At 71.4% G+C, this 57,671-nt stretch carries 48 protein-coding genes (2 of these 48 only partly in view); 27 read left to right on the top strand and 21 right to left on the bottom strand.

All coding sequences use genetic code 11. From position 1 onward, the window contains the following. The 3 genes in view from AB0K67_RS15560 to AB0K67_RS15550 are tightly spaced (each overlapping or abutting the next) and all read left to right on the top strand, a layout consistent with a single transcriptional unit that may run on beyond the window. Positions 1–433 carry the 3' portion of a sugar ABC transporter ATP-binding protein gene (locus AB0K67_RS15560; protein WP_364059257.1) on the top strand. The gene continues 1,046 nt to the left of window position 1, outside the view, so only the last 433 of its 1,479 coding nucleotides appear in the window; its start codon lies beyond the left edge, outside the window; the stop codon is at positions 431–433. Beyond that, positions 430–1,419 carry an ABC transporter permease gene (locus tag AB0K67_RS15555; protein ID WP_364059254.1) on the top strand — a complete coding sequence of 330 codons (990 nt, stop codon included), beginning with the start codon at positions 430–432 and terminating at the stop codon, positions 1,417–1,419. The genes AB0K67_RS15560 and AB0K67_RS15555 overlap by 4 nt, the downstream gene beginning before the upstream one ends. Continuing rightward, the gene (locus AB0K67_RS15550) at positions 1,419–2,357 is read left to right on the top strand and encodes an aldo/keto reductase (RefSeq protein ID WP_364059251.1); all 939 of its coding nucleotides are present in this window, start codon (positions 1,419–1,421) and stop codon (positions 2,355–2,357) included. The genes AB0K67_RS15555 and AB0K67_RS15550 overlap by 1 nt, the downstream gene beginning before the upstream one ends. Before the next feature lie 204 nt (positions 2,358–2,561). On the opposite strand, the gene AB0K67_RS15545 is transcribed toward AB0K67_RS15550, so the two are convergent. From AB0K67_RS15545 to AB0K67_RS15520, 6 genes are all read right to left on the bottom strand, one after another. After that, positions 2,562–3,509: a DNA polymerase ligase N-terminal domain-containing protein gene (locus AB0K67_RS15545; protein ID WP_364059248.1), complete on the bottom strand. Its 948-nt coding sequence runs from the start codon at positions 3,507–3,509 to the stop codon at positions 2,562–2,564. 217 nt (positions 3,510–3,726) lie between these two features. Further along, entirely contained in the window at positions 3,727–4,407 is a 681-nt protein-coding gene (locus tag AB0K67_RS15540; RefSeq protein ID WP_364059245.1) for a FadR/GntR family transcriptional regulator, read from the bottom strand. 25 nt (positions 4,408–4,432) lie between these two features. After that, positions 4,433–5,467: an MBL fold metallo-hydrolase gene (locus AB0K67_RS15535; protein ID WP_364059242.1), complete on the bottom strand. Its 1,035-nt coding sequence runs from the start codon at positions 5,465–5,467 to the stop codon at positions 4,433–4,435. Positions 5,468–5,511: 44 nt separating this feature from the next. Continuing rightward, positions 5,512–6,627 carry a steroid 3-ketoacyl-CoA thiolase gene (locus AB0K67_RS15530; protein ID WP_364059239.1) on the bottom strand — a complete coding sequence of 372 codons (1,116 nt, stop codon included), beginning with the start codon at positions 6,625–6,627 and terminating at the stop codon, positions 5,512–5,514. A 42-nt stretch (positions 6,628–6,669) separates the two neighbouring features. Then, positions 6,670–7,659: a sigma-70 family RNA polymerase sigma factor gene (locus AB0K67_RS15525; protein WP_364059236.1), complete on the bottom strand. Its 990-nt coding sequence runs from the start codon at positions 7,657–7,659 to the stop codon at positions 6,670–6,672. A gap of 361 nt (positions 7,660–8,020) precedes the next feature. Next, the gene (locus AB0K67_RS15520; protein WP_364059584.1) at positions 8,021–8,617 is read right to left on the bottom strand and encodes a TetR family transcriptional regulator; all 597 of its coding nucleotides are present in this window, start codon (positions 8,615–8,617) and stop codon (positions 8,021–8,023) included. 241 nt (positions 8,618–8,858) lie between these two features. Here AB0K67_RS15520 and AB0K67_RS15515 point away from each other — a divergent pair, with 241 nt between their 5' ends. The 6 genes from AB0K67_RS15515 to AB0K67_RS15490 are packed head-to-tail and all read left to right on the top strand — an operon-like array spanning position 8,859 to position 15,222. Continuing rightward, positions 8,859–10,547, top strand: a complete 1,689-nt coding sequence (locus AB0K67_RS15515) for an AMP-binding protein (RefSeq protein WP_364059234.1) — start codon at positions 8,859–8,861, stop codon at positions 10,545–10,547. A 2-nt stretch (positions 10,548–10,549) separates the two neighbouring features. Beyond that, positions 10,550–11,527: an acyl-CoA dehydrogenase family protein gene (locus tag AB0K67_RS15510; protein WP_364059231.1), complete on the top strand. Its 978-nt coding sequence runs from the start codon at positions 10,550–10,552 to the stop codon at positions 11,525–11,527. Continuing rightward, on the top strand, positions 11,527–12,681 hold the full coding sequence (locus AB0K67_RS15505; protein ID WP_364059228.1) for an acyl-CoA dehydrogenase family protein: 1,155 nt from the start codon (positions 11,527–11,529) through the stop codon (positions 12,679–12,681). The genes AB0K67_RS15510 and AB0K67_RS15505 overlap by 1 nt, the downstream gene beginning before the upstream one ends. Positions 12,682–12,692: 11 nt before the next feature. Then, on the top strand, positions 12,693–13,601 hold the full coding sequence (locus tag AB0K67_RS15500) for a bifunctional MaoC family dehydratase N-terminal/OB-fold nucleic acid binding domain-containing protein (RefSeq protein WP_364059225.1): 909 nt from the start codon (positions 12,693–12,695) through the stop codon (positions 13,599–13,601). Beyond that, on the top strand, positions 13,598–14,068 hold the full coding sequence (locus AB0K67_RS15495) for a MaoC family dehydratase (RefSeq protein WP_364059222.1): 471 nt from the start codon (positions 13,598–13,600) through the stop codon (positions 14,066–14,068). Before AB0K67_RS15500 ends, AB0K67_RS15495 begins: the two co-directional genes overlap by 4 nt. After that, positions 14,065–15,222, top strand: coding sequence for a lipid-transfer protein (locus AB0K67_RS15490; RefSeq protein ID WP_364059219.1), 1,158 nt, complete (start codon positions 14,065–14,067; stop codon positions 15,220–15,222). Before AB0K67_RS15495 ends, AB0K67_RS15490 begins: the two co-directional genes overlap by 4 nt. A 28-nt stretch (positions 15,223–15,250) precedes the next feature. On the opposite strand, the gene AB0K67_RS15485 is transcribed toward AB0K67_RS15490, so the two are convergent. After that, positions 15,251–17,122 (bottom strand): hypothetical protein, encoded by a 1,872-nt coding sequence (locus AB0K67_RS15485; protein WP_364059216.1) that lies wholly within the window; start codon positions 17,120–17,122, stop codon positions 15,251–15,253. A 313-nt stretch (positions 17,123–17,435) separates the two neighbouring features. Here AB0K67_RS15485 and AB0K67_RS15480 point away from each other — a divergent pair, with 313 nt between their 5' ends. From AB0K67_RS15480 to AB0K67_RS15460, 5 genes are all read left to right on the top strand, one after another. Next, complete coding sequence (locus AB0K67_RS15480) at positions 17,436–18,494, top strand: ATP-binding cassette domain-containing protein (RefSeq protein ID WP_364059213.1); 1,059 nt, start codon at positions 17,436–17,438, stop codon at positions 18,492–18,494. Beyond that, complete coding sequence (locus tag AB0K67_RS15475; protein WP_364059210.1) at positions 18,487–19,167, top strand: ABC transporter permease subunit; 681 nt, start codon at positions 18,487–18,489, stop codon at positions 19,165–19,167. Before AB0K67_RS15480 ends, AB0K67_RS15475 begins: the two co-directional genes overlap by 8 nt. After that, entirely contained in the window at positions 19,164–19,856 is a 693-nt protein-coding gene (locus AB0K67_RS15470) for an ABC transporter permease (protein ID WP_364059207.1), read from the top strand. The genes AB0K67_RS15475 and AB0K67_RS15470 overlap by 4 nt, the downstream gene beginning before the upstream one ends. Before the next feature lie 38 nt (positions 19,857–19,894). Then, positions 19,895–20,821 (top strand): ABC transporter substrate-binding protein, encoded by a 927-nt coding sequence (locus tag AB0K67_RS15465; protein ID WP_364059204.1) that lies wholly within the window; start codon positions 19,895–19,897, stop codon positions 20,819–20,821. A gap of 145 nt (positions 20,822–20,966) precedes the next feature. Beyond that, positions 20,967–21,428: a flavin reductase family protein gene (locus AB0K67_RS15460; protein WP_364059581.1), complete on the top strand. Its 462-nt coding sequence runs from the start codon at positions 20,967–20,969 to the stop codon at positions 21,426–21,428. Positions 21,429–21,516: 88 nt separating this feature from the next. Here the strand turns inward: AB0K67_RS15460 and sppA are convergent, their stop codons facing one another. From sppA to AB0K67_RS15425, 7 genes are all read right to left on the bottom strand, one after another. Then, positions 21,517–23,214 (bottom strand): signal peptide peptidase SppA, encoded by a 1,698-nt coding sequence (gene sppA, locus AB0K67_RS15455; protein WP_364059201.1) that lies wholly within the window; start codon positions 23,212–23,214, stop codon positions 21,517–21,519. A gap of 332 nt (positions 23,215–23,546) precedes the next feature. Then, positions 23,547–24,896, bottom strand: coding sequence for a S8 family serine peptidase (locus AB0K67_RS15450; RefSeq protein ID WP_364059198.1), 1,350 nt, complete (start codon positions 24,894–24,896; stop codon positions 23,547–23,549). A gap of 167 nt (positions 24,897–25,063) precedes the next feature. Next, a complete protein-coding gene (locus AB0K67_RS15445; protein WP_364059195.1) occupies positions 25,064–26,455 on the bottom strand; it encodes a S8 family serine peptidase in 1,392 nt (463 codons plus the stop codon). Between the two features lie 193 nt (positions 26,456–26,648). Further along, positions 26,649–28,676 carry a S8 family serine peptidase gene (locus tag AB0K67_RS15440; RefSeq protein ID WP_364059193.1) on the bottom strand — a complete coding sequence of 676 codons (2,028 nt, stop codon included), beginning with the start codon at positions 28,674–28,676 and terminating at the stop codon, positions 26,649–26,651. 99 nt (positions 28,677–28,775) lie between these two features. Then, on the bottom strand, positions 28,776–30,938 hold the full coding sequence (gene glgB, locus AB0K67_RS15435; protein ID WP_364059190.1) for a 1,4-alpha-glucan branching protein GlgB: 2,163 nt from the start codon (positions 30,936–30,938) through the stop codon (positions 28,776–28,778). 105 nt (positions 30,939–31,043) lie between these two features. After that, positions 31,044–31,967, bottom strand: coding sequence for a hypothetical protein (locus AB0K67_RS15430; RefSeq protein ID WP_364059187.1), 924 nt, complete (start codon positions 31,965–31,967; stop codon positions 31,044–31,046). A 360-nt stretch (positions 31,968–32,327) separates the two neighbouring features. Beyond that, the gene (locus tag AB0K67_RS15425; RefSeq protein WP_364059184.1) at positions 32,328–33,236 is read right to left on the bottom strand and encodes an AfsR/SARP family transcriptional regulator; all 909 of its coding nucleotides are present in this window, start codon (positions 33,234–33,236) and stop codon (positions 32,328–32,330) included. 44 nt (positions 33,237–33,280) lie between these two features. Here AB0K67_RS15425 and AB0K67_RS15420 point away from each other — a divergent pair, with 44 nt between their 5' ends. Further along, a complete protein-coding gene (locus AB0K67_RS15420) occupies positions 33,281–33,403 on the top strand; it encodes a hypothetical protein (RefSeq protein ID WP_364059182.1) in 123 nt (40 codons plus the stop codon). Positions 33,404–33,410: 7 nt separating this feature from the next. Here the strand turns inward: AB0K67_RS15420 and AB0K67_RS15415 are convergent, their stop codons facing one another. From AB0K67_RS15415 to AB0K67_RS15405, 3 genes are all read right to left on the bottom strand, one after another. Beyond that, the gene (locus tag AB0K67_RS15415; protein WP_364059179.1) at positions 33,411–34,742 is read right to left on the bottom strand and encodes a phosphotransferase; all 1,332 of its coding nucleotides are present in this window, start codon (positions 34,740–34,742) and stop codon (positions 33,411–33,413) included. Positions 34,743–34,745: 3 nt separating this feature from the next. Next, positions 34,746–36,446, bottom strand: coding sequence for a maltose alpha-D-glucosyltransferase (treS, locus tag AB0K67_RS15410; protein ID WP_364059176.1), 1,701 nt, complete (start codon positions 36,444–36,446; stop codon positions 34,746–34,748). Between the two features lie 72 nt (positions 36,447–36,518). Then, the gene (locus tag AB0K67_RS15405; RefSeq protein ID WP_364059174.1) at positions 36,519–38,591 is read right to left on the bottom strand and encodes an alpha-1,4-glucan--maltose-1-phosphate maltosyltransferase; all 2,073 of its coding nucleotides are present in this window, start codon (positions 38,589–38,591) and stop codon (positions 36,519–36,521) included. A gap of 244 nt (positions 38,592–38,835) precedes the next feature. Between AB0K67_RS15405 and glgP the strand changes: the two genes are divergently transcribed. Continuing rightward, on the top strand, positions 38,836–41,418 hold the full coding sequence (gene glgP / locus AB0K67_RS15400; protein WP_364059172.1) for an alpha-glucan family phosphorylase: 2,583 nt from the start codon (positions 38,836–38,838) through the stop codon (positions 41,416–41,418). A gap of 56 nt (positions 41,419–41,474) precedes the next feature. Next, on the top strand, positions 41,475–42,371 hold the full coding sequence (locus AB0K67_RS15395; RefSeq protein ID WP_364059169.1) for a MurR/RpiR family transcriptional regulator: 897 nt from the start codon (positions 41,475–41,477) through the stop codon (positions 42,369–42,371). On the opposite strand, the gene AB0K67_RS15390 is transcribed toward AB0K67_RS15395, so the two are convergent. Further along, positions 42,334–44,256 (bottom strand): N-acetylmuramoyl-L-alanine amidase, encoded by a 1,923-nt coding sequence (locus AB0K67_RS15390; protein ID WP_364059166.1) that lies wholly within the window; start codon positions 44,254–44,256, stop codon positions 42,334–42,336. The two genes, AB0K67_RS15395 and AB0K67_RS15390, sit on opposite strands and share 38 nt — an antisense overlap. A gap of 458 nt (positions 44,257–44,714) precedes the next feature. After that, a complete protein-coding gene (locus AB0K67_RS15385; RefSeq protein WP_364059163.1) occupies positions 44,715–45,692 on the bottom strand; it encodes a zinc-binding dehydrogenase in 978 nt (325 codons plus the stop codon). A 413-nt stretch (positions 45,693–46,105) separates the two neighbouring features. Here AB0K67_RS15385 and AB0K67_RS15380 point away from each other — a divergent pair, with 413 nt between their 5' ends. Beyond that, positions 46,106–46,978 (top strand): TIM barrel protein, encoded by an 873-nt coding sequence (locus AB0K67_RS15380; RefSeq protein ID WP_364059160.1) that lies wholly within the window; start codon positions 46,106–46,108, stop codon positions 46,976–46,978. Next, positions 46,969–47,853 (top strand): 2-hydroxy-3-oxopropionate reductase, encoded by an 885-nt coding sequence (locus AB0K67_RS15375; protein WP_364059579.1) that lies wholly within the window; start codon positions 46,969–46,971, stop codon positions 47,851–47,853. Before AB0K67_RS15380 ends, AB0K67_RS15375 begins: the two co-directional genes overlap by 10 nt. Positions 47,854–47,900: 47 nt before the next feature. On the opposite strand, the gene AB0K67_RS15370 is transcribed toward AB0K67_RS15375, so the two are convergent. Then, the gene (locus tag AB0K67_RS15370) at positions 47,901–49,916 is read right to left on the bottom strand and encodes a CehA/McbA family metallohydrolase (RefSeq protein WP_364059157.1); all 2,016 of its coding nucleotides are present in this window, start codon (positions 49,914–49,916) and stop codon (positions 47,901–47,903) included. A gap of 123 nt (positions 49,917–50,039) precedes the next feature. Further along, positions 50,040–50,324 (bottom strand): Fe-S cluster assembly protein HesB, encoded by a 285-nt coding sequence (locus tag AB0K67_RS15365; protein ID WP_364059154.1) that lies wholly within the window; start codon positions 50,322–50,324, stop codon positions 50,040–50,042. A gap of 93 nt (positions 50,325–50,417) precedes the next feature. On the opposite strand from AB0K67_RS15365, the gene AB0K67_RS15360 reads away from it, so the two are divergent. The 8 genes from AB0K67_RS15360 to AB0K67_RS15325 form a co-directional block, all read left to right on the top strand. Next, on the top strand, positions 50,418–51,077 hold the full coding sequence (locus AB0K67_RS15360; protein ID WP_364059151.1) for an endonuclease: 660 nt from the start codon (positions 50,418–50,420) through the stop codon (positions 51,075–51,077). Between the two features lie 23 nt (positions 51,078–51,100). Continuing rightward, positions 51,101–51,874, top strand: a complete 774-nt coding sequence (locus AB0K67_RS15355; RefSeq protein ID WP_364059148.1) for an enoyl-CoA hydratase-related protein — start codon at positions 51,101–51,103, stop codon at positions 51,872–51,874. Positions 51,875–51,973: 99 nt separating this feature from the next. Next, positions 51,974–52,372 (top strand): hypothetical protein, encoded by a 399-nt coding sequence (locus tag AB0K67_RS15350; RefSeq protein ID WP_364059145.1) that lies wholly within the window; start codon positions 51,974–51,976, stop codon positions 52,370–52,372. Continuing rightward, the gene (locus AB0K67_RS15345) at positions 52,363–53,583 is read left to right on the top strand and encodes a DUF6395 domain-containing protein (protein ID WP_364059142.1); all 1,221 of its coding nucleotides are present in this window, start codon (positions 52,363–52,365) and stop codon (positions 53,581–53,583) included. The genes AB0K67_RS15350 and AB0K67_RS15345 overlap by 10 nt, the downstream gene beginning before the upstream one ends. After that, on the top strand, positions 53,580–54,422 hold the full coding sequence (locus AB0K67_RS15340) for a M55 family metallopeptidase (protein ID WP_364059138.1): 843 nt from the start codon (positions 53,580–53,582) through the stop codon (positions 54,420–54,422). The genes AB0K67_RS15345 and AB0K67_RS15340 overlap by 4 nt, the downstream gene beginning before the upstream one ends. After that, a complete protein-coding gene (locus tag AB0K67_RS15335) occupies positions 54,415–56,022 on the top strand; it encodes a flavin monoamine oxidase family protein (RefSeq protein ID WP_364059135.1) in 1,608 nt (535 codons plus the stop codon). Before AB0K67_RS15340 ends, AB0K67_RS15335 begins: the two co-directional genes overlap by 8 nt. 64 nt (positions 56,023–56,086) lie before the next feature. Next, positions 56,087–56,599 carry a YbaK/EbsC family protein gene (locus AB0K67_RS15330; RefSeq protein WP_364059132.1) on the top strand — a complete coding sequence of 171 codons (513 nt, stop codon included), beginning with the start codon at positions 56,087–56,089 and terminating at the stop codon, positions 56,597–56,599. Positions 56,600–56,733: 134 nt separating this feature from the next. Further along, positions 56,734–57,671: the start of a protein kinase gene (locus AB0K67_RS15325; RefSeq protein ID WP_364059129.1), read on the top strand. Its footprint extends 1,285 nt past the window's final position; the window shows 938 of its 2,223 coding nt (coding positions 1–938); the start codon lies at positions 56,734–56,736; its stop codon lies beyond the right edge, outside the window.

Here is a 57,671-nt window from a genome sequence, read left to right as displayed (position 1 = left end):
CGCCACGTTCCCGATCGCCCGCAAGCTCGGCCGCTTCGGCGTCGTCTCGCCCGCGCGGCGGCGCGCCACGGCCGAGCGGCTGATCGCCTCCCTGGACATCAAGACGGAAGGCCCCGACCAGCCGGTGGGCGACCTGTCGGGAGGCAACGCGCAGAAGGTGGTGTTCGCGCGGGCGCTGGTGGACGACCCGGCCGTGCTGGTGGTGATCAATCCGACCGCCGGCGTCGACGTCAAGGCCAAGCAGGCCCTGCTCGGCGCCGTCGAGGACGCCGTCGAGCGCGGCGCGGGGGCCGTGGTGGTCTCCGACGAGCTCGACGACCTGCGGATCTGCGACCGGGTGCTGGTGATGTTCCACGGCAGGGTCGTCAAGGAGGTGCCGCGTGGCTGGAGTGACCACGAGCTCGTGGCCGTGATGGAAGGCATAGAAGAGTGACTGCTTTGACGGCTCCGGCCCCTCGGGTGCGGCTGGCCAAGTTCCGCGATCTGACGCTCGTCCCGGTGATCGTGCTCCTGCTGGTCGTCGGCGCGTTCCTCGACCCGACCTTCCTGACGCCGGGCAACCTGACGAACGTGCTCCAGCAGCAGGCCGCGATCTCGCTGCTGGTGCTGGCCGAGGCGATGATCCTGATCGCCGGCAAGTTCGACCTGTCGCTGGAGTCGACGGTCGGCACCGCGCCCGCGATCGCGGTGATGCTGGTCATCCCGGTGTCGGCCGGCGGGTTCGGCATCGGGCTGCCGGGGGCGCTGGCGATCCCGCTGGCGCTGCTCATCGGGGCCGCGATCGGCGCGTTCAACGGTTTCCTGATCATACGGTTCCAGCTCTCGGCGTTCATCGTCACGCTGGCCATGCTGATCATCGTGCACGGGCTGCTCCAGGGACCGACCGAGGGCAAGACGCTGTTCCAGCTCCCCGAGTCGATCCTCTACCTGGGCAGCGCCATGTGGCTGGGGCTGCCGGCCTCGATCTGGATCGCCGGCGTGCTGTTCGCGGCCGGCATCTTCGGCCTCGGCTACCTTCGGCTCGGCCGCGCGCTGTACGCGATCGGCGGCAACCTCGACGCCGCCCGCGCCGCCGGCATCAGGGTGGACCGCGTCCTGTACGGCGTGTTCATCCTGGGCGGCACGCTCGCCGCGCTGGCCGGCGTGCTGGAGACCGGCAGGCTCGGCGCCATCGGCAACAACCAGGGCGTCGGCTGGATCTTCATGGTGTTCGCCGCGGCCGTCATCGGCGGTGTCAGCATGGACGGCGGCAAGGGCACGATCCTTGGCGCGCTCACCGGCGTGCTGGTGATCGGCCTGGTGCAGAACATCCTCACGCTCATCGGCGTCTCGGGCTTCTGGCAGCCGGTCATCTACGGCTCCATCATCCTCGTCGCGCTCATGATCAGCAGAATCGCCGGAGGAAAGGCACAAGATTGATGGACCGGATCGAGCTGCCCCGCGTCGGCTTCGGCGGCGCTCCCATCGGCAACCTCTATGACGCGGTGGCCGAGGAGCAGGCGCGCGCCACCGTCGAGGCCGCCTGGGAGAGCGGCATCCGCCTGTACGACACCGCCCCCCACTACGGCCTCGGCGTGTCGGAGCGGCGGATCGGCGCGGCGCTGGCCGGCCGGTCGGGTTACCTGCTGTCGACGAAGGTCGGCCGGCTGCTGCGGCCGGCCGGCTCGCGTCCTTCGAAGGCCGGCGGGCGCGAGGAGCTGGGCTTCGCCGAGCCCGACGACCTGGAGCGGGTGTGGGACTTCTCCGCGGGCGGCGTACGCACGTCGCTGGCGGAGTCCCTCGACCGCCTCGGCCTGCCCGGCGTGGACATCGCCTTCATCCATGACCCCGACGACCACGCCGACCAGGCGATCAAGGAGGCGTACCCGGCGCTGGCCGAGCTGCGCGCCGAGGGCCGCATCCGCGCGGTCGGCGTCGGCATGAACCAGTGGCAGGTGCCGCTGCGCTTCGTCCGCGAGACCGACATCGACGTGGTCATGCTGGCCGGACGCTACACGCTGCTCGACCAGTCCGGCCTGCCGCTGCTGGAGGAGTGCGCGCGGCGGGGTGTCAAAGTGCTCGCCGCCGGGGTGTTCAACAGCGGGCTGCTGGCCACCCACGAGCCGGGCGGCACCTTCGACTACCTGCCCGCGCCCGAGCACGTGGTGGCCAAGGCCCGGCGGATCGCCGCGGTGTGCGAGCGCCACGGCGTCACGCTGCCGCAGGCGGCGATGGCGTTCCCGCTGCGGCACCCGGCGGTCGCGACGATCGTCGTGGGGGCGCGCAGCCCGCAGGAGGTGCGGGAGAACGCCGCGCTGCGGGCGTGGCCGGTGCCGGACGAGCTGTGGGAGGACCTGGCGTCGGAGGGGCTGCTGTAGTCGGCCGCTGTGGTCGGCCGCTGTTGTCGGATGCTGTAGCCGGATGCTGTGGTCGGCCGCTGTAGTTGGATGCCGTAGTCGGATGCTGTAGTTGGATGCTGTAGCCGGACGTTGCAGTTGGATGCTGTAGTCGGATGCTGGGGGAGGCGGGGGCTCCGGCTTCGTGGTCGCGCGGCTCCGGCGTCTCGGCCTGAAACTCTTCGTTCAGGAGGGGATGAACAGCCAGGATTTCGACGGGCCCGGCTCGTACGGCGAGTCGAGCCGCTTGGCCACCACCCCCGGCAGCCCCTGCTCCTTGGCGGCCTGCCGGACCGGCGCGAACTCCCCTGGCCACGACGGCGCGGTCTGCCAGTGGCCGCCGGCCAGGTCGAGCGCCTCCAGGGCGGCCCGACGCACGCTGTAGGGCTCGCCGGTCAGCGCGTGGCCGTCGTCGTACAGCAGGTCGTAGAAGACGAGCAGCTCCGCGCCGCCGAGCGTGACCAGCTCGCCGTCCAGCACGGCCGTGCGGCTGCCGAACGACTCGGCCAGCTCGCGCAGCCACGGGTGCTCGCGGGCCGCCTCGGTACGCCCGCCGTCGATCGGCACCAGCAGCCGCCGCCCGCCCCAGGCGAACTCGAAGGCGTGGTCCGCGACGTTCCTTGGCGGCCTGGCCCGTTCGGTCGGCTCCATGGGCGCGAGGTCGGGGAACGGATCGCGGACCGCCGCGCCCATCCGGTGGATCATCCAGTTGTCGCCCCTGGTCTTGAACAGCACGAACCGGCCGGAGGCCCGCTCGCCGTTCAGCACGATCTTGACCTCGTCCTCCGACCACTTCTCCGTCTCGTACGTGCCGCTGTCCCAGACGGTCATGGTGCCGCCGCCGTACTCGCCCTGGGGGATCTCGCCCTGGAAGGTGAGGTACTCCATCGGGTGGTCCTCAGTGTGCACGGCGAGGTGGTCGGTGCCGGGGTCGGCGGGCAGGCCCTTGGGCACCGCCCAGGAGACGAGCACGCCGTCGCGTTCGAGCCGCAGGTCCCAGTGCAGGGAGCGGGCATGGTGCTCCTGGATGACGAACGCGTCGCCGCCCGGGGTGGCGGATGGGGTGCCGGGGACGGGCTCAGGCGTGCGGCTGGGGTCGCGTTTGCTCCGATACTTCGTCAGTTTGCCGGGCACAAGACCGGTCCTACCCGCAGCCGAGCCCGCCGATCGTGTCTACCGCGACCTGGAGCCCGACGTGGTGCCGACTCACCCGCTCACCGACCCGTGAAGCGCCGCCTGGGAGCGCCCGGGGGCGGGGTGTCACGGGAGAGCCCGGGGTGGGCGCCGGATGGGCCTTCCCGGGCTGATCCACTGACTGGCGGGGTGATTCCTCCGATGTGTGGTCGTCCGCTCAGTCCATTTCCAGGGCCCGGCGCAGCCACGCCTCGACGCCCGCGATGTGCACGGTCGCCCATGAACGCGCCACGTCGGCCTGGCGGGCGGCGATGGCCTCGTAGATCGCCGTGTGCTGCTCGCGCGTCTTCTCCATCGCCCCCTCCTGGGTGAGCCCGCGCCAGATCCTGGCCCGGGTGGTCGGCCCCGACAGGCTCTCGATGAACGAGCACAGCACGCTGTTGCCCGAGCCCTGCGCGATGCGGTGGTGGAACTCCAGGTCGTTGGCCACCAGCTCCTCGACCGTCGGCTCATCGGGCAGCTTTTCGAGGATCACCCGCAGTTCCTCGATGTCGGCGTCGGTCATCTGCTCGGTGGCCATCGCGGTGGCGGCCGGCTCGAGGATGCGACGTACCTCGAAGAACTGCAGCACGGTGTCGTCGCGGTGCAGGTCGAGCACGAACGACATGGTGTCGAGCAGCAGCCGGGGCTCCAGGCTGGTGACGTACGTGCCGTCACCTTGGCGCACGTCGAGCACGTTGATCAGCGACAGCGCGCGCACGGCCTCGCGCAGCGAGTTGCGCGACAGGCCGAGCCGCTCGGCGAGGTCGGCCTCCTTGGGCAGGCGGTCGCCGGGCGCCAGCTCGCCCGAGACGATCATTTGCTTGATCTTGTCGATGGCCGCGTCGGTGACCGCCACACTCTTCTCCCTAGACATCGGATGTCTAGGAGTTTAGAGCCTGGAAGCGGACCGGATCGACCCCTGCGTGCCGGCGCACCTGGCCGCGCGCCTCCAGCGTACGCAGGTGGGCGGCGGCCTCCCCGGCCGCCATGCCTCGCAAGGCCGGGGGCAGCTCGCCCCACGGCCGGTTCCACGTCATCATCGCGGCGACCTCCCAGATGGTCAGCGGCTGCGCCTGCCGGGCGAGCAGGTCGCGCAGCCGTTCCAGTTTCTCCTCGTGATGGTGGCGGATCTCGGCGGCGCGCGCCGCAACATCCGGAAATATCCACTCATGAGCGGGGAGCGCGTCGAGGGGACCGCACGACGCGGAGAGGTCGGCGACGCGATCGAGCGAGTCCAGGAAGTCGCTCAGGGGATCGACGTCGTCGCGATCGTAGGGGTAGATGCCCACATGCGGGGTGATGTCGGGCAGGACGTGGTCGCCGGTGAACAGCCGGTCCGCGTCCTCCAGATGCAGGCAGATGTGGCCGGGCGTGTGACCCGGCGTGTGCACGGCCCGCAGCTCGCGACCCGGCAGGTCCACCAGGTCGCCGTCGCGCAGCTCGCGGTCGGGCATGGCAGGTGGCACGGGCCTGGTGCCCATGACCTGCCTGGCCTCGCTCGGGTCGGCCCCGGCGCGGCGCAGCATGTCGCTCTGGAAGTCGTCCTGCTCGCTCGCGGCGTACTCGGTCATGAGCCTGACCAGCGCCGCGTCGTCCTCGTGCATGGCGATCCAGCAAGCGGACGCCTCGCGGACCTGCCCGGCGAGGCCGGCGTGGTCGGGATGGAAATGGGTGACGACCACCCCGCTCACCGTCGTGACGTCGAGGCCCAGCACGGCCAGGCCGCCGGAGAGGGCGTCCCAGGCGTCGGGGTGGTTCCACCCGGCGTCGATCAGCAGGGGGCCTCTGGGGGACTCGACGGCGTACACGAGCGTGTAGCCGAGCGGGTTGCCGGGGATCGGCACCGGCACGCTCCACACCCCGCCGCCGAGGTCCTGCGGACGCTGCTCCGCGTACGGTCTGCGCCTGGTCTTCATGTGCCCCCGATTCGTGGTGCTCCGTGGTGCCTTGTGGTGGGCGGTCAGCCGATGCGTTCCAGGATGGTCGCGGTGGCCAGCGCGCCGCCCGCGCACATCGAGACGAGCGCGGTGCCGAGGTCCGCGCGCTCCAGCTCGTGCAGCGCCGTGGTGATCAGGCGGGCGCCGGTCGCGCCCACCGGATGGCCGAGCGCGATCGCGCCGCCGTTGACGTTGACCCGGTCGAAGTCGGGCTCGTGCACGCTCGCCCAGGACAGGACGACCGACGCGAACGCCTCGTTCACCTCGAACCTGTCGATGTCGCCGATCGTCATCCCCGCCGTCGCGAGCGCCTTCGCCGTCGCCGCCACCGGCCCGTCGAGGTGGTAGTACGGCTCCGCGCCGACCAGCGCCTGGGCCAGGATGCGCGCCCGGGGACGCAGGCCGTGCCGCCGCGCCGCCTCCTCGCTCATCACCAGCACGGCCGCCGCGCCGTCGGAGATCTGCGACGAGGTGCCGGCGGTGTGCAGCCCGCCCTCCACCACCGGCTTCAGCCCGGCCAGGCCCTCGACGGTGGTCTCGCGCAGGCCCTGATCCTTGCGTACGTCGCCGACCGGCACGATCTCCCGCTCGAACCGCCCGTCGGCCCACGCCTTGGCGGCGAGCCGCTGCGAGCGGGCCCCGAACCAGTCGAGCCGCTCGCGCGTCAGCCCGCGCCGCCGCGCGATGCGCTCGGCCGCCGTGAACTGGTCGGGCAGGTCGATGCTCCAGTCGTCGGGACGCGGCTCGGCGGGCCGCACGTTGCTGCCCAGCGGCGCCCGGCTCATGACCTCGACGCCGCAGCCCACGCCGGCCTCGATCACGCCCGCCGCGATCAGCGCCGCCGCGAGGTGCACCGCCTGCTGCGACGAGCCGCACTGGGCGTCGACCGTGGTGACGCCGGTCTCGTGGGGCAGGCCGGCGTAGAGCCAGGCGTATCTGCCGACGTGGCCGCCCTGCTCGCCCGCCTGCGTCACGCAGCCGGTGAACACCTGCCCGACGATCGCGGGGTCGATGCCCGCGCGGTCGATCAGCCCGTTCAGCGCCGTGGCCAGAACCTGTTGCGGTTTCAGGTGCGCCAGCCGGCCGGCCCGCTTGCCGATGGGGGTGCGTACGGCCTCGACGATCACGGGTGTGCCCATAGCCGCCTCCAGAAGGATGCTCTGGCGCGACTGTAATCGGTTCTAGTTTGTTTCGGAACCCTCCCATTTCGGCGGGAGGCCGAACGCCTCGAACAGCTTCTCCTCGAAGAACATGCCGACGTGGCTGACGCGGTCGCCCGACAGGGTCAGCACCATGATGGCGAACTGACCGTAGACGCCGTCTTTGCGGAGGTAGACCGCGAAGGCCGGCTGGCCGTTGGCCGCCACCGGCACCAGGCGCAGATCGCCCGCCCGCTCGGCCGGGCACTGCGTCCTGGTGAGCTCGGCGATCGTCTCCGGCCCCTGGTACCAGCCGACGAACGGCGGCATCTCCCAGACAGCGTCCTCGGTGAACAGATGGACCAGGCCGTCGACGTCGTAATTTTCGAACGCGGCGACGTAACGGTCGAGCAGCTCCCGCTGCTCCGGCGTCAGCGGCTCCACCGGGTCGTCGAGGCTCGGCGCCACCTCGTCGAGCTGGGCGCGGGCCCGCTGCAGCAGGCTGTTGACCGCCGCCGTCGAGACCCCCACCGCCTCGGCCACCTCGGCGGCCTTCCACTTGAGCACGTCGCGCAGCACCAGCACCGCGCGCTGGCGGGGCGGCAGGTGCTGCAGCGCGGCGATCAGCGCGAGCCTGATGCTCTCGCGCGAGGTCACGATCGCCGCCGGGTCGTCGGCCCCGGCGCCCAGCAGGTCATCCGGCGCCGGCTCCAGCCACGGCACCTCCTCGTCGCGGACGAGCGGCGCGGTCGCCTCCTGACTGGGAGCGCCGAGCCCGGTCGGCAGCGGGCGCTTGTTACGGCTGTCGAGCGCGGTCAGGCACGTGGTCGTCGCAATGCGGTAGAGCCACGTGCGCAGGGACGAACGCCCCTCGAAGCCCTCGTACGCCTTCCACGCACGCAGGTACGTCTCCTGCACGAGGTCTTCGGCGTCGTGCACCGAGCCCATCATGCGGTAACAGTGCGCGAACAGCTCGCGCCGCATCGGATCAGCCAAGCGAAGGAAGTCCTCGCTCGTCGGCTTGTCGGTCATACCCCCTGTATAGCTCCCGCCACCGACAGAACCGCCCCAGTCCGCTCACCGCCCGGCTGTCCCGGCCCCCGTGCTCGGGGCTGCCGGCTGCTCGGGGTGACCGGCCGCGTGGGGGTGGTGCGTCGCGTGGGGTGACCGGCCGCTCGTGAGCAGCCCCCTGCTGCGGAGCAGCTCACGGTTGCGGAGGCTCACTGCCAGGGGTGGCCCACCGCTTGGAGCGGCGCGCTGCTCGGGGTGGCTGGCCGCTTGGGGTGGCGTGCCGCTCGGGGTGGCGGCCGGGGCAGCGCACGGCGCGGGGCGGTCGGATCGCCGAGGCGCTGTGGTGGCCCGCTGCTCGGGGCGGTGGTGGGACAGGGTGGGGTCAGATGTCGGAGAGGAGGCGGGCGGCGGCGGTTTCGATGCGGCGCTGGATCTGGTCGTACGTGCGCCGCCCCCGCAGCATCTCCAGCAACTCCTGCACCCACACGCTGGCCAGCGACCCCGCGAGGTCGATCTGCTCCTCGCCGGCCTCCTCCAGGGTGAGCCCGTCGGCGGAGACGCGCAGCAGCAGCCCCGTCATGCGGTCGCCGAAGGGGGTCTGCACCTCGGCCATGATCAGCGAGCGGATGAGCGCGTCGGCCAGCTCGGGCTCGCGCATGAGCCCCCTGGTGGCCCGCATGAGCACGTCGACCGCGCGGCTCGCCGGGGTGGCGGCGCTCGGCGGGCGGCGCTCGATGCTGCTCTCCAGCAGGTCGAGCTCCTCGCCGACGACGGCCACGACGAGGTCCATCTTGGAGGGGAAGTAGCGGTAGAGCGTGCCAAGCGCCACGCCCGCGCGTTCGGCCACCGTGCGCATCTGCATGGCCTCGACGCCGCCCCGCGAGGCCAGCGCCGCCGCGGCCTGGACGATGCGCTTGCGGCGTTGGTGCTGGCTGCGCGTGCGTACGCTGTGCCCGCCCGGGGCGGAAGGGTTTTCCATGGTGCCCTCGGAGTCGCTGGGGGGCGCTGCGATGGTGGCCTGCGTAGAACGCATGAGAACACGTTATCTGATTTTGTGACGGCACGGCTTGTTACTCGTGAGTCACAAACCGGCCCTATCGGCCCATGTCTACGGCGTTACACGGACATATCCCGCCATATCTCAGAGGGCCTCCGCTGGACACTCATTAGAATCTGTTCTAGTTTGCGAGTCAGCGAACCTAGCGCTTGCTGGAGGAGCGATGACCGCGGACACGCTCGCCTCCCTGCTGACCGCACGCGCCGGCGACGACCGCCCTGGGCTGGTGTTCGAGGACAGGGTGTGGACGTGGCGCGAACACGTCGCCGCCTGCCGCGCCGCCGCGGCCCGCCTGTCCGCGCACGGCCCGGGCACGCATGTCGGTGTGCTCAGCGAGAACGTTCCCGACCTGGTCTTCCTCATCGGCGGCGCGGCGCTGGCCGGGCATGTGGTGGTCGCGCTCAACCCCACCAGGGCGGCCCCTGAGCTGGTACGTGACGCCCGCGCCACCGACGTGACCCTGCTCTTGGCCGATGCTCCTTTCGGAGCCCTCGCTGACGAGGTCGCGGGTGCGTTGGGGCTGGCGGCCAAGCCTCTCGCCCCTGACACGCCCGCGGTCTCCCCGCCCGCAGACGAAAACCGGGCCGAGCGCGAGAGCCCCAGCCAGGCCGAGCCGCCGGCTCCACGCGCCGGCGCGTCCCTGTCCGCGGCCCACGACCTCGCCGAGCCGGCGGGCGGCGATCTCGTCATGCTGATCTTCACGTCGGGCACCTCGGGACGCCCCCGCGCCATACGCATCACCCAGCGCAAGCTCGCCGTCCCCGGCCTCAGCCTGGCCGCGATGCTCACCGCAGACGACGCCGTCTACTGCGCGATGCCGCTGTTCCACTCGGGTGCGCTCATGGCCGCCTACGCCCCGGCCGTCGCGTCGGGGGCCCGGCTGGTGCTGCGGCGCCGTTTCTCGGCCTCGGGCCTGCTCCCCGACATCAGGCGGTACGGCGTCACGTACCTCCACTACGTCGGCAAGGCCCTGTCGTACGTGCTGGCCACCCCCGAGCGCCCGGACGACGCCGGCAACCCGCTGCGGATCGCCTTCGGCAACGAGGGCAGCGCGGTCGCGACCAGGCGGTTCGGGGAGCGGTTCGGCTGCCGGGTGATCGACGCCTTCGGATCGACGGAGACGGCGATCTCGCTCACCCCCGACCCCGGCGGGCCGCCCGGCTGCCTCGGCCGCCTGCCGGAGGGCGTACGGATCCTCGACCCGACCACGGGCCGCCCCTGCCCGCCCGCGCACATAGCGAACGGCCGCCTGCTCAACCCGGATGAGGCGATCGGCGAGCTGGTCAACACGGCCGGGCTGGGGTTGTTCGACGGCTACTACAACGACCCCGAGGCGGACGCCGAAAGGATCAGGGACGGCGCGTTCTGGTCGGGCGACCTGGTTTACGCCGACGCGCAGGGCCACGTCTTCTTCGCCGGCCGGGGCACGGAACGGCTGCGCGTGGACGGCGAGAACCTCGCCGTCACGCCCATCGAGGCGGCGTTACGCGAGTTCGGCGGGGTGGTGGAGGCGGCGGTCTACCCGGTGCCGGACGCGGCGGCCGGCGACCAGGTGATGGCGGCGCTCGTGCTGGAGCGCGCCTTCGACCCCGAGGCGTTCGCGGCCTTCCTCGCCGGGCGCGCCGACCTCGGTGCGAAGGCGCTGCCCCGGTACGTCCGCATCGCCCGCGAGCTGCCGCAGACCCCCTCGCACAAGGTCATCAAGCGGCACCTGGCCCGCGAGGCGTGGCGCACCGCCGACCCCGTCTGGTGGCGCACCCGGGACGGGTTCAGGCGGCTCACCGACGCGGACGTCAAGGACATCGAGGAGGACTTCGTACGGCACGGCAGGCGACACCTCTTGGAGATGTAGACGTGGATTTCAACCTGGACGAGACCCAGCGGGAGCTGCAGCGGCTCGCCGCCGAGGTGCTGGCGAAGGATGCGGACGAGGAGCGGCTGTCCCAGGCCGGCCTGCTCAGCGTGTGCGTGCCGGAGGAGGCGGGCGGTGCGGGGCTCGGCCCTGTGGAGATGGCCGTGGTGCTGCGCGAGGTCGGCGCCCGCGCGGCGGCGCTGCCCGCACTGCCGCTGCTCGCCGCCCAGCTCATCCTGGCCCGCCACGGCGCACGAGACCTGCAGCGGCCGCCGGGCGCCCGGCTCACCCTCGCCGTACGCGAACCGGGCGCGCCGCTGAACGCCCCGCCCCGCACCACCGCCGTGCGGGCCCAGGGCGGCTGGACGGTGACCGGGCGCAAGACGCAGGTGCCGTATCCGGACGGCGCCGCGGTGCTGGTGACGGCGGACGAGGGGCTGTTCCTGGCCGAGAGCCCGGCGGGCACGCCCGAACACACCTCGACCGGCGAGCCGGCCGCCACGATCACGCTGGACGCGGCCCCCGCCGAGCGGATCGCCGGCCCCGAGGCGGCCGAAGACGCGGTACACGTGTTCACGGCGGCCGTCGCCGCCCAGGCGAGCGGAGTGCTCGCGGGCGCGCTCGAGCTGACGACCGGCCACATCAAGCAGCGCAGGCAGTTCGGGCGGGCGCTGGCCGAGTTCCAGGCGGTGACGATGCAGATCGCCGACGTCTACATCGCCGGCCGGGCGCTCGACGTGGCCATGTGGTCGGCGGCCTGGCGGCTGTCGGAGGGGCTGCCGGCCGGGCAGGACCTGGCGCTGGCGGCGTACCACGTGGGCGAGTCTGTCAGGGCGCTCTACACCTGCCAGCACCTGCACGGCGGGCTCGGCCTCGACGTCACCTACCCGCTGCACCGCTACTTCGCCCAGGCGGGGCACCTGTCCCATCTGCTCGGCGGCGCGGACGCCCAGCTCGACCTGATCGGAGCGCTCGTCTGATGTACATCGACCTGACACCCGAGCAGCGCAGGCTCCGCGACGAGCTGCGCGAGTACTTCGGCTCCTGCCTGACCGCCGAGGACCGGGCCGAGATCGCCGACGATCCGTTCGGCGAGGCGTACATGGAGCACTGCCGCCGCCTCGGCAGAGACGGCAAGCTCGGCATCGGCTGGCCCAAGGAGTACGGCGGAGGCGGCTACGGCCCCCTGGAGCAGCAGATCTTCGCCAACGAGATCGCCCGCGCCGGAGTGCCGTACCCGATCATCACCGTGCAGACGGTGGGCCCCACGCTCATGCAGTACGGCACCGAGCGGCAGAAGGACTTCTTCCTGCCCCGCATCCTGGCCGGCGAGTGCCACTTCGCGATCGGCTACAGCGAGCCGGAGGCGGGCACCGACCTGGCCGCGCTGCGCACGACGGCGGTGCTGGACGGCGACCACTACGTCGTCAACGGCCAGAAGATCTTCACGAGCGGCGCGCACTACGCCCAGTACATCTGGCTCGCGGCCCGCACCAACGCTGAGGCCAAGCGGCACAAGGGCATCACGATGATGATCGTCGACACGACCGATCCCGGCTTCTCGTGGACGCCGATCGTGACCATGGACGGCCGCCACCACACCAACGCCACCTACTACTCCGACGTCCGCGTCCCCGTGGACATGGTCGTGGGCGAGGTGGACCGCGGCTGGGATCTCATCGTCAACCAGCTCAACCACGAGCGCGTCACGCTCGGCCCGGCGGGCAACCTCGGCCAGGTCTACGACCGGTTCCGCGCCTGGGCCCGGCGTACGGGGCTGGACGCCGAGCCGGGCGTGCGGCGGGCGCTGGCCGCCGTGTGGGCCGCGTTCCGTACCAACGAGCTGCTGAACTGGCAGGTCGCGGCCAACATGGACCTGGGCTGGCTGGGCGCGCCCGACGCGTCCGCCACCAAGATCTACGCCTCCGAGCGCATGCAGGAGGCGGGCAGGATCGTCGGCGACGTCCTGGCGAGGTACGGCGACCCCGCCGACCCCGAGACCGCCGAGCTGATCGAGCGCATCGACAACGCCGCCAAGGGTGCGGTGGTGCTGACGTTCGGCGGCGGCGTGAACGAAGTGCAGCGCGAGCTGATCGCCATGCTCGGCCTGAGCCTGCCGAGGCCGCCCCGATGAGCGGCGCCCCGATGAGCGGCGCAGGGCTCGTCCTGAGCGACGCGGAGCTGCACGAGCTGGCCGCCAAGCAGACGGCTCTGGGGGAGGTGCGCGGCGCACCCGCCGACGACCCCGTCAACGTCCCCATGATCCGCCACTGGCTGGCCGCCATGGGCGACGCCAACCCCGTCTACCTCGAACGCGGCCTGGCACCGCCCGCCATGGCCCAGGTGTGGACGATGCGCGGCCCTGGCGCGGGCAAGGAGCGCTCACCGGTGGACGACCTGCTGGCCGCGCTCGACCGCAGCGGCTACACGGGCGTGGTGGCGACGAACTGCGAGCAGACCTACCACCGGTACGCGCGGGTGGGGGAGCGGCTGACCCCCGCCACCCGGCTGGCGGGGCTGGCCGGGCCCAAGCGCACCGCCCTGGGCGTCGGCTACTTCGCCACCTGGAACGTCACCTGGTACACCGACGAGGACGAACCGGTCGCCACGATGATGTTCCGCGTGCTCAAGTTCCGCCCCGAGCCCGAGAAGGAGCGGGCGCCGTACCCACTGCGGCCGGCCGTCAGCGACGACACCGCGTTCTTCTGGGACGGCGCCAAGCAGAAAGAGCTGCGCATCCAGGCGTGCGCCGACTGCGGTGAGCTGCGCCACCCGCCAGGTCCGCTGTGCCGGCGCTGCCGCTCGGCCAACCGGGGCTACACGGTGGCGAGCGGCGAGGGCGTGCTGTTCAGCTACGTCGTGCATCACCATCCGCCGGTGCCGGGGCGCGAGACGCCGTTCGTGGTGGGGGTGGTCGAGCTGCCGGAAGGCGTACGGGTCGTGGGCGACATCGTCGGCTGCGCGCCCGGTGACGTGGAGGTCGGGATGCGGTTACGGGTGCGGTTCGACGCGATGGACGCCGAACTCGTCCTGCCGAGATGGGAGCCCGCATGATCGGCACGGAGCTGCCCGAGCTGACCATCGAGCTGACGCCGACCATGGTGATCTCGACGGCGCTGGCCACCAGGGACTTCACGCCCGTGCACCATGACCCGGAGCTGGCCCGCGCTCAGGGCTCGAAGGACATCTTCCTCAACATCCTCACCACGATGGGGCTGGTGCAGCGGTACGTCACCGACTGGGCCGGGCCCGGCGCGGTGATCAGGTCGATCGACGTGCGGCTCGGCGTGCCCGCGTACGCGGGGGACCGGCTCACCTTCACCGGCACGGTCGTGCAGGGCGCGGACGGCGAGCCGGCGGTGCGCGTGCGCGGCCGGGTCAGCCTCGGCGACCACGCCACCGCGACCGTCCGCCTCACACCGGGAGCGTCAGGCCCGGGAGCGTCAGGTCCCGGAGCGTCAGGTCCGGGAGCGTCAGGTCCGGGAGCGTCAGGTCCGGGAGCGCCAGGGGAGGCGCGGTGAACGCCGCGATCGCGGGCATCGGCGCCACCGAGTTCAGCAAGCGGTCAGGACGCTCCGAGCTGCGCCTCGCCGCCGAGGCCGTGCTCGCGGCGCTGGACGACGCGGGTCTGTCGCCCGCCGACGTGGACGGCCTGGTCACCTTCACCCAGGACACCAACCAGGAGATCGCCGTGGCCAGGGAGACCGGCATCGGCGAGCTGACCTTCTTCTCCCGCGTCGAGTACGGCGGCGGCGCGGCCTGCGGCACGGTCGCGCACGCGGCCATGGCGGTGGCGACCGGCATGGCGAGCACGGTGGTCTGCTACCGGGCGTTCAACGAGCGCTCGGGCCGCCGCTTCGGGCAGCCGAACTCCGGCCTGACCGGGCAGCCCACCTCGCAGGGGCTGGAGATGAGCTGGCACGTCCCGTACGGGCTGATGACGCCCGCCGCCTGGGTCGCCATGTTCGCCCGCCGCTACATGCACGTGTACGGCGCCACCTCCGAGGACTTCGGCCGGGTGGCGGTGGCCATGCGCCGCCACGCCGCCACGAACCCGGCCGCCTGGTTCCACGGCCGGCCGATCACATTGGAGGAGCACCAGGCGTCCCGGTGGATCGTGGAGCCGCTGCACCTGCTCGACTGCTGCCAGGAGAGCGACGGCGCGGTGGCCCTGGTCGTCACCTCGGCCGAGCGCGCCCGCGACCTGCGCAGGTCGCCCGTGCTGATCGCCGCCGCCGCGCAGGGGGCCGGGGCCGGGCAGATGATGATGACGAGCTACTACCGCGATGACATGACCGGCCTGCCGGAGATGTCCGTCGTCGGCCGGCAGCTCTGGGAGAAGTCGGGGCTGTCGCCCGCCGACATCCAGACGGCCATCCTGTACGACCACTTCACCCCGTTCGTGCTGACCCAGCTCGAGGAGCTGGGCTTCTGCGGGCGCGGCGAGGCCCCGGGCTTCGTCCGGGACGAGGGCATCGAGCTGGACGGCCGCCTGCCGGTCAACCCGCACGGCGGGCAGCTCGGGGAGGCGTACATCCACGGCATGAACGGCATCGCCGAGGCCGTCCGCCAGATCAGGGGAACCGCGGCCAACCAGATCCCGGACGTCTCCAACGTCCTGGTGACGGCCGGGACCGGGGTGCCGACCAGCGGGCTGATCCTGACCGCCGGCTGAAGACCTTCCCCGAGGGTTCCGGGGAAGGTCAGGGGCCGAGGACGCTCGGCATCGAGAAGAAGACGATCATCGCGATCGCCACGCAGAGCAGGAACCCGGCCGCTTCCCACACCCAGTCGTAGTGGCGGTCCTTACGGCGGCGCTGCTTCGGCGGGCGGCGGGTCACCTCGGGGCGGCGCTTGGGGACGGGACGCGCCCGGACCGGGCGCGGCGCGATCGGCGACGTCTCCTGCCAGCCCGCCTCGAACACGAGCTCACGGACGGCCCGCGCCCCCGCCTCACGCGGAGTCTCCCGCACCACCCGCTGCTCCGCCCCACTCGTGGCCTGGGAGCCTTCCGCCCTGGTCAGGGAGGTTTCCGTCCCGGTCAGGGAGCCTTCCGCCCTGGTCAGGGAGCCTTCCGACCCGGCCTGCGGTCCAGGCTCCGGCGCGGACAGGCGCTCAGGGAGCCGGTAGACGGGCTCTTTCGCGGGCTTGCCGCGCCCCTCGCGCCCGGCGGCCTTCCTTCCGGACCCGCGGCGCACCGACTTGCCCGGCTGCTCAGCAGGCCGGGTGTGCGGCCGGAACAGCGGTGCGGCCGGCTCGCGGACCGTCTCCGGCGTCCGCACCGCGCCGAGCGGCGTCTCCGGCAGGCGGAGGAACTCCTCGGGGGTGGGCCGCGGCTCCATGGGCGGCCGCTGCCGGTCGGACCGCTTCGGCCGGGGGACCGGCCGGGCCGGACCGTTGTGCACGAGCACATCGCCCGTCATGTACGGATCGGGCGCGTCCTTCGGCAGGATCACGTCACCGGTCATGAACGGGTCGGTCGCGCTGGGCGGCGGCTCGGCCAGGTAGAACGGCCGCTCGACCGGCTTGCTCGCCCTGTCCGCCGCCCTGTCCGTCCCTCTGCCCGTCGTCTGGCCGGCCGCTCTGTCCGGCGCTCTGTCCGTCGTCTTGCCGGCCGCTTTGCCGGCCGCCTTGTCCGACCAGGCCAGCACGTCGCCGACGTCGCGCGGATCGCGGGCCGACCCCTGCTCGCCGAACGGAAGCCCGGTGCGCGGATCCCTGAACGCCCGGGTGGAGCCGAGCGGGTCGCGCAGCGGCAGATCGGGGTCGAGGATGTCGCCCGGCGGCCTGAGCGGGTCGCGCAGCTTGGGCATCGGGGCCGTGGTGGCGTCGTGCTCGGGCCTGCGCGACGAGGCGGGCGGCGTCAGCAGCTCGGCGGGGAAGATCACGGTGCTGGTCGCCGGGTCGGCCTCGGCCAGCGGCTGCGGCCAGACCGGCGGGCTGGGCCAGCGCGGCTTGGTGAACAGCGGGCCGGGCGCGGCCGGGCGCGAGCCGGCGAAGTGGATGCGCAGCGCACCGGGCGGCTGCGGCCACGGCAGGCGGCCGAGCACGTCGGGCAGCGGCGCGACCCGCAGCGCGCCGTAGACGTCGGCGACCGGCGTGGGCAGGCGTCCTCCGGCCGAGGCCAGCGCCGTGCTCAGCGCCTGGCGGAACTGCTGTCCCGCCGCGATCGTCAGCTCCTCGGCGGTGTCGGGCGCGACGTCGAGCACCCAGGCCAGCTCGTCCTTGCTCAGCCCGCACACCGCGCACAGCACCAGCACCTCGCGCTGGTGCGGGCGCAGCTCGCGCAGGGAGCGCTCGACGAGCGCCGTGGCCGGGTCGATGAACGGATCGACGGCAGGGGGCGAGTAGACGATGTCCCTGCGGTGGATCTCGCGGCGCGCGAACGCGTACAGCGCGGCGCGCGGCGGCGCGGTGTCCGGGACTCCGTTGAGCACGGCCGCCAGGACGTCGGACGCCGCGCCGAGGTCGCCGAGCTGGTCGGCGCAGTACGCGAACAGCCCGGCGGCGTGGCGGTCGTATAGCTCTGCGATCAGTTCTGCGCGCCGGCGCTGATCGGTGAGCGGCTGAGACACGGGCCGGTCCTCTTGTGGATGCGAACGCTGGGGGGGAGTGGTGCGCGTCGGGAGGTTGTGAGCTGATGCGTCAGGATTCGTGAGGGTAATCATGCCAACTGGCGTGGTCCGGCGCACTACCAGATAAAGAATTCATGCGAATCTCCACCCCAGAAGGCCGCATTCGGTAACGCGTCAACTGAAGCGTTTAAGGAAATCCCGAGGGGACACATCGGGAAGTATCGCCGTAGTCTGTGGGTTCAGGAGATCATGCGGCGGTCGTGGCACGGGGGCTGCGGCGCTGCCACCGAAAGCCCGAAGCGAGAGTTCGCGCGTGATCACATTCGAATCTGTCACCAAGCGCTATCCAGACGGCACCGTCGCCGTCGATCATCTCGACCTTGAGGCGCCCACGGGCGAGATCACCGTACTCGTCGGCCCGTCGGGCTGCGGAAAGACCACCTCACTCCGGATGATCAACCGGATGATCGACGCCTCGGAGGGCCGCATCCTCCTCGACGGCGTCCCCGTCCAGGGCATCGACCCGCCGACGCTGCGGCGCGGCATCGGCTACGTCATCCAGCAGGCCGGTCTCTTCCCGCACAGGAAGATCGTCGACAACATCGCCACCGTCCCCTACCTGCTCGGCTGGGACCGCAAGAAGGCCCGGTCGCGGGCCATGGAGCTGCTCGAACGCGTCGGGCTCGACGCAGCGCTCGGCCAGCGCTACCCGTTCCAGCTCTCCGGCGGCCAGCAGCAGCGCGTGGGCGTGGCCAGGGCGCTGGCGGCCGACCCGCCGGTGCTGCTCATGGACGAGCCGTTCAGCGCCGTCGACCCGATCGTCCGCACGAGCCTGCAGGACGAGCTGCTGCGGCTGCAGAGCGAGCTGAACAAGACGATCGTGTTCGTCACGCACGACATCGACGAGGCCATCAAGCTCGGCGACCGGGTGGCGGTGATGCGGGTGGGCGGCAAGCTGGCCCAGCTCGCCGACCCCAAGACGCTGCTCGCCCAGCCCGCCGACGACTTCGTGCAGGAGTTCCTGGGGCGCGACCGGGGCATCAGGCGGCTGCAGTTCGTCTCCACGGAGGGGCTGCGGCTGCGTACGGACCTGACCGTGCCTGAGGGGTCCTCGGCCGCCTCCCCCGAGCCGTGGGTGCTGGTCGTGACCGGCGACGGCCGGCCGGTGGGCTGGCGCACCGGCGAGCCGGGCGGGAAGCTGGAGCCGTACGGCGCCTACCGCCACGGCCGCGACAGCATGCGGGCCGCGCTCGACGCCGCGCTGCTGTCGCCGTCCGGCAACGCGGTGGCGCTCGGCGAGGACGGCAAGGTCGTGGGCGTGGCCAGCCGGCAGGCCCTCGACGAGGCGCTGGCGGAGGCCGCAGATGGGTGACGGCCCTCCCTCGCTATGGGAGTGGATCGGGCGTAACTGGGACACCGGACGGGTCGACAGCATCCGCAACCTGCTGACCGACCACCTCGTGATGTCGTTCATGCCGATCCTGCTCGCGCTGATCGTGTCGGTGCCGCTCGGCCTGGCCTGCGCGCGCTGGCGCTGGCTCTATCAGCCCACGTCAGGGCTGATGAACGTGGTGTACGCGCTGCCGTCGCTGCCGGTCTTCATGCTGCTGATCTCGGTGACCGGCCTGTCGCAGACCACGGTGATCATCCCGCTGGCCTTCTACGGCACGGCGGTGCTGCTCCCGGCCGTGGTCGACGGGCTCGACTCGGTGCCCGACCACGTACGCCAGTCGGCGATCGCCATGGGCTACACCCCGCTGCGCCGGCTGCTCGCGGTCGAGCTGCCGATCGCCATCCCGGTGGTGCTGGCCGGGCTGCGGGTGGTCGCGGTCTCCAGCATCAGCCTGGTCAGCGTGGGCGCGCTGATCGGGCAGGGCGGGCTCGGCGGGCTGTTCACCCGCGCCTACCAGAACCCGTTCATGCCGCCGGTGATCGTCGGCATCGTGCTCATCGTGGCGCTCGCGCTGGTCGCCGACGGTCTGCTCGTCCTGGCGCAGCGGCTGCTGACCCCGTGGGTGCGCGCGCGGAAGGGGGCGGCGCCGTGAACTGGCTGACCTCGTTCATCGGCTGGCTCGCCGAGTTCTTCGGCAACCCCGACAACTGGTCGGGCACCGGCGGCATCCCCGCCCGCCTGCTCGAACACCTGGAGTTCTCGGCGCTTGCGCTGGTGCTCGCGGCGCTGATCGCGGTGCCGCTCGGCCTGCTCATCGGTCACACCGGGCGGGGTGCGCTGCTGGTCGTCGTCTCGGCGAACCTGGCCAGGGCGCTGCCCACGCTGGGGCTGCTGGTGATGTTCGTGCTGCTGCTCGGCACCAGCTCGATCTGGCCGGTGATCATCCCGCTGGTGCTGCTGTCGGTGCCGCCGATCCTCGTCAACACCTTCGAGGGGATCAGGGGCGTCGATCCCGAGCTGCGCGACGCCGCGTACGGGATGGGGCTGCGCGGCGGGCAGGTGCTCGGACGGGTGCTGGTGCCGGTGGCGCTGCCGCTGATCCTGCTGGGCTGCCGCCTGTCGGCCATCCAGGTCGTGGCCACCACCACGGTCGCCGCCTATACGGGGCTCGGCGGGCTCGGCCGCTACGTCATCGACGGTTTCGCGACCAAGGATTACGCGAGCGTCGTCGGTGGTTCCGTACTGATTGTGCTGTTCGCGCTCGTCGTGCAGGCTCTGTTCGCCCTCGCCCAGAGGGTGGCGGTCTCTCCGGGGGTGAGCCGGCGCCTCAAGGTTCGCTAGGTTTTGCTGTATAACCTCCCGCTAAGAAGGGAAAAGTCATGAGACGCACGTACGGCATCGCGGGGGTCCTCCTGTCGGCGATGCTCGCACTGGCCGCCTGCGGTGGGGGTGGATCCACCGGGAGCAACCCGCTCGAGACGACGAGCGCGGCACCCTCCGGCTCGGCTTCCGGTGCGGGAGGCAAGGCGATCATCGGCTCCTTCGACTTCGACGAGAGCGTGCTGCTCGCCTCCATCTACGCCCAGGCTCTGGAGGCCAAGGGCGTGCAGGTGGAGGAGAAGCCCCGCATCGGCAGCCGTGAAGTCGTCTTCGACCAGGTCAAGAGCGGCGGCCTGACGATCGTCCCCGAGTACAACGGCAACCTGCTCGCCTACATCGACGTCAAGGACACCTCGGTGACCACCGAGGAGGTGGACGCGGCGCTCAAGCAGAAGCTGCCGCCCGAGCTGGAGGTGCTCGACTCCTCGCCCGCCGAGGACAAGGACAGCCTGTCGGTCACCAAGGAGACCCAGGACAAGCAGGGTCTCAAGACCATCGAGGACCTCGCCAAGGTCTCGAAGGACATGGTGCTGGGGGCTCCGCCCGAGTTCAAAAAGCGCTGGGAGACCCGCTTCAAGGAGGTCTACGGGCTGGAGTTCAAGGAGTGGAAGCCCACGGGCCCCACCACGGCCGACGCGCTCAAGGACGGCTCGATCCAGGTCGGCAACGTCTTCACCACCGACCCCAAGATGACGACCAACAATCTGGTAGCGCTCGAGGACACCAAGAACGTCTTCGCCGCCCAGAACGTGATCCCGCTGCTGCACAAGGCGTCCGCCGACGACACCATCAGGACCACGCTCAACGGCATCTCGGCCAAGCTCACCACCGACGCGCTGCTGCAGATGATGCAGAAGATCTCCGTCAACAAGGACGAGCCCGCTACTGTTGCCAAGGAATGGCTGACCAGCAACGGCCTCGTCTGAGCGCCGCCATCCGCGCCGAGGGCCTCCGCCCGTGCGGAGGCCCGGCCGTGGCGTGCCGCCCTTACGGCCACCGGAGCCCTTCCGGCCGGGGAAACGCGTTCGACCTGTGGAGCCCGTCGCGGTGACCGAGCTGTTCACCGAGGCGATGGCCCAGCTCGCGGCCGGCGTGGCGGTGGTGACCGCCCGCGAGGGGCGCGACGACATCGGCACCACCGTCTCGACGCTGATGTCCGTCTCGCTGGAGCCGCCGCTGGTGCTGGTGAGCCTGGCCGGCAAGGGCTACCTCAACGAGGTGCTGCTCCGGCAGGGCCGCTGGGCCGCCTCCCTGCTGTCGTCCGATCAGACGGCCGTCGCCAGCCGCTTCGCCGCCGCGGGACGGCCGAGCGCCCGCCTGCTCGTCGCCGGCACCCCGCACCACCGGGGGCCGCACACGGAGGCGCTGGTGATCGAGGGCGGGGTGGCCGCCATCGAGGCCGAGACCACCAAGGTCGTCGTGGCCGGCGACCACACGATCTTCATCGCGGCCGTGCTCGCCGTCGATTACGTCGACGCGCGCCGGCAGCCGCTGGTCCGGCTGCGCAGCCGCTACCGCACCATCGCCACCTGAGCCCCGGCCTCAGCGCGCGGGCCCGCCGCCGTTCGTGAGGCGACGTACCGCCTCCGCGCCGCGCCCCGCTGTCCGGTCCGCCGCGAGGTCAGCGGATGCGATACCAGGACGGCAGCAGCAGCGGGCCGCCCGCGGGCAGGCCCAGCTCCGCCGACAGCCGCGCCAGCGGACCCCACGCGTCGAGCCGGATCCTGGCCAGCGCCGCCGCCTTGTCCTCGCTGGACTCGGGGCCGCGCAGCCGTTCGAGCGGGTTGAGCCGGGGATAGGTGCGTACGGGCGCGTCCTCGGCCAGCCCCACCCGCTTCCTGGCCAGCGCCAGCGCGTCCTCAAGCCCGCCGAGCTCGTCCACCAGCCCGTTGGCGTGCGCGTCGGCGCCCGTCCAGACCCGGCCCTTGGCCAGCTCGTGCGTACGCTCGCGGCTGAGGTCGCGGCTCTTGGCGACCTTGTTCACGAAGTCGTCGTAGATGCGGTCGAGCCAGGCGTTCACCCGCTCCCACTGCTCGGGCGAGAAACCCCTGGTGAGGGAGAACATGCCGGCGTTGGCGCCCTCGGCGAGCAGCTCGGAGTTGACCCCGGCCTTCTCCATCAGCTCCGACAGCACCGGCTTGCCGCCGTAGACGCCGATCGAGCCCGTCAGCGTGCCCGGCTGTGCCATGATCACGTCGGCCGCCATCGACACGAAGTAGCCGCCGGAGGCCGCGAAGTCGCCCATCGAGACGATCACCGGCTTGACCTTGCTGGTCAGCGCCACCTCGCGCCAGATCGTGTCGCTGGCGACGTACGAGCCGCCGGGGCTGTCCACCCGGAACACCACGGCCTTGATGTGCTCGTCACGGCGGGCGGCGCGCAGCGAGGCGGAGATCGTGTCGGAGCCCATCGCGCCGCCGCCGCCGAGCGGGCTGCGGCCGCTGCGCCCGGTCTTGATCAGGCCGCTGCCGTGGACGAGCGCGATGCCGTCGGCCATGGGCTGCGGCAGCTTGCGCACGTTGGCGGCCTTGGCGTAGCGGGCCAGGTACAGCAGGTGCGCGTCCTCGCCCGCGGCGCGCTTCAGCTCGTCGTAGACCTCGTCGCGGTAGGCCAGCTCGTCGACCAGCCCCGCCTCCTGCGCCTCCGAGGCGATGAACGGCCCCTGGTCGATCAGCTCGCGCACCTTCTCCGGGTCGAGCCTGCGGCCGTCGGCGATGCCCGCCACGACCGTCTCGGTCAGCGACTCCAGCAGGCGGGCCGCGGACTCGCGGTGCGCGTCCGTCATGCGGTCCTCGGTGAAGGTGTTCATCGCCGTCTTGTACTCGTGGCGCTGGCCCACCTCGTAACCGACGCCGAGCTTGGTCAGCGCGCCCTTCACGAAGCGCTGCTCCATGGCGAGGCCGGTCAGCCCGACGTCGCCGCTCGGCTGGAGGTAGAGGCGCTCGAAGGCGGTGGCGAGGTAGTAGGGGATGGTGCCGCCGCTGAACTCGCCGAACGTCTCGGCGTACGCGACGGTCAGCTTGCCCGCCGCCCGGAACCGGATCACCGCCTGGCGCAGCTCCTGGACCATGGCGAACCCCAGCGGGTTGCCGCCGATCTTCACGACCAGTGCCTTGACCCGTGGGTCCTGGCGGGCCCGCTTGAGCCCGGACAGGACGTCGGCCAGGCGCGGCTTGCGCATGGACAGCACCGCGGCGAGCGGGTCGGCCGGCGGGCCCTCGGTGAGGCCCTCGGTCAGATCGAGCTCCAGCACCAGCGGGGCGGTGCGCCGCTGGCGAAGCTTGCCGACGGTATCGAAGATCGCCTTGCCTGCGTCCATAGAAGCCACCCTAAGCGACACAATTCGAAAAGCACGCCTTTGCCGGAACAGGGGTTCCCGGACGCGCGTGACGGCAGGTCAGCGGCCTCGCATCCGCTCTCAGCGAAAGGTCGGTCATTCAGAGAGGTGATGACGACCTTGCCCGCCGCGCGCCCCTCCTCCAGCTCGCGCATCCTGGCCCGCGCGAGAGAGCGGAAGGTCGCGCCCAGCGTGAAGACGGAGAGCACGACGCTGAACGCGCCGGCGCCATCGATGGGCCGCAAACGCGCATCGGCCGGGCCCGTGGTGCCGGGCCCGGCCGATGACTCGCTACTTCAAGGGATCAGGCGGGGTCAGCGCAGCGCCGCCCAGACGTTGATCCGAGGCGTGGTCACCTGCGCGCCGCCGCTGTCGTACGTGATCGGCTTGCCGGTGCTCTTGAGCGCGTTGAGCAGCGTGTCGGCCGACGACCACGTGTCCTTCTGGCGCAGGAGGGCAAAGGCGCCGGCCACGTGCGGGGCGGCCATGGAGGTGCCGCTGAGGGTCGCGTACGCGTTGCCCGCGATGGCGCCCGTGATGCTCGCGCCCGGCGCGAACACGTCGAGCAGCGTGCCGCGGTTGGAGAAGGAGGCGACCGCGTCCTGCTTGTCGGTGGCGCCGACGGTCACGACGGAGGAGACGCAGGCAGGCCAGGAGACGCCCGCCTGGTTGCCCTCGTTGCCGGCCGCGACCACGGTGGGCACGCCCTTGGCGAGGAGCTTGTCCGCCTCGGCCTTGAAGTCCGCGCCGTCGCCCTCGTCGCAGTTGGAGGTGTACGCGCCGCCGCCGAGGCTGAGGTTGACGGAGGCGATGCGGTACTCGTGGGCCAGCAGCTCGGCGTAGGCCATGCCGGTCAGGATGGAGGAGTCGTAGGCGAGGATGCAGACCGGCTGCCCGTTGCAGTACGGCGAGTCGTCGAAGCGGCTGAACACCTGCACCGCGATGATCTTGGCCTTGGGGGCCACGCCGTCGGCGGGGAAGTCGGCGGTCCGCTGTCCGGCGGCGATGCCGGCGACGTGCGTGCCGTGGTAGCACAGGCCGTACTGCGGCTGCGGCGCGCCGTTCATGCACGCCTCGGTCTCGGCGTTGGCGGCGCCGTCACCGAGCTGGAACTGGCTGCCGCTGGGGCAGAGCGGGCTGGAGCCGTCGGCGGGGTCGGCGGCGGAGAAGCACGCCTGGGCGACGATGCGGTCGCCGAAGGCGGGGTGGTCGTCGTCGATGCCGGTGTCGAGAATGGCGACGGCGCTGCCGTCACCGGTGATGCGGGCGTTGTGCGCCCTGTCGGCCCCGATGAGCGGGACGCTCTCGATCAGGCTGGGCTTGTTCAGCTTGTCCTTGCGGATGGAGACCACGTCGGACTGCTCGGCGATCTTCTCCAGCTCTGCGCGGGTGCCGCGGTAGACGAAGAAGTCGAGCTTGCCGGCGAGCTCTGCGGGCGGCTGCGCCTCGACGTTGCGCCGGTCGCGCTTGACCTGCTCGGCGCTGGACCTGACGGCTTGCACCTTGGCGGGCTGCCGGACGTGCACGATGGCGCGGTGCTCGCCTGCGGCCGTCAGCGCGGGGTCGATTTTGGATTCTGGGTCGGCGTGGGCGGGGGTGGCCACCAGGGCCGCCGATGCGGCTGCTAACGCGATGGCTCCGGCGAACAGAGACGGGAGACGCAAACCGTTCCTCCGGGGTCTCAAGGGAAATTTGTCCACCGAAGTGTATTAATCCGACAACAGATGTCAGAGAGGCGCAAGAGTTCCGTTACCGCTTCTTGTTCTGTCCGACAGCGCGCCGTAGGCATGCGAGCGGGCCGGACCACGAGGGTCCGGCCCGTTGCACCCGCTCAAATCCGGGGATCCCTGCTGGCCTGCGTGGCGGTGGTGGCGCGTTCCAGATCGATTCTGGAGGTGACCACCGGCGTGCCCGCCGCGTCGAACTGGATCGCCCTCCCGGTGTCCCGCAGCCGCTGCAGGTTCTGCGTGACCGTGAACTCCGGGTTGGCCTGCCGCATGATCGCGAACGCCCCCGCGACGTGCGGCGCTGCCATCGAGGTGCCGCTCTTGTTCCCGTACGTGTCGTCCGGCACGGACGAGTTGATGGTCACGCCCGGTGCCAGCAGGTCGAGCAGCGGCCCCCTGTTGGTGAACGTGGCCAGCCGGTCGCTGTCGTCGGTGGCCCCGACGGCGACGGCGGTGGAGATGCAGGCCGGCGAGGCGACCCCATTGGCGGCCCCGCTGTTGCCCGCCGCGACCACGGGTGCCACGCCCAGGCTCACCAGCAGGTCGAACTCCGGCTTGACGGCCGCGGCGTCCGGGTCGGTGTCGCACGCCTCCGAGTACGCGGTGCTGCCGCCGAGGCTCATGTTCACCGCGGCGACGTTGTGCGTCGTGGCCACCCGCGACACGTACTCGAGCGCCAGCTTCTGGTCGGAGGTGTAGCTGAGGAAGCAGGGCGCGGTGGTGCCCCGCAGCATGCAGGTCAGGGCGTTGTCCACCCGGCTGAACACCTGGATGGGCAGCAGCCGCGCCTCGGGGGCGACGCCGCTGGCGGGCGCGCCGGCGGTCATCCTGCCCGCCGCGATGCCGGCCACGTGGGTGCCGTGCGAGCAGGCGTTCTGCCCGTTGACCAGGCACTGCGCGGTCTCGGCGTCGGCCGCGCCCGGCCCGGTCTGGCTGGGCTGGTTGTTGGGGCAGAGGGAGACCGTGCCGTCGGTGGCGCTGGCGGAGGAGAAACAGGCCTCGTCCACGATGCGCCCGGCGAAGAACGGGTGGTCCCGGTCGATGCCGGTGTCGAGTACGGCGATGGTGGTGCCGGTGCCGTTCCAGCCCGCCTGGTTCGCCCGGTCCGAGCGGATCAGCGCGGTGCTGACGTCGAGAAAGGGCATGCTCAGCTCGTCCTTGTAGACCGAGTGGATGCGGTCGTCCTTCTTGAGCTTGTCGAGCGTGCGCCGGTCGACCTCGGCGACGAAGAAGTTCGCCGAGCCGGTCGCCTCGACGACACGGCTGCCATTGGAGGCCTGCTCCAGGTCGGCGGCGACCGCCTGGACGCTCTGGCCTGGTTTGAGCTGGATGATCGAGCGGACCCGGCTCTTGGCCTGCACCTCGGAGGCCAGCGCGGGGCTGATGATCGGATCGCCCGCGTCGGCGGCATTGGCGTGGAGCGTGGGCGCCGCGTAGAGCACGGCTGATGTCACGACCAGCGTCGTCGCGCCGGCCAGCAGAGACCGTAGCCTCACTTGTTCCTCCCGGAGGCTGGAGCCGTGAAGCGCTTCCGGCTCCCGGCTGGTTACAGCCGCTACCTCCCCGCCTGTGACAAGCGTGATGTCAGGGGCGTATGTGATGCAGAGAAACGATGGTGGCTTCTTTACGGCGATTCGGGCGAAGAGCAGAAGGCCGGTGCTCTTCGCCCGGCCTTCTTCCTACATTTAGCTATTTGACGGTTTTCAGGATGCTCTGCGTGGCTTTCTTCAGGGCCTTGGCGGAGGGCTTGCTCTTCATCCGCACCTTCTCCGCCGCCGTCAGCGCCTTGGTGCCGTTCGTGCCGTGCGCCCAGTTGAGCCAGGCCGTGAGCAGCGCGCTGTCCAGCTTCGCCTTGCTGCTTCCGCTCTTGGCCTTCAGCACCCGGTACGCCTTGCCCAGCGACGACGCCTTCGTCAGCTCGGAGAACACCTTGCTCGACTTGGAGATCAGCTTCAGGTAGCAGGTGAGGGTCGCGTCGGTCAGCTTGCCGCTGCTGCGGTGCACCTCGACGGCCCACTCCTTGGCGTCTAGCTTCTTGGCCGCGGTGCCCCGCGTGCACACGGCCGCCGCCTTCGCCGCCGTCGGGCTCGGCGACGCCGTGGCCGTCACGGTCACCGTGACCGTCACCGTGGGCAGCGGCACGGGGCTGGGCGGCGTGGAAGGCTGCGGGTCCGGGTCCGACGGCTGATCGGGCTCCGGCGTGGGGCCGCTGCCGTCGGTCGGGTTCGGCTCCAGCGGGCCGGGCGGCGGCTCGGGCGCCGGGCTCTGCGAGATCGGCGGCTGCGGGGAGGCGCCCGTCAGGGCCGCGGCCAGGTCGAGACGCGGCGTGGTGACCTGCGCGCCGTCCACCTCGTAGGTGTACGGACGGCCGCTGCTCTTCAGCGCCTCGATCAGCTCGGTCATCGGCCGGTCGGGGTACGCCTCGCGCATCAGCGCCAGCGCGCCCGTCACGTGCGGGGTGGACATCGAGGTGCCGCTGTAGGCGATCGTCGCGTCGTCGGGCACCGCCGAGACCACGTCCACGCCCGGCGCGAACAGGTCGAGCAGCGGCCCCCGGTTGGAGAAGTCGGCGATGTGGTCGTCGTTGTCGTTCGCGCCGACCGCCACGGCCGTGGAGACGCAGGCCGGATGCGCCACGCCCGCGTAGTACTCGTTGCCCGCCGCCACCACGGTCGCGATGTTCTTGGCCAGCAGGGCGTCGATCTTCTCCTTGAAGACCGCGCCCTCCTCGACGGTGTCGCAGTTCGTGTCGTACAGCCAGCCGCCCAGGCTCAGGTTGACCGCGGCGATGGGCCGGTCGAGGGTCAGGTTCGCCACGTAGTCGAGGGCCTGGCGCAGCGACGACTCGTACGCAAGCAGGCACGCCGGCTCGCCGCACAGGTCCTCGTCGTCGATCCGGCTGAACACCTGCACCGCCACGATGCCCGCGCCGGGCGCGACACCGCCGGTGCCGGCCGCGATGCCCGCGACGTGCGAGCCGTGGTCGCACATGTTCACCGAGCCCGACAGGCAGGCCGGCGTGGTCGCGGCGGCCGCGTCGCCGTCGAGCTGCTGATTCTGGCCGTTCGGGCACAGCGATCGCACGCCCGCGTCCTCGGTGGCCGAGAAGCACGCCTGGGCGAGGATCCGGCCCTGGAACCACGGGTGGTCCACGTCGATGCCGGTGTCGATGATCACCACGGCCTGGCCGGAGCCGATCCTGCCGCTCTGGTGCACCTGGTCGGCGCCGATCAGCGACAGGTTCGGCGCGACCTCGGCCGGGCTGTAGAGGCGGTCGCGGTGGATGGACGAGACGCGCGGGTCCTCGGCCAGCTTGGCCAGCTCCTCGGCGGTGCCCTCCACGACCATGTACGACTGGTTCTGCGGCTGCAGCACCACGTCCACGCTCTCGGACGCCGCCAGCGTCGCGACGGTGGCGTGCGCGCCCGCGTCGGTCAGCTCGACGATGGCCCGCTCGGTGCCGCCGTCGACGCCTAACCCCTCCTCGATCTTCTCCTCGGGAGCCTTGGGCTCCTGAGGCGCCTGAGAGGTCTCCGGCGCCGGCGTCTCCTGAGCCGGCGGCGCCTGCTCCGGTAACGGCTCAGGCTGCTGCTGCACAGGTGGTGCCTGGGTGACGCCGGGCGTGGGGGCCGGCGTCGGTTCGTCGGCGTACGCCGGGCCCGCGAGCGGCAGCAGGGCCAGCGCGATCGAGCTCACGAACAAGGGGCGGAATCGCACGCGTCCTCCGAGAGGGGATGATCTCGGAGTTTAGGGTGATTTTCCGGGCGGGCACAGGCCCCCGCCGCGCTTTCTCACCGAACTTTCAGCGTGCGTCACTCATTCGTTCAGCTCCGGGCCGGGGTGGGTGAACCACACCGCGCCGAGCGGCGGCACCCGCAGCGTCGTCGAGTACGGCAGGCCGTGCCACGGCTCGCCGTCGGCCTCGACCGCACCGAGGTTGCCCACGCCGCTGCCCCAGTAGTCGTAGGCGTCGGTGTTGATCGTCTCGGTCCAGCGGCCCGCGTACGGCAGGCCCAGCCGGTAGTGCTCGTGCGGCCCGCCGCTGAAGTTCACCACGCACGCCAGCGCGGACCCGTCGCCCGCGTACCGGACGAACGAGAACGTGTTGCCCGAGGCGTCGTCGGCGTCGATCCACCGGAAGCCCTCGGGCTTGGTGTCCTGCTCCCACAGCGCCGGGGTGTCGCGGTAGATCCGGTTGAGGTCGCGTACCAGCCGCTGCACGCCCTGGTGGCCGTCGAACTCCAGCACCCACCAGTCGAGCCCGCGGCTCTCCGACCACTCCGAGCCCTGGCCGAACTCGCCGCCCATGAACAGCAGCTGCTTGCCGGGATGCGCCCACATGAACGCGAGCAGCGCCCGGAGCTGCGCGAACCGCTGCCACTCGTCGCCCGGCATCTTCGCCAGCAGCGAGCCCTTGCCGTGCACGACCTCGTCGTGGGAGAGCGGCAGCACGTAGTTCTCGGAGTAGGCGTACAGCAGCGAGAACGTCATCTGGTGATGGTGGTACTGGCGGAAGATCGGCTCGTGGCGCAGGTATTCGAGCGTGTCGTGCATCCAGCCCATGTTCCACTTGAAGCCGAACCCCAGGCCGCCGAGGTGCACCGGCCGCGAGACCCCAGGCCAGGCCGTCGACTCCTCCGCCACCGTCGAGATGCCGGGCGCCTCGCGGTAGCAGACCGCGTTCATCTCCTTCAGGAACTCGACCGCGTCGAGGTTCTCCCTGCCGCCGAAGACGTTCGGCGTCCACTCGCCCTCGCGCCGCGAGTAGTCGAGGTAGAGCATCGAGGCCACCGCGTCCACCCGCAGGCCGTCGATGTGGAACTCCTTCAGCCAGAACAGCGCGTTGGCCACCAGGAAGTTGCGCACCTCCCTGCGGCCGAAGTCGAAGACGTACGTGCCCCAGTCGGGGTGCTCGCCCCTGGCCGGGTCGGCGTGCTCGTACAGCGGGGTGCCGTCGAAGCGGGCCAGCGCCCAGTCGTCCATCGGGAAGTGCGCGGGCACCCAGTCGAGCAGCACGCCGATGCCGCGCTGGTGCATGACGTCGACGAAGTGGCGGAACTCGTCGGGTGTGCCGAACCTGGCCGTCGGCGCGTAGTAGGAGGTCACCTGGTAGCCCCACGAGCCGCCGAACGGGTGCTCGGCCACCGGCAGCAGCTCCACGTGGGTGAAGCCCATGTCCACGACGTACTCGGAGAGCTGGTCGGCGAGCTCCACGTACGACAGGCCGGGCCGCCACGAGCCCAGGTGCACCTCGTAGACGCTCATCGGCTCTTGCTGCGGCTGCTTCTCGCGCCTGGCGACCATCCAGGCGTCGTCCTGCCAGCTGTAGTCGGACTTGTCGATCACCGAGGCGGTCATCGGCGGCACCTCGGTGCGCCGCGCCATCGGGTCGGCCTTCTCCCGCCACACGCCGTCGGCGCCCAGGATCTGGTACTTGTACCGCTCACCGGCCCCGAGGCCCGGGATGAACAGCTCCCACACGCCGGAACGGCCCAGCGAGCGCATCGGGTAGGCGGTGCCGTCCCAGTGGTTGAAGTCGCCGATCACGCGGATGCCGCGCGCGTTGGGCGCCCAGACGGCGAACGCCGTGCCCTCGACGTCCTCATGCTTCATCACGCGCGCGCCGAGCGCCTCCCACAGCCGTTCGTGCCGGCCCTCGCTGATGAGGTGCAGGTCCACCTCGCCGAGCGTCGGCCAGTGCCGGTACGGGTCGCGCATCTCGTACGGCTCCGCGCCCGGATATTTCACGCTCAACGTGTACGTGGGCACCTTGTCCAGGCCCGGCACCGTCACCTCGAAGACGCCGTGCGCCTGGTGCTTCATGTCGTGGGCAGAGCCGTCCTCCAGCACCACCCGCACGCGCTCGGCGAGCGGGCGCAGCGCGCGGAACACCACCCCGCCGTCTACGGGGTGCGCTCCGAGCACGGAGTGCGGATCGTGGTGCGCGCCGCCTGCGAGGCGGTCGAGCTCTGTCCTCATCGGCATGCTCCCAACCCTGCCCTAAGTTGACCGTTCATCCCAGGCACTGCCCGCTTTCACCCCGACAATCACTGCAAGTGCGGAAAACCGGGGTTGTTCTTGGGTTTAGACAAAAGGTGCACCAGGGATGCTTTCCGGCGATGCGCTCTTAACGGCGGCCGTGAACGCGTCCTCCAAGCCGTCGCCCGGCCGGCTTTCCCGCGGTGCGGAGTCCTCGGACAGCAGGGCCGCCAGCGACCCGGCGTCTTCGGGCAGGACGCTCGCCAGCGCCTCCTCCAGCGGCGTGACCGCGCCCGCGGCGCACTCGCCCGCGTACTCCTCCTCGCCCAGGGCAGCGCGGACGGCCGCGGCGATGCGGTCCACGTCGCCCCGCTCGCCGGCCGGCAGCGGCGCGCCCACCGACTCCCTGAGCGCGGCGGCCCGGCCGAGCAGCCGCGCCGCCTCCCCGTGACGGCCGCCGAGCGCACGCGCGCCGGCCAGGCCCTCAAGGGCCAGCGCCACCGCACGGGGATCGCCGACCTTGCGCGCCATCGCCAGGCCGCGGAGCTGGAGGTCGAGCGCCTTGGCCGCGGCGCCGCGCTGCTCGGCCACGAACCCCAGCTCGGCCAGGATCAGCGCCGCCCCGGGGTCGCCCGCGACGTCATCGACCCAGCCGAGCCAGGCGCGCAACCGCCGCTCGGCCTCGTCCAGCCTGCCCTGCCTGCGCGCGCTCAGCGCCAGCCCCACCTCGGCGAACTCCTCGGCGGGCCGGTTCGACTGCGCCGCCGCGAGCCGCCTGGCCCGCTCGTGGTACTCGTCGGCCCGCGCGCGGTCGCCGGTGAGCAGCGCGACGCGGCCGAGCCGCGACAGCGCGTCCGGCACCGTGCTCCACAGGCCCAGATCCTCGGCGAAGCGCAGCTGCTCGGCACGCAGCGCCGCCGCGCGTGCGTAGTCGCCGGTGATCTCGGCGAGCGTGCTCGCCGCGCAGCGCGGGCTCCAGGCGTTCGGCCAGCGCGGTGTAGTGGCGCAGGTGCCGCAGCCGCACCTCATCCAGCTCTCCCGCCGCCTCCAGCCGTTCCACGCAGTACGCCGACACCGACTCCAGCAGCCGGTACCGGCCATCCGCCCCGGGGCCCGTCGTCCGGAGGACGAGCGAGCGGTCCACCAGGCGGGCCAGGAGGTCGAGCACGTCGAGGCCCGGTTCCGCGCAGACGTCCTCGGCCGCCTCCAGCGTGCAGCCGTCGGCGTGCACGGCCAGGCGGCGCAGCACCAGCCGTTCCGCGCCGGTCAGCAGCTCCCAGCTCCAGTCGATCATCGCCCGCAGCGTGCGCTGCCTGGCCGGCGCGTCGCGATGCCCGGAGGCGAGCAGCCGGAACCGGTCGTCGAGCCGCTCGGCGAGCTGCCGGGGCGTCAGCGTGCGCATGCGCGTGGCGGCCAGCTCCAGCGCGAGGGGGATGCCGTCCAGCCGCGCGCAGATCTCCACCACGTCGGGATCGGCCTCGCCGCTCGGGCGGGTGCCGAGCGCGGCGCGGGCGGTGAACAACTCGACGGCCGCCTCCAGGTCGAGCGGCGGCACGGCGTACACGGTCTCGCCCTCGATGCGCAGCGGCTCCTGGCCGGTGGCCAGCACGCGCAGCTCCGGTGCGGCCCGCAGCAGCCGCCCGGCCAGCTCGGCGACCTGCTCGATGACGTGCTCGCAGTTGTCCAGCACGAGCAGCGTCGGCCGACCGGCGAGCGCGGCGGGCAGGCGGTCCTGGAGCGCGCCGGGCGCGTCGTCGCGCAGCCCGAGCACGGCGGCGACCGCCTCGGCGACCTCGACAGCTCGACCAGCTCGGGCCCGGGGTCGAGGCCCAGCTCTCCGGCCAGCCGCCTGCGCAGGTCCTGGTAGCCGGCCAGCGCCTCGCCGGGCCGCCCGGCCCCGTACAGGGCGCGGATGTGCGCGGCGCGCAGCCGTTCCCGAAGGGGATGCGCGGCCACCAGGTCGGCCAGCTCGGCGGCCACCAGCGCGTGCTCGCCGAGCCCGAGCCGCGTCTCGGCCAGCTCCTCGTACGCCACCAGCCGCTGCTCGTCCAGCCTGGAGACGGCCGCGAGCGCGAAGGGGGCGCTCGCGAACTCGGCGAAGGCAGGTCCCCGCCACAGGTCGAGCGCCTGACGCAGCAGCGCCGCGCGCTCCTCAAGCCCGGCGGTCCGACGGGCGCGCTGAAGCAGGGAGGCGAACAGCCCGGCGTCCACGGCCTCGGGCTCGGCCAAGAGCGCGTACCCCGGCGGCCGGTACGCCACCAGCTCACGGTCCCCCAGCGCCCGCCGCAGTTGCGACACCTTCACCCGCAGCGCGGCGCCCGCGCGCGTTCCACGAGCAGGGCGTGCGGCCCGACCTGCTGCTGCCGATGCAGGAGATCATGGAGCGCCGCGTGGCGCGCGGCCTGGGGCACGAGGGCCTGTCGGGGCTGGTCGAGGAGCTGGTGGACGAGCCCGCATCGGCGTGACGGCGGCTCACGTGGTGCGCGGGCGGAAGGCGGCCAGCGGGATGGGCAGCCACGTGGGGCGGTTGCGGGCCTCGTACACGACCTCGTAGACCGCCTTGGACAGCTCGAACGCCCGCAGCAGCGCCGCGTCGGCCGGAGTGATCACGCCGCCGCCTTCGGCGTAGCCGTCGAGGAAGGCGGCGCGGTTGCGGTCGGCCCACTCCTGGGCGCGGGGCTCCAGCTTCTCGGCCTCGGAGTGCCCGGCGAGCAGGTGGCGGGCCGCGTAGTCGAACGAGCGCAGCATGCCCGCGACGTCCCGCAGCGGCGAGTAGAGGGCGCGGCGCTCGGCGAGTGGCTGGCCCGGTTCGCCTTCGAAGTCGAGGATCACCCAGTCCGTCGGGGTGCGCATGACCTGCCCCAGATGGAAGTCTCCGTGAACACGTTGCACGGGCACCTCTGTGGTGAGCAGCTCCACCTGGTGGTAGGCGTCCTCAATGACGCTCACATGCTCCCGCAGCTCGGGTACCTCGCCCACGGCCCGGCCCAGCCGCCGCCTGAACCCCTCCGCCATGCGCTTGATCTCGTGGATCTCCACGACGTCCGTGGGGAAGGCGGCGGCCAGCTCGTGGTGCACGCGGGCAGTGGCCATGCCCAGCCGCAGCGCCTCGGCCGCGAAGTCGCCGCCCGCCTCGCCCGCCGGCACCTCGGGCATGGAGGCGTACAGGTCGCGCACGCTGGCCAGCGCGAGGTCCCAGCCGTCGTTGGCGGGTGTGAGGTACTCCTGCATGATCGCGAGTGTGGTGGCGGTGCCGTCGAGATCGGCCTCGATCCACCCGTACGGCTGCGCGATGTGCGGCGCGTTCCTGGCCGCCAGCGCGGTGATGATCTCCAGTTCGGGGTTGACGCCGGGGATGAGCCGACGGAAGAGCTTGCAGATGTAGGAGTCCCCGTACACCAGCGAGGTGTTGGACTGCTCGGCCCCGAGCACGGAGCTGCGGGGCGAGGTGTCGATGACGTGGTCCGGCACGTGCCGCATGCGCAGGCCGCTGCGGGTCTCACCGGCCGCCATGCCCTCGAGCAGCACGTGCATCAGGTCGCTGTCATGCACCGCGTCGTAGAGGTAGGTGTCGCCCGCGGTGCCGATGAGGGCGTGGCTCAGCCGGTCGGGCAGGTCCGTACGCTCGCCCACCAGAAGCTGGTAGCGGTCACGCGAGCCCTCCTGCCAGACCGCGATCACGAGGTGCCGCAGCCCGGGGGAGAGCTCGACGTCCGCCTCGATCGACAGCTCGTCGATCGGGCGCCCCTTGCCGCCGAACCAACGCTGACGGCTGATCCATACGGCAAGGAGCTGATCAAGCACGCCCTACTCCTCCTGGGTGATGGCCGGCGGGAGTGTGAACCAATAGAACCCATGCCCGGGAAGCGTCAAAAGATACGGAAGTTCGCCAATCGCCGGGAATGGTACGCCGCCCATCGTCTCCACCGGTGACACCCCCACGAACCTGCGCAGGTCCAGCTCCACCGGCTGCGGGAAGCGTGACAGGTTGTTCACGCACAGCATCCGGTCGTCGCCCAGCTCGCGGACGAACGCGAGCACGCTGGGGTTGGAGGAGTTCAGCTCCGCGTAGCCGCCGAGCCCGAAGACCGGATGCCGCTTGCGGATCTCGATCATCCGGCGGGTCCAGTGCAGCAGCGAGCCCGCGTTCTTCTGCTGGGCCTCGACGTTGATGGCCTGGTAGCCGTAGATCGGGTCCATGATGACCGGCAGGTAGAGCCGGCCGGGGTCGCAGTCGGAGAAGCCGGCGTTGCGGTCGGGGTCCCACTGCATGGGGGTGCGCACGCCGTCGCGGTCGCCGAGCCAGATGTTGTCGCCCATGCCGATCTCGTCGCCGTAGTAGAGCACGGGGGAGCCGGGCAGCGAGAGCAGCAGCGCGGTGAACAGCTCGATCTGGTTGCGGTCGTTCTCCAGCAGGGGCGCGAGGCGGCGGCGGATGCCGACGTTCGCCCGCATGCGGGGGTCTTTGGCGTACTCGGCGTACATGTAGTCGCGCTCTTCGTCCGTGACCATTTCGAGCGTGAGCTCGTCGTGGTTGCGGAGGAAGATCCCCCATTGGCAATTTTCCGGAATTTTCGGCGTTTGAGCCAAAATTTCGGAAATGGGGAAGCGGGACTCCCTGCGGACGGCCATGAAGATCCGCGGCATCAGCGGGAAATGGAAGGCCATGTGGCACTCGTCCCCGCCGTTGACCGGGTCGCCGAAGTACTCCACCACGTCCGACGGCCACTGGTTGGCCTCGGCGAGCAGGACCCGGTCGGGGTAGAGCCGGTCCACCTCGGCGCGGATGCGCTTGAGGTACTGGTGGGTCTTCGGCAGGTTCTCGCAGTTGGTGCCCTCCTCCTCGAAGAGGTACGGCACCGCGTCCAGCCGGAACCCGTCGATGCCCAGGTCCAGCCAGAACCGCAGGACCTCCAGCATGGCCTCCTGCACGGCCGGGTTCTCGTAGTTGAGGTCCGGCTGGTGGTGGAAGAAGCGATGCCAGTAGTACTGGCCGCGTACGGGGTCGTAGGTCCAGTTGGACGTCTCGGTGTCGATGAAGATGATCCGGGCGTCCTGGTACTTCTCGTCGGTGTCGGACCAGACGTAGAAGTCGCCGTACGGGCCCTCGGGGTCGTGCCGGGACGCCTGGAACCACGGATGCGCGTCGCTGGTGTGGTTCATGACCAGGTCGGCGATGACCCGCATGCCGCGTTTGTGCGCCTCGTCGACCAGCTTCACGAAGTCCCCGAGGTCGCCGAACTCGGGAAGGATCTTCATGAAATCGGAGATGTCGTAACCACCGTCGCGCAGCGGCGATTCATACAGGGGCAGCAGCCACAGACAGTCCACGCCCAGCCACTGCAGGTAGTCGAGCTTGTTGATGAGTCCCCGGATATCGCCGGTCCCGTCGCCGTTGGAGTCGGAGAAACCCCGGATCAGGACCTCGTAGAAGACCGCGCGCTTGTACCAATGGGGGTCGCGCGGTTTCTCCTCGTCAAAGGTGTTGGGAATAGGTGTGAGGCTCATGAGCCGCCTCGCAGGAGGCTCATGAGGGAGGCGCTTTCACACACGTCGAAGACTCCCCGCTGAATTCGGTTCTTACCGTGGCGCGGCTCTTACGGTGAGAATATGGGCAGGCTGGATGTGGGGGTCGAGGCGTACATAGTTGCTCTGCCGCCAGCGGTACGACTCGCCTGACAACTCGTCGTCGACGACGAACTCGGCGTTCCAGTCGAGGCCGAGCGCAGGCAGGTCGAGATCAACAGTCGCCTCGTGGGTGTGGTGTGGATCGAGGTTGACGACCGCTATGACGACGTCGCCCAGACCGTGCCTTCGTGTGGCCGGGTCATAGGCGCCCGGGAGTCGTTTGGAGAAGCAAACGATGTCCGGTGAGTCGACCCTGTGGAACCGTAGATTACGCAATTCTTGAAGCGCGGGATGCGCTCTTCGGAACAAATTCAGATGAGTGATGAAGGGAGCGAGGGTCCGTCCTTCGCGTTCGGCCGCGGCCCAATCGCGCGGTTTGTACTGATATTTTTCGCTATCTAGGTATTCCTCGCTGCCGGGGCGAACCGGCACGTTTTCGTAGAGTTCGTAACCGGAATAGACGCCCCACGTCGGCGAGGCGAGCGCGGCGAGCACGGCCCTGATCTTGAACGCCGGCACCCCGCCGTGCTGCAGGTATTCATGCAGGATGTCCGGAGTGTTCACAAACAGGTTCGGCCGCAGGTAAGCAGAGGTCTCCTTGGCCAGTTCGGTCAAGTAGCTCTCAACATCCCATTTGCTGTTCTTCCACGTGTAATACGTATAAGACTGGTGAAAACCGGTCTTCGCCAGCGTACGCATCATCGCCGGCCGCGTGAACGCCTCGGAGAGGAAGATCACATCAGGGTCGGTGCGGTGCACATCGGCCAGCAGCCGCTCCCAGAACGACACCGGCTTGGTGTGCGGGTTGTCCACCCGGAAGATCCGCACCCCGTGGTCCATCCAGTGCCGCAGCACCCGCTTGACCTCGTTGTAGATCCCCTCGGGGTCCTTGTCGAAGTTGAGCGGGTAGATGTCCTGGTACTTCTTCGGCGGGTTCTCCGCGTACGCGATCGAGCCGTCGGCCCTGATCGTGAACCACTCGGGGTGCTCCTTCACCCACGGGTGGTCCGGTGAGCACTGGAGCGCGAAGTCCAGCGCGATCTCCATGCCCAGCTCCCGCGCACGGGCGACGAACGCGTCGAAGTCCTCGATCGTGCCCAGGTCGGGGTGGACCGCGTCGTGGCCGCCGTCCTCCGAGCCGATCGCCCACGGCGAGCCGGGGTCGTCGGGCTCGGGGCTCAGCGTGTTGTTGCGCCCCTTGCGGAACGTCTTGCCGATCGGATGGATGGGCGGCAGGTAGACGACGTCGAAGCCCATCTTGGCGATCGCGGGCAGCCGCTTGGCGGCCGTCTGGAACGTGCCGGACTTCGACATGCCGTTCTCGCTGACCACGGCGCCTTCCGACCGGGGGAAGAACTCGTACCAGGAGCCGTAGAGCGCCCTGCGCCGGTCCACCCTGATCTTGTGCGACTTCGACCTGGTCACCAGCTCGCGGAACGGATGCGCCTCAAGGAGCGCGGCCGTCTCGGGAAGCTGGGCGATCGACAGCCGGGCCCGCGGGTCGAGGTTCTCGTCACGCAGCGTGGCCGAGATCGACAGCAGGGCCGCGCGGTGGCCGCAGGCGCCCTCGCCGGTGCCGTTCTGCCGCTGCCCGCCGTTCTTCACCTCCCCGGCGTTGGGGCAGTCGGCCGGGCGCACGGCCTTGGCCGCCCGCTCGAACAGCCGGGCGCCCTCCTCGCACATGAGGTCCACGTCCATGCCGCGCGGGATCTTGATCTCCGCGTCGTGCAGCCAGGTCGTGATCGGGTCGCTCCACGCCTCGACGCGGAACAGCCAGTCGCCTTCGGCGGGCAGCGAGACCTCGACGCCCCACCGGTCGGTGCCGGGCGCCAGCTCGCGCATCTGTCTCAAACGTCCGCGCTGCCCGTCGGGCGAGGTCAGCACCACGCCCGCCGCGACAGCGTCGTGTCCTTCTCTGAACACGGTCGCCGAGATCTCGAAGGTCTCGCCGGCGACCGCCTTCGCGGGCCACTGCCCGCAGTCGACGACGGGGGAGATGTCCGTGATGGGAATTCGTCCGATCATCGCATTCAGAGGTTTGCGGCGACACTCCCGGTGCCGCCGGAGGCTTTCCCTGGCAGGATCGATCCTTGCATGTGATTTGTGGACAGCAGTGGATAGACCTCCCACGAGTGAGCGCGGGATAGCCCAACAACCTGGAAAGTTGCCCCAATAGTCGCTCTTCATGCTTGTTCCCGGAAGGGGTTTGAAGGGCCTTGATGAGGGTGAAGGACTCAGAGGTCCCTCCTAGCCCGTAGGGTGCAGAAACGTGAGAGCTATCCGCCGGTTTACCGTCCGCACCGTCCTGCCCGCGGAGCTGGCCGCGCTCGGCGAGCTCGTCCACAATCTCCGCTGGTCATGGCACCCGGAGACAATGGACCTCTTCGCGGAGGTCGACGCCGATCTGTGGGAACAGGTCGGCCATGACCCCGTGGCCCTGCTCGGCGCCGTCACCCCGGCCCGGCTCACCGAGCTGGCCGCCGACCGCCGGTTCCTGCGCCGCCTCGCCGACGCGGCGGACGACCTGCGCGAATACATGACCGCTCCACGCTGGTACCAGACGCTGCCCGACAGCGCGCGGGCCATCGCCTACTTCTCGCCGGAGTTCGGCATCGCCGCCGCGCTCCCGCAGTACTCCGGCGGCCTCGGCATCCTCGCCGGCGACCACCTGAAGGCCGCCAGCGACCTGGGCGTGCCCATACTCGCGGTGGGCCTGCTCTACCGCCACGGCTACTTCACCCAGACGCTCTCACCCGAGGGCTGGCAGCTCGAGCACTACCCGTCGCTCGACGCCGGCGGGCTGCCGCTCAGCCTGCTCAAGGAGCCCGACGGCACGCCCGTCAAGATCCGCCTGTCGCTGCCCGACGAGCGCGTCCTGCACGCCCAGGTGTGGGTCGCGCAGGTGGGCCGGGTGCCGCTGCTGCTGCTCGACTCCGACGTGGCCGAGAACGACAACGCGGCCAGGGACGTCACCGACCGGCTCTACGGCGGCGGCACCGACCACAGGCTCATGCAGGAGCTGCTGCTCGGCGTGGGCGGCGTACGCGCGATCCGCGCCTACTGCCGCATCACCGGCCACCCCGAGCCCGAGGTCTTCCACACCAACGAGGGCCACGCCGGCTTCCTCGGGCTCGAACGCATCCGCGAGCTGACCGAGGCCCGCATGTCGTTCGACGAGGCGCTCGAGGCGGTGCGCGCGGGCACCGTGTTCACCACCCACACGCCCGTGCCCGCCGGCATCGACCGCTTCCCGCGCGACATGATCGAGCGGCACTTCGGCGGCGCGAACGCCTGGCCGACCGTGCCCGTCGAACGCATTCTCGCGCTGGGCGCGGAGTCCGATCCGTCCAGGTTCAACATGGCCGTGATGGGCATGCGCCTGGCCCAGCGGGTCAACGGCGTCTCCAAACTCCACGGCGAAGTCAGCCGGGAGATGTTCAAAGATCTCTGGCCCGGTTTTGACGTGGACGAGGTGCCGATCGGCTCGATCACCAACGGCGTCCACGCCCCCACCTGGGTCGGCCGCGAGCTCATGGAGCTGGCCGGGCGCGAGGTGCCCACGCTGGTGGAGCGGGCCCGCGGCTGGGAGGACATCCAGAAGATCCCCGACGAGGAGATCTGGCGGATCCGCGGCCAGTTGCGCAGGCGGCTGGTCGAAGGGGCCCGCGTACGGCTGCGCAAGTCGTGGCGCGAGCGCGGGGCCTCCGACGCCGAGCTGGGCTGGATCGACGACGCGCTCGACCCCGAGGTGCTGACCATCGGGTTCGCGCGGCGGGTGCCGTCGTACAAGCGGCTCACGCTCATGCTGCGCGACCCGGCTCGGCTCAGGGAGCTGCTGCTGCACCCCGACCGCCCGGTGCAGATCGTGATCGCCGGCAAGGCGCACCCCGCCGACGAGGGCGGCAAGAAGCTGATCCAGCAGATCGTCAAGTTCGCCGACCAGCCGGAGGTCCGCCACCGGATCGTGTTCCTGCCCGACTACGACATGGCGCTCGGGCAGCTCATGGTGCAGGGCTGCGACGTCTGGCTGAACAACCCGCTGCGCCCGCTGGAGGCGTCCGGCACCTCGGGCATGAAGTCCGCGCTCAACGGCGGGCTCAACCTGTCCATCCGCGACGGCTGGTGGGACGAGTGGTACGACGGCACCAACGGCTGGGCCATCCCCACCGCCGACGGCGTCGCCAACCCCGACCGCCGCGACGAGCTGGAGGCCGCAGCCCTCTACGACCTCATCGAGGACGAGGTGTCCGACCGCTTCTACGACCGCGCCTACGACGGCCTGCCGCGCCGCTGGATGGAGATGGTCAAGCACACGCTGGCCTCGCTCGGCCCGAAGGTGCTCGCCGGGCGCATGCTCCGCGAGTACGTGCTCAACCTCTACAACCCGGCCGCCGCCTCCGCCCGCGCGCTGTCGGCCGACTCCTACGCCCCCGCCAAGGCGTTCGCCGCCTGGCGGGTGCGGGTGACCAGGGCCTGGCCGGGAGTGCGGGTCGAGCACGTCGAGGCGACGGGCGTGGGCGACACGCCGGAGGTCGGAGCCTCGATCGAGCTGCACGCCACGATCGCGCTCGGCGACCTCGATCCCGATGACGTGCAGGTGCAGGCCGCGTACGGGAAGGTCGGGCCGCACGACGAGCTGGAGCGCCCGTCGTATGCGACGCTGTCGGTGCAGTCGGTGGACGACGACCGGCGCGCCCACTACACGGGGAAGGTGCCGCTCGACCGCACCGGCGCGTTCGGCTACACCGTGCGCGTCGTCCCGCACCACCCGCTGCTCGTCACCCCGGCGGAGCTGGGCCTCGTCACCGTGCCCGAGGAACCGACCGGCATGACGAACGGGACATTGCGCTAGGACAGCGGCATTCCCTCGTGCGGCCAACTATGCGGTCAACACGGCATAATCAGGGGGTGGACGACAGCGGGAACGGCCTGCGGGCCGACACTCTGGTGGCCACGGTCCGCGGTGTGCTGCCGTCGCTGACGCCTGCCGCCCAGACCGTCGCCCGCCTCATCCTCGAAGACCCCGCGACGGTGGCCAGGAGCACCATCACCGAGCTCTCCGCCGCCTCCGGCACCAGCGAGGCCACGATCGTGCGCACCGCGCGGCTGCTCGGCTTCTCCGGCTACCCGCAGCTCAGGCTGGCCTTAGCGGCCGCCGCCGCACAGCCCGACCGGCTGGTGCCCGGCGACCTCGCCCCCGACGACCCTTTGTCGGAGGTCATCCACAAGGTGGCGCGGGCCGAGTCGGAGGCGATCAACGACACCGTCGCCCAGCTCACCTCCGAGCGGCTCGGCCTGGTGGTCGACGCCATCGTCGGCGCCCGCAGGATCGACGCCTACGGCGTCAGCGCCTCGGGCCTGGTCGCCGAGGACGTCGCACAGAAGCTGATGCGCATCGGCCTGTCCAGCCACGCCTTCCAGGACGCCCACCTTGCGCTGACCAGCGCCGTGCTGCTGCGTGAAGGTGACGTCGCCATCGGCATCAGCACCTCCGGCGAGACCCCCGACGTGCTGGAGCCGCTGAGCCGGGCCAAGGAGGCGGGGGCCACCACGGTCGCCATCACCAACAACCCCCGCTCCTCGATCGCGGAGCTGGCCGAACACGTGCTGATCTCGGCCGGGCGCGAGACGGAGTTCCGTCCCGGCGCCCTGGCCAGCAGGATCAGCCAGCTCCTCGTCGTCGACTGCCTGTTCGTCGGCGTCGCCCAGCGCACGTTCGACTCCTCTCAGGAGGCGCTCGAAAGCACCAGGCGCGCCGTCACCGAGTTCACCCGGAGAACATCACCCGGACGTCGTCAGCCTTGACGAACATGACGCGGTGGCCGAACTGGATCTGCAGGTACTTGGTCTTGCCGCGCACGACCGTGTGGTCCTCCAGGTTGAAGGTGACCGCCCGGTAGTACTCCGCCGGCGCCACGCCCGCGAGTGTGTACTTCTCGCCCGCCGAGAACGTGTACTGCAGCGGGGTCACCTCCTGGTACGGGATGCCCTCCGGGTACGCCTCCTGCTCGGGGTAGGCCCTGCCGTACACCGGCACGGTCTCCTTGCCCGGCTTCGGGGTGACCACCAGGCCCATGGACGGCACGGCGGTCGGGTTCGATGCCGGGTTGTGGAACCACGCCTTCTGACCCAGGTACCAGATGGCCGTCCAGTCGCCGCGGCGCTCGGCCACGGCGAAGCGCTGGCCGGTGCTGGCGCGGGCGCTGTGGTCGTACACGCTGTAGAGGGACTCGCCGGTCGGGTGCTTGCCGATGTCCTTCACCAGCGGCGCGTCCTCGCGCGGCTCCGTGCGCAGCCACACGGTGCCGGCCGGCAGCGGCGGGCAGTCGGCCTCCGGGTTCTGCCGGTCGCAGCCGTAGAAGTACGGCTTGTTCGTGGCGAAGTCCGGCTTGATCATCACCGCGCCGGAACGCGGGCCGCCCAGGCCGTGCAGCGGCGCGCCCATGAGCTGGAAGTAGTGCGCCCAGTCCCAGAACGGGCCCGGGTCTTCGTGCATGCCCTGCACCGTGGACGGCAGGGTGCCGGGGACGTTGTCGTGGCCGAGGATGTGGGCCCGGTCGAGCGGCACGCCGTGCCTGAGCGCGAGGTAGCGGACCAGGCGGGCCGACGAGCGGTACATCGCCTCGGTGTACCAGGTGCCGCCCTCCGCCAGGAAGCCCTCGTGCTCGATGCCGACGGACTTGGCGTTGATGTACCAGTTGCCCGCCTGCCAGGCGACGTCCTTGGTCTTGATGTGCTGGGCGATGTGGCCGTCGGTGGAGCGGACGGAGTAGTGCCAGCTCGCGCCGTAGGTGGGGTCCTGGTTGAGGCGGATGGAGGGCAGGAAATATCCCTCCATGTCGTGGATGATGATGTATTCGACCTTCTGGCTGGCCGGGCGGTTCGCCAGGTCGTAGTGGCCGTAGTCGTCGTTCGGCAGCTGCTCGTACGCGGCCGGGATCCACTCGCACGAGATCGAGGCCGGGCACTCGATGCCGTCAGGACGCACCGGCGGGCGCAGGCCGAGCTTCTCCAGCCACTTCGTGATCGCGTTCAGGCGCGGCATGGCGGGCAGGCGGACCCGCTGGCCGTCGTCCGTCGTCCGCTCGGCCCCCTCCTTGATGATCGAGAAGACCTCGTCGGCGAAGAACTTGGCCGCGCCCGCCTCCTCGGCGCCCGAGTACTTCGCGACCGCGCCGTACCACTGGCCGGGGTCGTCGCTGAGCGGCGCGCCGAGCGACTTCTGGTAGTCGGCGAGCAGCGCCGCGCCGCCGCGGATGTTGGCGGCGGCGTCCGTACGCAGCCGCTCGCGGCTCTCGCCGGTCAGCTGCGCGGCCCGCTCCATGGTGCGCAGCGAGGCCGGCAGCTCCTCGGGTGCGGGCCTGGGCTCGGGGGCGGGCAGCGGACGGCTCTCGTCGCCGCGCGCGTCCTCCTTGCCCGCGTCATGATGGTTGCCTGCGGTGAAGGCGGCGGCGTCGGTCAGGTGCATGGGGCCGAAGCCCGCGTCGACGGACGGCTGCCCGGCGTGCGCGTCCCACCGGGACGCCAGGTAGGAGACGCCCAGCAGCACGCTCTCGGGGACTCCGAACTCCTTCGCCGCCGCCGCGAACGCCTGCTGCCGATCGGCCGGCGCCTGCGCCTCCGCCTGGGCGGGGCTCGCCGGCGTTAAGGCCAGCAGGGCGACCAGCGAGGTCGCCAGTAGTCTGCGCATGAACCACTCCTCGGGACTGGGGGGGCGCATATCGCGACTCAGCGTCTCAACATTTTCCTTCTCAGGCGAGATCTTTGCGAAGATATTTTTCAGCTCTTAATGCTCTTCGCCGCCACACCGGCCGTCCCTCGGGGTGGGGGGTGAGATGCGTTCGCTGTCGCATCGGCTGTTCCTCGGGGTGGGTGAGATGCGCCTGTCGCCACATTGGCCGTTTCTTGGGGTGGGGTGAGATGCGTTCGCTGCCGCATCGGTCGGGCCGAGGTGGTGGGTGGGAGGCGCTCGCCGCCGGGCTGACGCGCCCCGGGGTGGAGTGGCGCTCGCCCGGGGAGCCGTGCTTCGGAGCCGAGCGCACTCGCCGACGGCCGCACCTCAGCCTCGGCCGACGTGAGGCCGAGGACGCCAGGGGCCGGGCGCGCTCCGGCCGGCGTCGCCACACCGAAGGCCGGCGGGTCCCTCCGTCACGGGACGAGGACGACCTTGCCTGTGGTGCGCCGGGATTCGAGGGCGGCGTGGGCCTGGGCGGCCTGCTCCAGCGGGAAGGTCTGTACGGCCGGCACGAGCGTGCCATCGGCCGCGGCGGCCAGGGCCCTGGACTCGTACTCGGGCCTCTTCTCCGGATGCTCGTGCAGGAGCTGCAGGGCGCTGGTCGCGGTGAGACCGCGCGCGTACAGCTCCTCGTCCGCAGGCCAGAAGTCCGCACGGGAGGCGTTGCCGATGGTGACGTACCGGCCGCCGTCGGCCAGCAGCCCGAACGCGGCGCGCCCCTTGTCGCCGCCCACCCCGTCGAGCACCGCCGTGACCTTGCGGCCCCCGAGGTGCCCGGCGACCTCCTCGTCCCAGCCCGGCTGGTTGTAGTCGACGGCGAGGTCGGCACCGAGGTCGCGGACGGCGGCCACCTTGGCGGGCCCGCCCGCCGCGCCGACCACGGTGGCGCCGATGCGGCGGGCGTACTGGACGACCAGCCGCCCGATCCCGCCGGCCGCCGACGTCACCAGCACCACGTCGGCGGAGGTCAGCGCGGCCACGTCCAGGAAGTGCATCGTGGTGGCGCCGGTGACGATCATCGCGGCGGCCGTCACGTGGTCCATCCCCTCGGGCAGCGGGTGCAGGGCGGTCACGTCGGCGACGGCCAGCTCGGCGTACCCGCCGGGACGGCCGCCCGAGGTCACCACGTCACGGCCGATCCAGGACGGATCCACGTCCGGGCCGACGGCGTCCACGCGGCCCGCGACCTCGCCGCCGAAGATCGTCGGCAGCTCGGGCAGCGGCGGCATGATCCCTCCGGTCGCCCCGGACCGCATGACGGTCTCGATGAAGTGCACACCGGCCGCCTTCACGGCGATGCGCACCTGGCCGGGGCCGGGCTCGGGGTCGGGGACCACCTCGTAACGCAGGTTCTCGGCGGGACCGAAAGAGTGCAGAACGACGGCATGCATGGGGTGCTCCAAGAGAAGACGGATCGGGTTCGCCTTCCGAGCGTGCAACGTCAAGCAAGCTTGAGGTCAACCTTGTGCGGCTCGGGCCGGCATTCGCCCGTCGCCGCTGCGCCGTCCGTCGCCTATCGCCCCGCAGCCCGATGCCGGCGAGCCGGTGACGTCGGGGCTGTCAGTCGACGTCCGGCGCCGCCGGGCCGGTGATGTCGGGGCTGTCAGGCCGCTTCCGTCGCCGGCGAGCCGATGTGAACATCCGCCGCGTGGTCAGGGGGGCGGGTCTGAGTGCCGGCCGGTGCGGTGGAGGCCGCGCCGCCCCGCGGCGGGCGGGCGGCGTACGGTGTGCCACGATGCCATCTCGACCAGGAGTGGGCGCGGGCCCCCGACGGGAGGCCCGCCCGACCGGAAGAGGCTCGTGCGTGACCAGGTGGACCGTCAACTGCTCTCTCCTCTATACCGACCTGCCGCTGCTGGAGCGACCACACGCGGCGGCCGCCGACGGGTTCGGCGCGGTGGAGTTCTGGTGGCCGTGGCCGGTGGCGGTGCCGGAGGATCGCGAGGTGGAGGCGTTCGTCCGCGCGATCGAGGACGCGGGCGTACGCCTGACCGGGCTCAACTTCTTCGCCGGTGACATGGCGGCAGGAGACCGCGGCCTGGTGTCGTGGCCGGGCCGTACGAAGGAGCTGCTCGACAACATCCCGGTCGTGGCCGCCATCGGCGAGCGGCTGGGCTGCCGCGCGTTCAACGCCCTGTACGGCAACCGCATCGACGGCGTCGCCCCGGAGGAGCAGGACGAGCTCGCACTGGAGACGCTGACCGCCTGCGCCGCAGGAGTGCCCGGCACCGTGCTGCTCGAACCGGTCAGCGGCGCGCCCCGCTACCCGCTGCTGACCGCCGCCCACGCGGTGGCCGTGCTCGACCGGCTGGCCGGGGTGCGGAACGCGGGCCTGCTCGCCGACTTCTACCACCTGGCCGTGAACGGCGACGACGTGCCGGCGGCCATCGACCGGTACGCGGGCCGCATCGCGCACGTCCAGATCGCCGACGCGCCGGGCAGGGGCGCGCCGGGCACCGGGGAGCTGCCGTTGCAGCGGTGGCTCGACGCTCTGCACGCCACCGGCTACGACGGGTACGTCGGCCTTGAATACCGGGCGGAGACCGCCGGCGCGTTCGCCTGGCTGCCCAGGGAGCAGCGCGGCGGCCACCCCGGCGCAGCGTCCAAGGCGCCGTCCGACACAGCGTCCGACACAGCGTCCGACACAGCGTCCGACACGGGAGGATCATCGCAGTGACCGCCATCGCCTTCATCGGCCTGGGCATCATGGGCAGCCCCATGGCCGTGCACCTGGTCAACGCCGGGCATGACGTGACCGGCTACAACCGCACACCGGCGAAGGCGCGCCCGCTGGCGGAGGCGGGCGGCCGGGTGGCCGAATCGGTCGCGCAGGCCGTGACGGGCGCCGAGGTCGTGGCGATCATGGTGCCGGACTCGCCGGACGTCCAGAACGTGCTGAGAGGCGACGACGGCGTCTTCGCCCACGCCGCGCCCGGCACGCTGATCATCGACTTCTCCACCATCCGCCCCGATGTCACGCGCGAGCTGGCCGAGGAGGCGGGGCGCAGGGGCCTGCGCTACCTCGACGCCCCGGTCTCCGGCGGCGAGGCGGGCGCGCGCAACGCCACCCTGTCGATCATGGTGGGAGGGGACGCCGAGGCGTTCGAGGCGGCCAAGCCGATCTTCGACGTGGTGGGCAAGACCGTCGTGCACGTCGGGCCGAGCGGGGCCGGGCAGACCGTCAAGGCCGCCAACCAGCTCATGGTCGCCGCCCACATCGAGGCGCTGGCGGAGGCGGTGGTGTTCCTGCGGGCGTACGGGGTGGACCTGGAGGCCGCGCTGGAGGTGCTGGGCGGCGGGCTCGCCGGGTCGGCGGTGCTCGCGCAGAAGCGGAAGAACATGGTCGAGCGCACCTTCGAGCCCGGCTTCCGGATCGAGCTGCACCATAAGGACCTGGGCATCGTCACCTCGGCCGCCCGCGAGGCCGGCGTCGTGCTGCCGCTCGGCGCGCTCGTGGCGCAGCTCGTGGCCGCCGCCGACGCGAACGGCGACGGCGGCCTCGACCACTCGGCCCTGCTGCGCGGCGTCGAACGGCTCTCCGGCAAGGCGTAGTTCTCAGGGGAGGCGGGCGCGGCAGACGTTCTCAGCGGCAGACGTTCTCAGGGGAGGCGGGCGCGGTAGACGTCCCTGGCGCGCTCGTACAGCCGCAGGTGGTCGTCGAGCTGCTCGGGGGAGTCGAACACGCCGAACCGGCGCACCAGCTCCGCCAGCCGGTCGAGCCAGGCCAGGCACCACCGCACGTCGGCCTCCCTGGCCACCGCGCGCCCCGCGACGTCGAGGTAGACGGGGCTGGTGTGCGCGTGCGCGCCGTCGGCGCGCATGGTGCGCGGGTGCGGCCCGCCGGTGGCGACGGCCACCACGTACGTCGGCTCCGTCACCTCCAGCGTGGCCGCGAGCCGTCCCGGCGGCCCTTGGGCGAGCACGCCGTCGGCGGTACGGATCTCCAGCGTGTCGACCTCGGGCCCGATGGACTCGACCGTGATCTCCACCCGCTGCCCAGGGGCCAGGTCGAGCCGGTCACCCGGCCCATGCCCGTCCACGGTGAGCTCCAGCCACGGCCCGGTGGTCGCGAAGGTCCGCCCGGCCCTGATCGCCTCTGCGTACGACTGCGCCGTCAGCGGCCCATCGACCCGGGCGTACACGCGTTCCCAGCCGGGCGGTCCCGAGGAGGTGCCCCGGCGGCAGAACGACAGCACGGCGTCGGTCCCCGCGGTGACGGCGAGCCGGTTGCCCGCGCCGATGAGCCGCCGGTAGACGGCCGCGGTCGCGGCGATCGAGGAGTGGTTGAGCACGTCGAGCGAGTCGATCAGGCCGAGTGCCGCGTCGGCGACGATCTCCCTGGCCGAGCAGTTGCGCGCCCTGTCGAGCACGACGTCGGGCGGGTCGTCGTCGGTGAACGGGGTGTGGAACGGGTGCCCGTACCCGGTGAGCCCGCCGAGCGAGCGCAGCTCCTCCAGCGCGACCGCGTTGGCCGGCCAGTCCACGGCCCCGGCGAACCCGGTGTGGTAGCGGCTCGGCGTCCGCCGCAGCCCGAACGCGGTGAAGTGGCCCAGCAGGTCGCTGCGGTACTCGACGCCGATCCTGGCCAGGTGGCGTTCGTCCGACCAGGGCAGGTCCTCGCCCACCCAGTGCTCGAGCGCCTCCCGGTCGTAGACCCGCTCGCTCGCCACATTGCCCGCGACGAGGTTGAGCACGTGCAGGTCCTCGCCGTGCTGGGCGGCGGCGGCCAGTGCGGGCGCGGCCGGTTCCTCGCCCATCCAGTTGAGATGGACGTGCATGTCGCCGCCGTACCAGCCGCGCGCGGCGGCGTCGTAGATCCGCTCGGGGGTCAGCTCGACCAGCGTCTCGCCGCCCGGCTGCGGGGTCACGACGGCCTCGGCGGTGCCGTACTCCATGCCACGGGTGACGGTCACGGTGAGCGGCTCGGCCGGTACGTCGAGCACGATGTCGTCGCCGTGGAAGAACGGCCGCCGCAGCCCGTCGAGCTTGGGCGGCGCGCCTTCTGGGTACCAGCCCTGCCCGTTGCCGCCCGTGACGCTCCACCGGCACGGGAACCCGGCGCGCAGCCGCAGCCTGGCCGCCGGCGCCCGTCTGACCAGCGGCGAGAGATCGACCGGCTGACCGTCCACGCTGACCGGCCCGGCCACCTCGACCACCTTGGCCCCGCCGGGCTCGACCACGTACGTGGTGCCGTCCACGACGACCGTGACCGGCTTGTCGCGGCTGGAGTCCAGCAGCAACGGCGTACGTAAGGGGCGGTCGTCCACCACCACCCGGGGCTCGGCCGCCACGGCGCAGCCGTCCGGGGTGAGCCGCAGCGCGGGCAGGTGGATGGGGGTCTGGCCGCCGAGGGCGTCGCGGACGAGCCGGTCGAGCTCCACCTCGCCGAGGTGGTCCTCCAGCTCCTCCTCGGGCACATCGGGCAGCCGCGCGGCCATCTGCCGCAAGCCCATGGGCCAGAAGTCGCGGTCGTTTCGCAGGTAGAGGGTGGCCCACGCCTGGACCACGTACGACAGGGGCGGCTCGCCCCAGCGGACGTCATGCGCGTCGCGCAACGATCGGTAGTCGGCCAGTGCGGCGGCCACGGGCGAAGGAAGCAGCGGATCGTGACACATCGGACACTCCCTGGAATCGGACGCGCCGTCATCGTCACACGAAACATCCGCTGTGTCCCGTCTTTTCGCGAGGGAAGCGGTGAGGGGACGGGCCCGGCGGTGCGCCGCCGAGCCCGCGTGCGGTCAGGTGCGCCGGTCGAGCCGGAACGACGGTTGCCCCGGCCTGCCCGGCTGGGCGTCCAGCGCCTTGTCGTCGAGGATCCGCACGGCCTCCTCGGCGACGAACACCCGTACGTCCTCCTTCTCGACGACCTGGTCACCGGCGTGCGGCATGCTCGCCAGCGTGACCTCCAGCGTTCCTGCCTCGTCTGCCTTCGGGGCGATGCGCAGGCCCGCCTCGGCGGGCACGTTCTCCCCGACCAAGAGGTCGCGGATGGCGACCACGGCGTTATCGGTCAATGTCAGCACGAGCTGCTCCTTTGTCCTCTTGGAACCCTCCGACTCCCCCGGCCCGGGAGCGGCAAACACATGCGCGCGGGGGTCGCGGGTAGCGGGGACGGCATGGGAGCAAAGACCGCGGGAGCCGTCGTCGAGGCGCTGCTCGACCGCTACGGCAGCACGTACGCGGGCGAGGCGGGGATCAGGCTCGCCGACCGCCCCAAACCGCTCTACCAGCTTCTGGTGCTCGCCACGCTGCTGAGCGCGCGCATCTCGGCGGACGTGGCGGTGGCGGCGGCCAAGGAGCTGTTCGCGGCCGGATGCGGCACGCCCGAGGGCATGCGGAAGGCGACCTGGCAGGACCGGGTGGACGCGCTGGGCCGCGGGCACTACCGCCGCTACGACGAGCGCACCGCCACCATGCTCGGCGACGGCGCCGAACTGATCATCGACCGCTGGAAGGGCGACCTGCGGCGGCTGCGCGACGAGGCCGGCGGCGACGAGCGGCGGATGGCGGAGCTGCTGATGGAGTTCCCCGGCATCGGGCCGGCGGGCGCCGACATCTTCCTGCGCGAGGTGCAGGCCGTCTGGCCGCAGGTCGCACCGCACCTGGACCGGCGGGTGCTGGACGGTGCGGGCAAGCTGGGCCTGCCGCGCCAGGCGGGTCCGCTCGCGGAGCTGGCCGGTTCCGGGGCGGACCTGGCGCGCCTGTCCGCCGCGATCGTCAGGGTCGCGCGCAGCAAGAAGTCCGTGGACGAGGTCATGGCGGCGGCGGGCAGGTGATCTCCGGCTGTTAGGTTCGGGTCATGGGTGAGTTTGTGAGCGTCGAAGTGGCCGACCAGATCGCCACGATCCGTCTCGACCGTCCGAAGATGAACGCGCTCAACGGCCAGGTCCAGCGGGAGCTGGCCGAGGCGGCGACGCTGATCGACGCCGATCCGCAGGCGCAGGCGGTGATCCTGTACGGCGGTGAGCGGGTGTTCGCCGCCGGGGCCGACATCAAGGAGATGTCCACCATGTCGTACGCCGACATGGCCGCGCACTCCGCCACCCTCCAGGGCGCGCTGAACGCGGTGGCCCGCATCGGCAAGCCGGTCATCGCCGCCATCACCGGCTATGCCCTGGGCGGCGGCTGCGAGCTCGCGCTGTGCGCCGACTTCCGGGTGGCGGGCGAGTCGGCCAAGCTGGGCCAGCCCGAGGTGCAGCTCGGCCTCATCCCCGGCGCGGGCGGCACCCAGCGCCTGCCCCGGCTGATCGGCCCGTCCCGCGCGAAGGACCTCATCTTCTCGGGCCGCCACGTCGATGCCGCCGAGGCGCTCGCCATCGGGCTGGTCGACCGGGTGGTGCCGGACGAGCAGGTCTACACCGCCGCGCTCGAGTGGGCCGCCACCTTCGTCGGCGGGCCGTCCTTCGCGTTGCGCGCCGCCAAGCGGGCCATCGACGACGGTCTTGAGACCGATCTGCAGACGGGCCTGGAGATCGAGCGGCTGCACTTCTCGGGGATGTTCGCCACCGAGGACGCCAAGATCGGCATGCGGGCGTTCACGGAGCGGACCAAGCCGAAGTTCACCGGTCGCTGAGCGTTCTCGCGGCCTATCTGGGCGGATATCCAACAGAAGCCAGAACATCCGGTTACCGGCGTCCAAAGGTGGATTCGTTTGCCACTATGGTGGCCTTCCATGAAGCGCGTCCCGGTCCCGGCGCGGCTCAAAAAGGCCGTGCGCACGTGGTTCGACTCTCGTTACATCTCGATCGCCGATCACCGGCAGGACATCAAGGACGCGCTCTGGGAGGTCCAGACGCTGCGGCGGGAGATGGCCACCCTCCAGCAGGAGGTCAAGCGCCTCCAGCAGGAGGTCGAACGGCTGCGCAAGGCCCGCCAGCCGGTGATCGACAAAAAGAAGATCGACGACACCCACCGCCTGGCCCAGGAGACCGCCAAGGCGCTCGACGGCGTGCTGCAGAACGAGGTCCTCGTCTGGCAGGCCATCGACCAGCTCAAGGATCAGCTCCGAGACGAGCGCCGGAACGAGCGCCGTGACGAGCGGGGCCGTGCCGAGGAGCAGCCGTGCGCGTGACCTGGACGGGCGCCGCGCACCTGAGCTTCCGCCTCGACCCCGAGGACGAGATCACCGGCAGGGCCTCCGACGAGTACCCGATCAAGCTGGCCATCAACTCCTGCTCGATCCGCGGGGTCCCGGAGGACGCACACCCCGACCTGTACGCCGTCGCCGCCTGGACGGTCGTCGCCCCGTGGACGCGCAGGCGCGTCACCTTCGACCGGGCGATCTCCGCCGAGCTGGCCGAGGCGCTGCACGCCGGCTGGGGCGTCGAGGCGGGCCCGGTGGGCGCCGAGCGGCGGCGTCCCGGGTCGCGGCTGGCCATCTCCTACAGCGGCGGCGCCGACTCGGTGGCGGCCGCGACGATGTACCCGGAGGCGCCGTTCGTGCACTTCCGCCGGGTGGCGCATCCGCGCGTGCCGAACCGCTGGCCCCACTACCGCTCCGACGTGCTGGCCAAGCTGGCCGCCCAGACCGGCCGCGAGCTGACCGTGGTGGAATCCGACCTGGAGTACACCCTCGCCGAGCCGCGCCCCGGCTACCCCGAGCACCACGCGGTCGCCGCCGGTGCGCTGCTGCTCGCCGACGCGCTCGACATCGGCGGCCTGGGGTTCGGCTACGAGATGGGCTCGCGCTGGCTCGGCGGCGGCCGCTACCTGTGGCGCTACACCCCCGACAACCCCATGTGGGCGCCGCACGGCCGCTGGGGGCGGTTATTCGCGGCGGCGGGCGTGCACATCGTGCTGCCCGTCGGCGGGGTCAGCGAGGCGACCACGATGCGGCTGGCGCTCGGCTCGCCGCTGCGCGAGCAGGTGCGCTGGTGCCTGCGCGGCGTGGACGGCCCCTGCCGCAACTGCGGCAAGTGCCTCTACAAGGAGCTCATCCAGGCCGCCGTGGAGCGCCGCCCGCTGAACACGCCGATGAAGCCCGAGCATCCCGCGGTCAAGAAGTACCTCAAGAAGCCGCCGTACGGCGGCCAGGAGATGATCCAGTACGGCCTGGCCCGCGTCCCCGGCATCGAGAACACCGTCTTCGCCCCCGCGCTCGACTACTTCGACGTCAGCGAGGAGACGACGCGCTGGCTCGACCACTGCTACCCGCCGGCGCTGGAGGAGATCCCGGAGCCTTGGCGCGCGCAGGCGGCCGCGTTCATCGAGGCGAACGTCGGGTTGATGACGGAGTCCGAAGTGCGCCAGGTGGAGACCTGGGGGAGTGGAGCGACGGCGTGAAGGTCTATCTGTCGGTCGACATGGAGGGCGTGACCGGGCTGACCGATCCGGAGGAGATGCACGCCGGCAAGCGCGGCTACGAGCGCGGCTGCGAGCTGATGACGGCCGACGCGAACGCCGCGATCGAGGGGGCGTACGCGGCCGGGGCGAGCACCGTGCTGGTCAACGACGCCCACGGCTCCACCAAGAACCTCAGGATCGACCTGCTCGACCCCAGGGCGACCCTGGTCAGGGGGCCCGGCAAGGCGCAGCGGATGGCGCAGGGACTCGACGGGTCGTTCCAGGCGGCCTGCTTCGTCGGCTACCACGCCCGCGCCGGGGTGCCCGACGGCGTGCTCAACCACACGTGGATGGGCAAGGAGATCCAGAACGTCTACCTCAACGGCGAACTGTGCGGCGAGACCCGCCTGGTCGCGGCGTGCGCCGGCTTCCACGGGGTGCCCGTGGTGCTGGTGACCGGGGACGAGGCGGTCGGCGAGGAGGCCCGGGAGCTGCTCGGCGACGTCGAGACCGTGGCGGTCAAGAAGGGCATCGACAAGTTCTCGGCCGAGCTGCTGCCGCCGAGCGTGGCCCAGGCCAGGATCCGTGAGGCCACCGAGCGGGCGCTGAACCGGTTGACCGACTTCACGCCGTACGTCGTGGAGCCGCCGTACACGCTGGGCGTGGAGTGGAACTCGACCGCCATCGCCGCGGCCGTCGCGCTCGTGCCGGGCGTCAAGCTCGCCGGGACCCGCCACACCGAGTTCACCACCGACGACTTCACGCAGATCATGGCCCTGTTCGGGATCTTCGCCACGATCGGCGGCCAGGTCGCGTGCGGCAGCGGCCCCTATGGCTGACGGCGAGACCGGCGGCAAGGAAGCCGTCAAGGAGACGCGCAAAGGGGCCGGTAAGGGCGGCGCGCTCACCCGGCGCGGCCTGCTCGTCGGGATCGGCGCGGCGGGCGGCGCGGGCGCCATGTACGCCGCCATGGGCGCGCTCGGCCTGGCGCCCACCGGGCAGGACAAGGAGTTCACGCCGCCGCGCGAGGGCGACTTCACGCTGCGCGGCAAAGCGTCGGCCAGCGTCGTGATCCTGGGCGCCGGGGTGGCGGGGCTCACCGCGGCGTACGAGCTGGGCAAGGCCGGCTACGACTGCACGCTGCTGGAGGCCAGGCCCAAGGCCGGTGGCAGGAACCTCACGCTGCGCGGCGGCGACCGCGTGACCGAGCTGAACGGCCCGGCCCAGGACGTGACGTTCGGAGAGGGCGTCTACTTCAACGCGGGCCCCGGCCGTATCGCGCCGTGGATGGTCACCCTCGACTACTGCCGCGAGCTGGGCGTCCCCATCGAGACGTTCGTCAACTCCAACGCCGCCGCGTACGTGCACGTCAACGGCAAGACGATGCGGGCCCGCACCGCCCGCGCCGACATGTACGGATATGTCGCCGAACTCCTCGCGAAGGCCACTGACACCGGCGCCCTGGACAGAACCCTCACCAGGGACGACAAGGAGCGCCTGCTGGAGTTCCTGAGGCGCTTCGGCGACCTCGGACCCAGGCTCGACTACACCGGCTCCGACCGGCGCGGCTTCGCCGAGTGGCCCGCGGTCGGCGCCGGCACCCCGCTCGACGGCCCCGGCACCCTCCGCCAGGTGCTGGCCGCGGGCACCGGCAGGGCGATCACCAACGACTTCGGCTTCGAGCAGGCCACGCCCATGTTCCAGCCCGTCGGCGGCATGGACGCGATCGTCACCGCGCTGCAGAAGGCCGTCGGCACGGACCGGATCAAGACCGGCGCCAAGGTCACCAAGATCACCACGATGGACGACGGCGTCGAGGTCGCCTACACCGGCGGCGTGATGAAGGCCGACTACTGCATCGCCACGCTGCCCCCGCACATCCTCGCGAGGATCCCGCACAACCTCGGCCCCCAGGTCACCAGCGCGCTGGCCAAGCCGACCCCGGTCGCCGCCGGCAAGATCGGCCTGGAGTACGCCACCCGCTGGTGGGAGCGCGAGGACCGCATCTACGGCGGCGTCACCGAGACCGACCTCGACATCACCCACATCTGGTACCCCTCGCACGACTACCACGCCGAGCGCGGCCTGCTCGTCGGCTACTACAACACCGGCCCCGAGGCCGAGCTGTACGGCGCGCTCAGCCCCGAGGACCGCAGGCGCAGGGCGCTCACCCAGGGCAAGAAGATCCACGGCGAGAAGTACCGACAGAACGTCCTGTCCAGCGCCTCCGTCGCCTGGCACCGGCAGGAGCACATCGAGGGCGGCTGGGTGCGCTGGCCCGCCTTTGATTCGTCGTTCACTCTTCTGCAACGCCCGGCCGGAAGGGTCTACTTCGCGGGCGACTGGCTCACCCATCTCATCGCCTGGCAGGCGGGGGCCATGGAGTCGGCCCGCGCCGTCGTCACCAAGCTGCACCAGCGCGTGTTGCAGTCGCCGTGACGCCGCACGCTGCTTCTGACGGCCGCAATAGGCTCGGCAGGAGAAGCGATCCAAGGAGTGGGAGATGACGTTGCAGTGGGTGCCCGCGACCGAGCGGCTCGACCTCCTCGCCGAGCCCGTGGCCCGCGCCGTGCCCGAGCTGGAGGGTGCCGAGGTCGCCGAGATCGACCCCGAGCTGGCCGACACGGCCGCGTTCTGCGAGCGCTACGGCGTGGGCATGGACGAGTCGGCCAACTGCGTCGTGGTGGCGGCCAAGCGGGGCGGCGAGACGCGCTACGCCGCCTGCATGGTGCTCGCGACGATGCGGGTCGACGTCAACGGCGTCGTGCGCAGGCATCTCGGCGCCCGCAAGGCCAGCTTCGCTCCGATGGCCGACGCGGTGGAGCTCACCGGCATGGAGTACGGCGGCATCACCCCCGTCGGCCTGCCCGAAGAGTGGCCGATCCTGGTGGACACCAGGGTCGCCGAGCATCCGCGGGTCGTGATCGGCAGCGGGGTGCGCAGGTCGAAGCTCGCCGTCTCCGGTGCCACGCTGGCCGGGCTGAAGCAGGCAGAGGTGCTCACCCTGGCCGGCTGAACGACGAAATCGAGGCCGATTCGAGACCGTCGTTTGGGAAACCGGAGAGGGCTTCGTGGACGTTGTACGAGTGGGAATGTGGCCTCATGGTTCATCTCGTGGGCGGGGATTAAGCCGGTATGGTGCTTCATGCCATGAACGATGACCGACTAGGCCCTTACCGGCTGCTCAGGCGGCTCGGTGAAGGCGGGATGGGCGTTGTCCACCTCGCTGTCGACCCCCAGGGGCGGCAGGTGGCGGTCAAGGTCCTGCGCGCGGAGGTCGCCGGCGACGAGGTCGCCAGGCGGCGGCTCTCGCGCGAGGTCGAGACCATGCGCAGGGTGCGCAGCGAGTACATCGCCGAGGTCCTCGACGCCGACGTCACCGGTCATCGCCCCTACATCGTCACCCGCTACGTCCCCGGCCGGCCGCTCGACGAGATCGTCAAGGACGACGGGCCGCTCGACCTGCCCGCGCTGGTCAAGGTGGCGCACGGCGTGGCGACCGCACTGGCCGCCGTCCACTCGGTGGGCGTGATCCACCGCGACCTCAAGCCCGGCAACGTGCTGCTGCTCGACGGCGAGCCCGTGCTGATCGACTTCGGCATCGCCCAGGCGGTCGACGCCACGCGGCTGACGCAGACCGGCATGTTCATCGGCACCCCCGGCTACCTCGCGCCCGAGATCATCGAGGGCCAGGAGGCCGGGCCGGAGGTCGACATCCACGCGTGGGCGGGCACCATGCTCTACGCCTGCACGGGCCAGCCGCCCTTCGGCAAGGGCACGCTGGAGATGATCTTCTACAACATCACCGCGGGCAAGGCCGACATCAGCGCCGCGCCGCCCGAGCTGCAGCCGCTGCTCAAGGCCGCGTTCTCGCGCGATCCCGCCAAGCGGCCCAAGGCCGCCGAGCTGGCCGAGCAGACTGCGCGCATGCTGCCCAAGCCGCCGCCGGGCGGCGCGCCCGAGGAGATCTCCACGGTGCCGCACCCCGACGCGTACAAGGCGGCCCCGCCGCGTGTCGCCGACAAGCCGTCCTACGACATCTCCACGCCGCCGGTGACGCCGCAGCGGCTGATCGAGAGCCAGGACCA

The organism is Nonomuraea sp. NPDC052634 (assembly GCF_040678535.1).
Taxonomy (GTDB): Bacteria; Actinomycetota; Actinomycetes; order Streptosporangiales; family Streptosporangiaceae; genus Nonomuraea; species Nonomuraea fastidiosa.
This window is presented reverse-complemented; position numbering and strand designations above follow the sequence as displayed.

What these genes read in the sequence shown, in the direction of transcription:
- AB0K67_RS15360 (WP_364059151.1), top strand. Translation starts at nt 50,418, where the DNA reads ATGGGAGCAAAGACCGCGGGAGCCGTCGTCGAGGCGCTGCTCGACCGC.
- AB0K67_RS15505 (WP_364059228.1), top strand. Translation starts at nt 11,527, where the DNA reads ATGTACATCGACCTGACACCCGAGCAGCGCAGGCTCCGCGACGAGCTG.
- AB0K67_RS15405 (WP_364059174.1), bottom strand. Translation starts at nt 38,591, where the DNA reads ATGATCGGACGAATTCCCATCACGGACATCTCCCCCGTCGTCGACTGC.
- AB0K67_RS15330 (WP_364059132.1), top strand. Translation starts at nt 56,087, where the DNA reads ATGACGTTGCAGTGGGTGCCCGCGACCGAGCGGCTCGACCTCCTCGCC.
- AB0K67_RS15535 (WP_364059242.1), bottom strand. Translation starts at nt 5,467, where the DNA reads ATGAAGACCAGGCGCAGACCGTACGCGGAGCAGCGTCCGCAGGACCTC.
- AB0K67_RS15460 (WP_364059581.1), top strand. Translation starts at nt 20,967, where the DNA reads ATGGCCCAGCTCGCGGCCGGCGTGGCGGTGGTGACCGCCCGCGAGGGG.
- AB0K67_RS15530 (WP_364059239.1), bottom strand. Translation starts at nt 6,627, where the DNA reads ATGGGCACACCCGTGATCGTCGAGGCCGTACGCACCCCCATCGGCAAG.
- AB0K67_RS15390 (WP_364059166.1), bottom strand. Translation starts at nt 44,256, where the DNA reads ATGCGCAGACTACTGGCGACCTCGCTGGTCGCCCTGCTGGCCTTAACG.
- AB0K67_RS15515 (WP_364059234.1), top strand. Translation starts at nt 8,859, where the DNA reads ATGACCGCGGACACGCTCGCCTCCCTGCTGACCGCACGCGCCGGCGAC.
- AB0K67_RS15520 (WP_364059584.1), bottom strand. Translation starts at nt 8,617, where the DNA reads ATGGAAAACCCTTCCGCCCCGGGCGGGCACAGCGTACGCACGCGCAGC.
- AB0K67_RS15495 (WP_364059222.1), top strand. Translation starts at nt 13,598, where the DNA reads ATGATCGGCACGGAGCTGCCCGAGCTGACCATCGAGCTGACGCCGACC.
- AB0K67_RS15385 (WP_364059163.1), bottom strand. Translation starts at nt 45,692, where the DNA reads ATGCATGCCGTCGTTCTGCACTCTTTCGGTCCCGCCGAGAACCTGCGT.
- AB0K67_RS15500 (WP_364059225.1), top strand. Translation starts at nt 12,693, where the DNA reads ATGAGCGGCGCAGGGCTCGTCCTGAGCGACGCGGAGCTGCACGAGCTG.
- AB0K67_RS15355 (WP_364059148.1), top strand. Translation starts at nt 51,101, where the DNA reads ATGGGTGAGTTTGTGAGCGTCGAAGTGGCCGACCAGATCGCCACGATC.
- AB0K67_RS15430 (WP_364059187.1), bottom strand. Translation starts at nt 31,967, where the DNA reads ATGAGGTGCGGCTGCGGCACCTGCGCCACTACACCGCGCTGGCCGAAC.
- AB0K67_RS15350 (WP_364059145.1), top strand. Translation starts at nt 51,974, where the DNA reads ATGAAGCGCGTCCCGGTCCCGGCGCGGCTCAAAAAGGCCGTGCGCACG.
- AB0K67_RS15370 (WP_364059157.1), bottom strand. Translation starts at nt 49,916, where the DNA reads ATGTGTCACGATCCGCTGCTTCCTTCGCCCGTGGCCGCCGCACTGGCC.
- AB0K67_RS15525 (WP_364059236.1), bottom strand. Translation starts at nt 7,659, where the DNA reads ATGACCGACAAGCCGACGAGCGAGGACTTCCTTCGCTTGGCTGATCCG.
- AB0K67_RS15335 (WP_364059135.1), top strand. Translation starts at nt 54,415, where the DNA reads ATGGCTGACGGCGAGACCGGCGGCAAGGAAGCCGTCAAGGAGACGCGC.
- treS (WP_364059176.1), bottom strand. Translation starts at nt 36,446, where the DNA reads ATGAGCCTCACACCTATTCCCAACACCTTTGACGAGGAGAAACCGCGC.
- glgB (WP_364059190.1), bottom strand. Translation starts at nt 30,938, where the DNA reads ATGAGGACAGAGCTCGACCGCCTCGCAGGCGGCGCGCACCACGATCCG.
- AB0K67_RS15550 (WP_364059251.1), top strand. Translation starts at nt 1,419, where the DNA reads ATGGACCGGATCGAGCTGCCCCGCGTCGGCTTCGGCGGCGCTCCCATC.
- sppA (WP_364059201.1), bottom strand. Translation starts at nt 23,214, where the DNA reads ATGGACGCAGGCAAGGCGATCTTCGATACCGTCGGCAAGCTTCGCCAG.
- AB0K67_RS15475 (WP_364059210.1), top strand. Translation starts at nt 18,487, where the DNA reads ATGGGTGACGGCCCTCCCTCGCTATGGGAGTGGATCGGGCGTAACTGG.
- AB0K67_RS15465 (WP_364059204.1), top strand. Translation starts at nt 19,895, where the DNA reads ATGAGACGCACGTACGGCATCGCGGGGGTCCTCCTGTCGGCGATGCTC.